A 57671-nucleotide genomic window follows, 5' to 3' on the forward strand; every position below is an offset into this window, starting at 1 on the left:
GCCACCGAGCTGTCGATGACGCTGACGCCAGTCTCCAGGCAGGCAAGAATATTGGCTAATGCCTGACCATAGGTGTCATGAAAGTGTAGCGCCAGTTTCTCCACCGGCACCCTGCGCGCGACCGCTTCTACCATTCTACGGGCATTTAAGGGGGTGCCAACGCCTATGGTGTCACCCAGAGAGATCTCGTAGCAGCCCATTTTGTAAAGTATCTCTGCCACGCGAGCCACTTCCTCGACCTGGATCTCGCCCTCGTAGGGACAGCCCAGCACGCAAGACACATAGCCGCGCACGGGGATCTGTTTCGCCTGAGCCGCCTCCATCACAGGGATGAAGCGCTCGATCGACTCCTCGATAGAGCAGTTGATGTTACGCTGGCTAAAGCTCTGCGAGGCGGCGCCGAAGATGGCCACCTCGTCGGCGCCGGCGTCAAGCGCAAGTTCCAGCCCCTTGAGGTTAGGGGTCAGGGCGCTGTAGACCACGCCCGGGCGTTTGCTGAGCTGGCGGAAGATATCGCCCGAGTCGGCCATCTGCGGTACCCACTTGGGGGAGACGAAACTGCCGGCCTCGATGCGGGTCAGGCCCGCCGCGCCCAGTTGATCGATAAGGGTCAGCTTGTCGGCGGTGGTGACCGCCTTCTCGTTCTGCAGGCCGTCGCGGGCGCCGACCTCGAAGATACTGACCTTGCTTGGAAAGCTGTTCGTCGCGGACATGGTTAAGCGTCCTCTTTCGCAGTGACTTCGAGCAGCAGGGCGCCGTCGCTCACCAATTCGCCTGGCTGGAAGAAGAAGGCCGCCACCTTGCCGTCAAACGGCGCCTCTATGGTGTATTCCATCTTCATCGCTTCCATCACCATCAGGCCTTGACCCGCCTCGACCTCATCGCCCACCTCGACCAGGTGAGTGACGATAGTGCCGTTCATCGGCGCCTTGAGCTTGTCTTCGCTGTTGGCCTGCTCCTCCACTACCTCTGTCTGCAGGGCGCGGAAGTGATAGCTGCCGCTCGGCAGGAAGAGGGTGAAGTCGTCGCCTTCGCGGCTGACGGGGATCTTGCTCTTGTGGCCGTTGATCTCGGCGTGTAGCAGATCTTGTTTCAGTTCGCCGCTCAGGGTCAGTTGTTGATCGTTCAGGTTCAGGTAGTAGCAATCGCCAATCTGGCTCAGGGTCAGGTGCTGCACCTCATGCTCATCGTCCAGCAGGGAGAGCTGATGCATGCCGCTGCGGTTAAGCCTGAAGCCGCTCACCTGTCCCCAGGGAGAGTAGGGATCCTGGCTGTTGGTGGCGGTTAGCTTAGCCTGTTCCTTCTGGGCGCACAGGTGATAGAGGGCGGCGAAGGCCAGGGCGCCATTCTGCTCATGGCTGTTGTCGCCATCCAGGTTGGCACCTATCAGGGTGTCGCCATAACGCTCGATAAAGTCAGTGCTGAAGTCTGCCTGGCTGAAGGCCTGGTGCTCGGCGATGTTGGCCAGAAACTCTATGTTGTGCTTGAGGCCGCTGATCTGGTATGACTCCAGGGCGTGCACCAGGCGCTGCAGGGCGCGGGGGCGCGACTCGTCCCAGACGATCAGCTTGGCGATCATAGGGTCGTAGAAGTTACTGATCACATCGTTCTCGCGTATGCCGGAATCGATGCGCACATAGCGGTTCTGCTCAGGCTCACGAAGGAAGTTGAGCTTGCCGCTGGCGGGCAGGAACTCGTTCTGTGGGTCTTCGGCGTAGATACGTACCTCGAAGGAGTGGCCGTGGATGCGTACATCCTCCTGGCTCAGGGGCAGTTCGCTGCCGCTGGCGACCATTAGCTGCCACTTGACCAGATCTTGGCCTGTGACCATCTCAGTTACCGGATGTTCCACCTGCAGACGGGTGTTCATCTCCATGAAGTAGAAGCTGTTGCTCTCCTCGCTCGCATGGGTGTCCAGCAGAAACTCTACCGTGCCGGCGCCCACATAGTCGATCGCCTTGGCGGCGGCCACGGCGGCCTCGCCCATGGCGCGGCGCAGGCTGTCAGACAGGCCTGGGGCCGGAGCTTCTTCGACCACCTTCTGGTGACGACGCTGGATGGAGCAGTCGCGATCCGACAGATAGATGCAGTTGCCCTGGGTATCGGCAAACACCTGCACCTCGACGTGGCGAGGCTGTCTCAGGTAGCGCTCGATCAGCAGCTTGTCGTTGCCAAAGGAGGAGGCGGCTTCGCGGCGCGCCGAGTTGATCGCCTCCAGGGCCTCAGACTCGGACTCGACGATACGCATCCCTTTACCACCACCGCCGTAGGCGGCCTTGATCAGCTGAGGGAAGCCTATTTCTTTAGAGGCCTTGAGCAGCACCTCGTCGCTCTGGTCGTCGCCGTGATAACCGGGTACCAGGGGCACATTGGCCTGTTCCATGATGATCTTGGCGGCGCTCTTGCTGCCCATGGCATCTATTGCATCGGCGCTCGGGCCGACGAAGGCGATACCGGCCTGTTCACACTGGCGGGCAAAATCGGCGTTTTCCGACAAGAAACCGTAGCCAGGATGGATCGCCTGGGCGCCGCTGCGCTTGGCGATCTCCAGGATTAATTCGCCCTTGAGGTAAGACTCGCTCGGGGCGCTGCCGCCCAGGTAGAAGGACTCGTCGGCCATGGCCACATGGCGGGCGTCCTTGTCGGCGTCCGAATAGAGGGCGACCGTCTTGATGCCCATGACCTGTGCGGTCTTGATGATTCTGCAGGCGATTTCGCCACGGTTGGCGATCAATAATTTGGTAAACATGTTAGCGTGCTCCCCGAACTGGTAGGGCAATAGGGTCTAAGATGATCTCTGGCTTCATTAGGCGTTCCACCTCGGGCTTCTCTTCTCGAAGAAGGCGTTTAGCCCCTCCTGGCCCTCGTCTGAGACGCGAATGCGCGCGATACGCTCGCTGGTGTAGGCCAGGGTCTCCTGGTCGATCACACCATCTTCCAGGCGTGACAGCAGGGTCTTGACCCAGGCCATGCCCTGAGGGCTGTTGCCCTTGAGCGCTTTGATGATAGGTGCGCTGGCCGCGTAGAGGTCATCGTTAATCTCATGGATCACATTGAGCTTGAGTGCGGTTTCGGCGTCGAAACGCTCGGCGGTCAGCATGTAGCGGCGCGAGGCGCGCTGGCCCATGGCACGCACCACATAGGGGCTGATCACCGCCGGGATAAGCCCTAGCTTGACCTCACTCAGGCAGAAGCTGGCGCGGCTATCGGCGATGGCGATATCGCTGGCGCAGATTAGCCCCAGAGCGCCGCCGAAGGCTGCGCCTTGTACTAAGGCCAGGGTTGGCTTGGGGAACTTATCGAGCTTGTGCATCAGGGTCGCCAGCTCGTTGGCGTCACTCAGGTTCTGCTCGAAATCCATCTTCGCCTGCTTGCGCATCCAGTTGAGGTCGGCGCCGGCGCTGAAGTTACGGCCGTTGGCCTTAAGCACCAGCAGCTGACAGCTGTCGTCGGCCGCGAACAGGTCGAGGGCGGCGATCATCTCACTGATCATCACCTCATCGAAGGCGTTATGTTTGTCGGCGCGGTCAAGCACCATCTCGCCGACCCCATCGCTTAGGGCGCAGCTTAAGTATTCAAATTCTTGCGTAATCGTTTGGCTTGTCATGGTCTACTTCCTTGCCTCTGCGTTATCGATTGTTGACTGAGTGGCGCATTACATGCGGAACACGCCAAACTTGGTGTCTTCAATCGGCGCATTGAGCGCCGCAGAGAGGGCAAGGCCGACCACGTCACGGGTCTGGGCCGGATCGATAATGCCATCGTCCCACAGGCGTGCGCTGGCATGATAAGGATGTCCCTCCTTGTCATATTGAGCCACGATAGGGGCGCGGAAGGCGGCCTCATCTTCTGCCGGCCAGTCCACCCCTTTGCGGGCCAGACCGTCGCGGCGCACTGTCGCCAATACGCCAGCTGCCTGTTCGCCGCCCATCACAGAGATGCGGGCGTTAGGCCACATCCACATCATGGTCGGTTCGAAGGCGCGGCCACACATGCCGTAGTTACCGGCGCCATATGAGCCGCCGATGATCACGGTAAATTTAGGTACAGTGGCGCAGGAAACCGCGGTCACCATCTTGGCGCCATGCTTGGCTATCCCTTCGTGCTCATACTTCTTACCCACCATGAAGCCTGTGATGTTTTGCAAAAACAGCAGCGGGATCTTGCGCTGGCAACAGAGCTCGATGAAGTGGGCGCCTTTCTGCGCGGACTCGGAGAAGAGGATGCCGTTGTTGGCGACTATGCCAACTGGGTAGCCGTGGATGCGGGCGAAACCACACACCAGGGTGGCGCCATAGTTGGCCTTGAACTCGTCGAAATCTGAGTCGTCAACGATGCGGGCGATCACCTCTTTGACATCGAACGGCTTCTTCAGATCTGTCCCCACTATGCCGTAGAGCTCGTTGATATCGAACTTAGGCGGCTTGACCGGGCTCAGCTGGCTGGCGATCTGCTTGTTGTGATTGAGGCGGGTCACCGACTTGCGCGCCAGCTCCAGGGCGTGCTCATCGTTTTGCGCCATATGGTCGGCTACGCCCGAGATCTTAGTGTGCACCTCGGCGCCGCCCAGCTCTTCGGCCGAGACTTCTTCACCGGTCGCGGCCTTCACTAATGGTGGGCCCGCCAGGAAGATGGTTCCCTGTTCCTTGACGATGATCGACTCATCGGCCATGGCGGGCACATAGGCGCCGCCTGCGGTACACAGGCCCATCACCACGGCGATCTGTGGAATGCCCTTGGAGGACATCTTGGCCTGGTTATAGAAGATGCGACCGAAATGGTCTCTGTCGGGGAACACCTCATCCTGGCGCGGCAGGTTAGCCCCGCCCGAGTCCACCAGATAGATGCAGGGCAGGTGACAGCGCTCGGCGATCTCCTGGGCCCTGAGGTGTTTCTTCACCGTCAGTGGATAATAGGTACCGCCTTTTACCGTGGCGTCGTTGGCGATGATCATGCACTCGACACCGCTGACGCGGCCGATACCGGCGATGATGCCCGCGGCCGGTACCACGTCGTCATAGACTTGGTAGGCCGCAAACTGGGAGATTTCCAGAAACGGCGAGCCGGGATCCAGTAGCTTCTCGACACGCTGACGTGGCGACAGCTTGCCACGGGAGAGATGGCGCTCCATGGCGACGGCGCCACCGCCTTGTTCGATTTCAGACAGTTTTAACTTGAGATCGGCGACCACCTGGCTCATCTGTTGATGCTTGGCCTTAAACTCGTCGCTGCGGGGATTGATTTGACTGCTCAGTTGCGTCACGGCTTGGTTCCTTTTAAGACTGTGGTGAACGGGAAGTGGCGATTGCCCGCCCGAGGCCGGACAGGGGCCGGCCTACTCTACGCATTCGACTATTTCGACTCGTTGAACAGCTCGCGGCCGATCAGCATGCGACGGATCTCTGAGGTACCGGCGCCAATCTCATAGAGCTTGGCATCGCGCAGCAGGCGACCCGTGGCGTATTCGTTGACATAACCGTTGCCGCCCAGCAGCTGGATGGCATCCAACGCCATCTTGGTGGCTAGCTCAGCGCTGTAGAGGATGGCGCCGGCGGCGTCTTTACGCGTGGTCTCGCCGCGATCGCATGACTTGGCCACGTTATAGACGTAAGACTTGGCGGCGTTCATGCCTGTGTACATGTCGGCAAGCTTGCCCTGTACCAGCTGGAACTGACCGATAGACTTGCCGAACTGCTCACGCTCGTGAATGTAAGGCACGACAATATCCATACAGGCGGTCATGATCCCAAGTGGGCCGCCAGATAGCACCACGCGCTCATAGTCCAGACCGCTCATCAGCACCTTAACGCCGTTGTTGAGGCCGCCTAGAATGTTCTCTTCTGGCACTTCACAGTCTTCGAACACCAGCTCACAGGTGTTAGAGCCGCGCATGCCCAGCTTGTCCAGCTTCTGAGCCTGGCTGAAGCCCTTGAAACCACGCTCGACGATGAAGGCTGTGATGCCATGTGGGCCCTTGTCCATGTCTGTCTTGGCGTAGATCACATAGGTGTCGGCGTCTGGGCCGTTGGTGATCCACATCTTGTTGCCGTTGAGGATATAACGGTCACCCTCTTTACGGGCGCTCAGCTTCATAGATACCACGTCTGAACCCGCGTTAGGCTCGCTCATCGCCAGGGCGCCGATATGCTCGCCGCTCACCAGCTTAGGCAGGTACTTGGCCTTCTGCTCGGCGTTACCGTTACGGTTGATCTGATTAACACACAGGTTGGAGTGCGCGCCATAGCTCAGGCCGATAGAGGCCGAGGCGCGGGAGATCTCCTCCATGGCGACCACGTGGGCCAGGTAACCCATGTCTGCTCCGCCGTACTCTTCGGGCACTGTCACCCCAAGCAGGCCCATCTCCCCCAGCACGGGCCAAAGCTCGTTAGGGAAGGCGTTTTCCTGATCCACCTTGGCGGCGATAGGAGCGATTTCATTGGCGGCGAAGCTGCGTACTGCGTCACGCAGCATGTCGATATCTTCGCCGAGGCCGAAGTTGAGAGAGGAGTAGAGTTGAGTCATTGTTTTATCCTACAGGTCAGATGCTTTTATAATTTTTTATCAGGCCGGTTTATCCAGCCTTGCTTGTGTTCAATTTGTTGCTGCGTTAACTCGATATGGTCTGTGCCCGGCCTAGGCGCGTTCTTGCTGCTCCAGGGCGGCGCGGCACTGCTGCTCGGCGGAGTTGAGCTCCATCAAGACCACCTTGATGTCGTCCATCTGCTGTTGCAGGGCCGATTTCTTCTCTTCCACCAATTCCAGCATGGTGTGAAGCTGGGTACTGCTGTTCTTGTCGGCGTCGTAGAGCTCGAACAGACGGCGGGTTTCGGCGAGCGAAAAGCCCAGACGTTTACCCCTTAAGATCAGCTTGAGACGAACGCGATCTTTCAGGCCATAGATGCGGGTTTGCCCGCGGCGCTTGGGTTTCAGCAGTCCCTGGTCTTCGTAGAAGCGGATACTACGGGTAGTAATATCGAACTCCTTCGACAGGTCGCTGATAGAGTAGGTGGTCTGTGGACTGTGTTTGTCACTCATCGAAAAAATACCATATTGATTAACTTTCCTAGCACGATATATGAAGTTTACGTAAAGGTAAAGATTTTAGGTGGTTCTAATGGCCCATCTGGCTGTAAAAATTGCACTGCACACTGGTGAAATGACCGCCAGCTGCGGGTTTGGGGTGAGGTTAGGCAAAGGTCTAATGGGAAAAGTGCAACTTGGCTCCATAATGTGATCTATGGCGCATAAGCCAAATCGTATGGAAGGGGAAGCCGATATGTCGACCGTGAGTGGCGGGCGCATGTCATTCGGAGAAGATCACATGAAGGATTTGCATAATCAGTTACACCAGGAATCTATCGATAATCCTAACGCCTTCTGGGGCGAGGCCGCCGGGGCCTTAGCCTGGGACAAGACGTTCGACAGGGTACTCGATGACAGTCAGGCACCTATGTATCGCTGGTTTAGCGGCGGGCAGCTCAATACCTGTTATAACGCGGTCGACAGACACGTGGAGGCCGGGCGCGGCGAGCAGGTGGCGATTCAATATGTGAGCCCGATTACGGGCACAGAATATGGGATCACCTACAACGAGCTGCAGGCCCAGGTGAGCCGATTGGCGGGCTACATGGCCAGCCAGGGCGTGGTCAAAGGCGACAGGGTGATCATCTATATGCCCATGGTGCCAGAGACAGCCTATGCCATGCTGGCATGTGCGCGCCTTGGGGCGATTCACTCAGTAGTATTCGGCGGTTTCGCCGCCAACGAGCTGGCGACCCGAATCGATGATGCCAAGCCTAAGATGATCCTCTCCGCCTCCTGCGGCGTCGAGCCCTCTGGCGTGGTGGCCTACAAGCCACTGCTGGACGATGCGCTCTCGCAGGCCGCTCACAAGGTGGAGCAGTGTGTGATCCTCAACCGTCCTCAGCTGCAAGCAGACTTAGTCGATGGCCGTGACGTCGACTGGCAGGGTGCCATGGCCGATGCGCCAAACATCGACTGTCAGACGGTAGAGGCGACCGCACCCCTTTATATCCTCTATACCTCGGGCACCACGGGCCAGCCCAAGGGGGTTGTGCGTGACAATGGCGGCCATGCCGTGGCGCTCGCCTGGTCGATGAAGCACATCTATGATATCGACCCGGGAGATGTCTTCTGGGCGGCCTCAGATGTGGGCTGGGTGGTTGGTCACTCCTATATCGTCTATGGTCCCTTACTGGTTGGCGCCACCACGGTACTGTTCGAGGGTAAGCCTGTGGGCACGCCGGATCCCGGTATCTTCTGGCGCACCATAGCCAAGTATAACGTAAAGAGTTTCTTTACCGCGCCGACGGCGATCCGCGCCATTAAACGCGACGATCCCGAGGGCGATTACCTCAAGGATGTGGATCTTAGCTGTCTCGGCACTTTGTTCCTCGCCGGCGAGCGCTGCGATCCCGATACTCTGCACTGGGCCGAGCAGCAGCTCGACAAGCCGGTGATCGACCACTGGTGGCAGACGGAAACCGGCTGGCCGGTAGCCGCCAACCTGATGGGCACGGCGCCGGTACCTGTTAAGGCGGGCTCTCCTGCCAAGGCGGTACCTGGCTATGATGTGCAGGTGCTCGATGAGATGGGTGATATCGTGGCGCCGGATCAGTCGGGCAACGTGGTGATCAAGCTGCCGCTGCCGCCGGGCACGTTGGCGACCCTGTGGCAAAACGAGGGACGCTACAAGGAGAGCTACCTCTCCATGTATCCGGGTTACTACCTCACAGGGGATGCCGGCTACATGGATGAAGATGGCTATCTCTATATCATGAGCCGCATCGACGATATCATTAATGTGGCCGGTCACCGTTTGTCGACCGGACGCTTCGAAGAGGTGTTGTGTCAGCATGAGGCGGTGGCCGAGGCGGCGGTGATCGGGGTGGACGACAAGCTCAAGGGACAGGTGCCTCTGGGTCTGGTGGTGCTGAAGAAAGGCTGCGATCTCAGCGACGAGCAGCTTTACAAGGAGCTGATCGCCCTGGTACGTGAGCAGATTGGCCCTGTTGCCGCCTTCAAGCTGGTGAGCGCCGTGCCTAAGCTGCCTAAGACGCGCTCGGGCAAGATACTGCGCGGCACCATGCGTAAGATTGCCGACAATCAAGAGTTCAAGATGCCGGCAACCATAGAAGATCCTTATACCCTAGATCTGGTGCGCAACGCTCTGACCCGCATGGGTTACGCCGACGCCCACGTCTAGCGTGTCTTCTACTCGTTATTAGAAAAGGGCCCTCGGGCCCTTTTTGTTTCGGTACTCATTTTTGCTGCTGACTCATAGCTTAAAGGTCTCAATCCTAGCCTTGAGGCTGTGGGCCAGGTTGCTGATCTCCTGACAGGCGATGGCGGTCTGAGAGGCGCCCTCCGTCATCTCGGTAGAGACATTATTGATATGATCCACGCTGCGGTTGAGCTCCTCGGAGACCGCATTTTGCTCGCTACAGGCGGTGGCGATCTGGGTGCTCATCTGGGCGATGTTTTCCACCGAATGCGCTATCTCGCCTATCTGGCTGCCAGCGGCGTTGACCTGCTCGACACACTGGCCTATGCCCGTCTGGCACTCCTGGCTGGAGTGGCCTATCTTGCTGCTGTTTTCCTGCAGCTGATTGACGATATCCACGATCTGCGCGGTGGAATCCTGGGTGCGCTGTGCCAGAGATCTCACCTCATCGGCTACTACGGCGAAGCCTCGGCCCTGTTCGCCGGCGCGGGCGGCCTCGATGGCGGCATTGAGGGCCAGCAGGTTGGTCTGCTCGGCAATGCCACGGATCACATCCACCACCATATTGATGTTGTTGGAGCTGGATTCCAGCTCTTGGGCCAAGAGGTCCGACTCCTGAATCGTCTGGGAGACCCGCTCGATCACCGAGATAGTCTGAGCCAGTGTCTCAGTGCCTTGTTTGGCGATCTCTGTCGCCGAATAGGCTGAGGTTGCGCCGTTCTCTGTATTTTGCGCTACCTCACCCACGGCGGCCTGCATCTGGGTCATGGCCGAGGCCACCGAGCTGAGTTCTAGCTGCTGGTTCTGCATGCTGGAGGCGTTTTGCGCCGAGATGGCACTCACCTCTTCGACGGCGGCGGTGAGCTGTATGGTGGAGTCGTTGATCTCTGAGACCAGAGAATGCAGATTGCTCTGCATGGTGACTAATTCGCGCAGCAGGGTGCCAAGCTCATCCTGGGTCAGGGCCTGTTCGTCTATGGTATTGTTAAGCTGTCCCTTGGCAATGTTGGCGGCGAAAGTCAGGGCCCTGTCGATGGGGCGGCAGATGGCGCGCGATAGGAAGGTGGAGGCGAGGGCGATCACTATGATGATCACCAGCGCGCCTATGCCCGCACTGTATTGGGTCGATAGCGCCTCGTCGTGCACATTTATGCCTATCTGCTTGACCAGTTCATCGTTGAGTCCCAGGGTGTCGTCCAGGCTGCTGAGCGCCTTGGAATAGGTGCCGAAACTCGCCAGCACCACCTGATTGGCCTTGTCGGCATCTCCCTGATTGAGCAGGCCGTTATAGGCGCTGGTCTCCTGTATATACTGATTCCAGGTGTCTTTGAATACCTTAAAGGATTGACGCTCTTGTTCGTTGAGCCGTAGCGCCTCATAGGCGGAAATGCCCGCCTGAACGTCGGCGCGCCATCTGTCCAGATCTTGCAGCCACTGGCCTATCTTGGGGTTGTCACTGTTAGGCAGTAGCGAAAATTCATCTTTTCGCACCTTGGTGATGTCGACCTGTATCCCCTTGAGAATGGCGACCGAGGGCAGGCTCTTGTCGGTCAGCACCCGGATGTTGTTATTGAGCGCCGACAGGCTCAAGATCAGCAGGGTTGCGACGATGGCAAACACGACAAACACGGCCAGATAACTTGCCCATATCTTCTTGACCACACTCAAGTCTCTAATATTCATAAGCTTCCCCATAAAAACCTTGCCAAAAGACCAATATCTATTAACTATAGCGGCATTCTCGGCGTGTCTCATGACCAATTAGCTGTAAATCATAGCTTTTATTTTGTGCTTGGCTGTGACATGCCTATGGTGAAGAGTGACATAGGGAAGAAGGCGAGCTCTGGTGTCAGGGAGTTGGAGAAAAAGGATGACAAAACCTAACAGGCTGTCGGCGGTTTTAATCGCCGTGACTTTTCTGGGCCTGGGCTACATGGCAATGGATGAGCTGACCAAAGACTATGTCGACTTTGAGAAGCTTGAAAGGATCGACGGCCGCTTTCATCTGCGCGGTGAGGTCGAGCCCTATAGCGGTAAGGCCAAGTATTTCGGCGATGATGGCTGGCTAAAGCAGCAAGCCATGCTCCGTCAAGGCAAGCTTAACGGCGAGCTGCAGGACTTTTATGAAAGTGGTGCCGTCCAGGCGGTTACGCATTATGTCGATGGTCAGATAACGGGCGTGACCCGTGTCTATCTGGAAGATGGCACCCTGAATAAGGAGATCCCCTATCAAGATGGGCTGAAACAGGGCACGGAAAAACACTACGGTTTCGAGGGCGGTCTGCTGTCTGAGTCTATCGAATATCGCCAGGGAAAGCGTAACGGCTGGAGCACGAGTTACTGGGATCCAGACAGATTAAGAAATCGCATCCATTATGTGGACGACCTGCGTGACGGCCTGTGGCAGCAATACAGCTTCGGCAAGGTGGTGATAGAAGGCACCATGGTGGAGGACAAAGAAGATGGCGAGTGGCGCACCTATTTTCAGGATACCGACATCTTGCAGGGGATCGCCCACTTCAAGGCGGGTCAGCTTCACGGTGAGGTGACCGAGTTTTATGAGAATGGCACCAAGGAGTGCATCGAATATTATGCCACAGGCAGTAAGGTCGGTACCTGGACACGTTTTTATGACGATAGCAGCCTTGAGCTGGTGAAAAACTACCGTAATGACAAGCTAGAGGGCAGCTATCGCGAATATTACCGCGGTGGTCAGCTCGCCGTAGAGGGGCAATACCGAGATGGTGAAAAGGTCGGTATATGGCGCCGCTTCAGCCCGAATGGTCAGCTACTCTCCGAGCATGAGGAGCAAAGGGTCAGGCTGGAAGCGGACATTGCTGTGAGCGAGGAGTAAGGCGCTATTTTGTAAGGAATGAGTGAGGCATTAAATATGGAAGTGATTTTTATCAAGGGAGATGGCCGCTACGGCAAACTTTGCTGCGTTCGTCAGGATGCCAGTCGCACCGAGACTCAGATGCCGGAGCAGGGGATCGCGCCCCATGACATGATCCATTACGTGGTGGAGAAGACCCTGGCGATTGCTGGCGCCTTCTATGGTCAGCTAAAGGCCGGCGCCAATATCAGCTTTACCCTGGAGCATAATCAGCTGTCGCGGCAGATAGCCGATAAGACCCAGGTGTGGCAGACAGAATCTATGGTGGAGGCGCTGCAGTCGCTCTATTGGTCGCAGGATCTCAACTTCGAGGGTTTCTGTTATCTGCTGGCTCAGAGCTGTGAGCAGCGAGGGCTCGCCATTCCCCTAGTGAGTGAGCATGAGTTCAAGCTGATAATCGATGAGATCACCGAGCTTACTCGCCAATGGCAGGCCCTAACACCGGGGCAGAGCATGACGCTAGTCTTCTAGTAGGCTCTTTTAGATGAAGGCTGCTAGCCCCTTGTATTAGCTGGGGTCTGTCTTGGGCGGTCGCCGAGGGATCAAAGCCTGCTTAGCGTTTCAGCCATAAATGTTGCGGGATAAACCTTGAGGCGTAAATCCTGTCATTGAAATATGGCTTTAAGCTGTCGTATGCTGGGACCGAGATTGTTTTTCAAGAGGTTGGGGAAATGAAGAGTAAGTATTTAGGGATTGTCCTGTTGGTTATCGGCGTGGCCTTGGCATGGTGGGGCTACAACATCTACGATTCTACCAGTTCGCAGATCACCCGCGCGGTTAACGGCGACACCCCCATAGAGGCCTGGGCAGGCATGGTCGGCGGCGCCATCTGCGTGCTGGTTGGCCTGCTGAAACTGAAATAGTTCTTAGGTTATATATGTCGCTAAACCAAACCGGGAGAAAGCGCGTATTGGATGAAAAGCCTGCATGATGCAGGCTTTTTTCTTTTGCAGGGAGCTTATTTTTGCAGAAAAAGTTTCTTTGCAGGGAGTCTCTTTCCAGGGAGTTTCTCTTGCTTCAAATAAGCTGGGCAGATCCTTTGCCCTTAGGCCGAGCGGGGTTTAGGCCTAATTTTTCCAATTTTTTAGAAACGGTAGCTCGCCATCAGGTTGGCCGACCACTGATTGCGTGAATCGGTAATGGGCGAGTCGGCAATCTCCTTGCTCAGGCGGGTGTAGCTGGTCTGCTGGGTAATGCGCCAGTTGCTCGAGAGCGGCAGTATCAGCTGGTAGCCAACGTCATAGTTAACGCCGGCCTTGGCCTCGTACTGTGGACGCTTGGGCAGAGCCTCTTTCTTGCTGACGCCAAAGTAGTGATCATTAAACTTGGCGCTGTTGTAACTTACGCCCACAAACGGCACCAGATCCAGACTGCCAAGCTTGAGGATCTGCTGATAGCGCACACCCGCCACATAACCCTTATATTCGCCACTGATGTCGTGCTGGAAGTTGGTGGAGAGGACGCCGCGCGGCCCCACCTTGATATCCATGTTCAGGCCCAGATCTACGCTGATACGACGCTCTTCCATGCCGGCCAGCACCTTAGACACATCCTTATCCAGCCAGAAGCCGTTGCCGGTCAGGTAGGTGCTGAAGGTGATGGCGTCTCTGTCTTTACCGTAGAGGCGGTAGTTGATGCCCTTGTCCAGATCCGCGTTGAAGCGATCGCCGTGGTAGCCCACATTTACACGGGGGCCGAAGCGGTTGTGATCGCCGAAGGCAAATTTGTAGTCGTTCTTCTGTTCTTTGATGATGTCTGAGTTGTAGCCGGCGCCAAACTCGATCACCCAGCCTTTGCTGTGATAGACCTGACCATTGCTGATATAGGTGTCTGACTCGGCGGCCTGGGCCAGATTGATGCTGCCAAGGGCAACTAGGGCTAAGGGAAGGTACTTCATTGCTCACTCCACTTTGAAGTTGTTTATTGGTTGAGAGCAATGTACTCGCTGGGTACTTAGATTAGTATCATGAGTTTGTAAGCCTGTGTCGCCTTTGTGTATGGCGGGCCGTGAATGCCCAAGACTTTGTTGTATAAAGGTAAAAAAAGACCGGCCCTATGGAGCCGGTCTTTGTGGTGTTATCTTGTGAGGTGAATGCTTACAGCTTAACCACCATCTTACCGCGGTTCTTGCCTTCGAACAGGCCGATGAAGGCCGCCGGAGCGTTTTCGAGTCCCTCATAGATGGTCTGCTCGGCCTTAACCTTACCGCTGGCCAGCCACTGACCCATCTGCTTGGCGAACTCGCCATAGTGTTGCCAGTGCTCGAACACGATAAAGCCTTCGACTCTGAGCTTCTTCATGATGATATAGGCCAGGTTGCTTGGGCCTGGGGTTGGCTTAGTGTCGTTGTACTGGGCGATCATGCCACATACGGCGATACGGCCATGGTCGTTCATGTTGTCCAGCGCCGCGGCCAGGTGTTCACCGCCGACGTTTTCAAAGTAGACATCAACGCCTTGTGGCGCGGCGTCCTTCAACGCCTGACTCAGGTTAGCCGTGGTCTTGTAGTTGATCACCTGCTCGATTCCCATCGCCTTGAGGGCCTCGGCTTTTTCATCCGAGCCGACCGAGGCAACCACCTTGGCGCCCATCAAGAGGCCTAGCTGACAGGCGACGCTGCCGACCGCGCCCGAGGCTGCGGAGACAAACAGGGTCTCGCCTTCCTTCAGCTGGGCGATGCGGTTAAGGCCGGTCCAGGCGGTCATGCCAGGCATGCCCATGACGCCGAGGAAATGAGATTCTGACAAAGGGGTTTCCGGTAGCAGGGTATGATCTGTACCGTCGGTGACATAGTGGCTGCGCCAGCCCTTCATGCTGCTGACCTTGCTGCCCACAGGGAAGTCTTCATGGTTCGACTCTACAACCTCACCAATGGCGCCGCCTTCCAGCACTTCATCCAAGGCGAAGGGGGCAATATAGCTTTCTCTGTCTATCATGCGGCCGCGCATGTAGGGGTCGACCGACATCCAGAGGTTCTTGACCAGGAATTCGCCTGGCTTGAGGGCCGGAAGTTCCACCTGCTTAAGGCCAAAGTTGGCTTGGGTTGGCATGCCTTCAGGGCGGCTGGCCAGTGTTATCTCTTGTGCTTGCATGGAATTAACCTCATTTTGCTTTGCGCGCTAACTAATTGTGGTAGACTCTACAAACAAATTGAGTACAATGCAAATGCTTTGTGCGCAAAGTAATGTGTTTTTAATGTCCGCTCCTTGCTCCTGAATTCTGTTAAGATAGCCGCCCTAAAGCTTGCGGCAGCTAGCACATGCGGGAAAGGTGATGAAATCTTAAGTCGTAACGCATTAAGTCATAAGGCATTAAGTAGCACATTAAGCGGTAGCGCATTGAGCAAAAGTTGAGTAACAGTTAAGTCAGGTAGATGGGTAACACTATGAGTAAGCAGATGAGTGAAGCAGAGACAGCAGTAGTAACTGAAGGGGCGCAATGCCTGTCGGATAATGTCTGCTTCGCCCTCTATACCGCCGCCAATGCTCTGGTGCGTGCCTATCGTCCCTTGCTGCAGGAGTGCGATCTGACCTATCCACAATACCTGGCGATGCAGGCGCTCTGGCTCAAAGATAACGCCAGCCTGACGGATCTCTCCCAGGCGACACGGCTGGATCTCGGCACCTTAACCCCAATCGTCAAGCGCCTGGAGGCCAAGGGGCTGGTGGTGCGTCATGTGGACAGCCGGGATGAGCGTAAGAAGGTGATTCAGGTGACTCAGGCCGGCGAGGCCCTAAAGCAAGAGGCGCTGTCACTGAAGCAGCAGCTGCTGGAGAAGGTGAGCGTGTCGGACATTGAGCTGGAACAGCTAAGGCAAGTTTGTCTGACCCTGACCCATGAGCTCAATCAGAAATAGTCGATTCAGCAAGTTATTCAGGTGCTTGATGGCGCTACCTTTTAAATGAGAAAACACTGTTCTGCACAGCGGCTAGTAAGCCTGGACTTTTCCTAGTAATTAACTTACCAAACTTTGTATAATCGCGACCAATTTCGTGCCTATCGACTATGTGGCTCGCAGTTGAAGCAATTGAGCGATTTAAGCTTATGATTTGACTCAGATAGTCCAGACTATAATAAAGGATAGGTGTAGACAATCTCAGTTTCCCATGGGGAAAAATCTCATGCAAAATCACTCAGACCTCCTCGACATAGGCGTGATAGGCCTAGGCGTTATGGGCAAAAACCTAGCGCTTAACATTGCCGATAATCGCTACCGCGTCGCCGCCTTCGATCTCGACTCAGCCAAGCGAGATGCCCTTCTTGAGCAGGAGCAAAAAGAGCGTCCCGCCATGCAAGCGCAGCGCATCCTAGGATGTAGCAATCTTTCAGAAATGTTATCCAGTCTCGCAAAACCTCGGGTGTTGGTCCTATCGGTACCTGCCGGTGCGCCTGTGGATGGCGTCTGTAATGCCCTGCTAGAGGCCGGGATAGAGCAGGACGATATCGTGGTGGATACGGGCAACAGCCTGTGGACAGATACTGTGGCCCGCGAAGCCCAATATCAGGACAAGTTTATCTTCTTTAGCTGCGCCATCTCAGGCGGCGAGATGGGTGCCCGCTTCGGGCCCTCCTTGATGCCGAGCGGCGATATAAAGGCCTGGGACAGAATCAAGCCCATTTGGGAGGCGATAGCCGCCAAGGTTGACCCTAAGACCGGCCTGCCCATCGAGCGCCAGGAGCCGGGTAACCCTGTGACCGAGGGCGAGCCATGCACCACCTACATAGGCCCGGCCGGCGCCGGTCACTATGTGAAGATGGTGCATAACGGCATCGAATACGCCGACATGCAGCTGATTTGCGAGGCCTATCAACTGCTGAGCGACGGGCTTGGCTTGAGCGCCGCCGAGGTGGGTGAGATCTTCGCGCGCTGGAACCAGGGCAGCCTCAACAGCTACCTGATGGAGATCAGCGCCGATGTGCTGTCACAGGCCGATCCTCTTACCGGCAAGCCGCTGGTGGAGATGATTCTGGATAAGGCGGGTCAGAAGGGCACCGGCCTCTGGACTGCGGTCAGCAGTCTGCAGATTGGCTGTCCGGCGCCGACTATCGCCGAGGCCGTATACGCCAGGGCGGTGAGCACCCAGAAGCATCAGCGTCAGCAGTTGAGCCTGTTGCTGGCAGGCCCCGAGCCGCTGACATTGAGTGACGATGAGCGCGCTGCCTTTATCGATGAGCTTGAAAACGCCCTCTACTGCGCCAAGATCGCCTGTTATGCCCAGGGATTCCAGCTGATGGCGATGAATGCTCAGGAGCGCGGCTGGCAGTTGGATTTTGCCGAAATCGCCAAGATCTGGCGCGCCGGTTGTATCATTCGCGCCACCTTCCTGCAATCGATCACCCAGGCCTATCAAGAGGCGCAGAAGGTGGGAGAGCCTCTCGACAACCTGCTGATGGCTGAGACCTTTAGCCTGGCCTTATCGGCCAAGCAGCAAGACTGGCGCCGCGCGGTGGCAAGGGCCATCATGAGCGGCGTGCCTGTGCCTTGTATCGGCTCGGCGCTGGCCTACTACGACAGCTATCGCAGCGAGACTCTGCCGGCCAACCTGCTGCAAGGTCAGCGGGACTTCTTCGGCGCCCATACCTTCGAGCGTATCGACATGCCCGCCGGCGAGAAGTATCACCTCAACTGGAGCCATAGCGAGCGCACGCTAGAGAAGCTCTAGTGCTTCACTAAGCTTCTATAGAAAAGAAAAACCGCTAGCTGCTGACTAGCGGTTTTTTTATCTCGGCGTTGTGGCCGCCTAGCCCTTACAGCCACCGTTCTCATAGCAGCTTGGCTTGCGCGGACAGCTGGCGCCGCGGGAACAGATGAGCCGAGCCTCGCTGTCGATGCCACGCTCCACCCAGTTGATGTTGAGGATCTTAGCCACACGCTTGATGTCTGTCTTGATGTTGCCGGGCAGGGGCGCCGAGCCGCCATTGTCCACACAGACCTCCTTGAGTTGCTGCGCCACCTGGTTGGCATCGCCGCCCTGGGCCTCGATGGCCGGGTTAAGGTCGATACCGGCGCAGAGCACATGGGGATTGCCCGCCAGGTCTTTCACCCGAATCGATTCGCAGCAGTAGATCTTGGGCTCGTTGGCCACATCCAGGATGGAGATCTGCGCCGAGGAGCCCTGGGTCGAGGCGTTGATCATCCTAAACACCGCCCAGTGCTGGCAGGGATCTTCCACCTGGCGCATGTTGCCCCAGGGTAGGGGGATGCCGTTGCCTCGGTATACGGCCTTGAGCTTACCGGGCGAATAGGCATCGAAATAGTGCCAGTGGCTGTAGGGGGAGACCGCCGTCATGCGGCGCATGGCCACCGAGGGAGAGACATCCACCAACTTGGCCACATCTATCTCATAGCCATGACGGTCGAGCAACTGCCGGAAGGGCACCTTAGGGCAGAGCAGGGCGCCGGCGAAGAAGCTGGACTCGAAATCCCGCCAGGCATGCAGGATATCCTGGGCGTCCACGGTGGAGGATTGCCCACGATTGTCGGCCTCATCCACCAGGCTGGTGCCATGGCTACGTCCGGCCACCATGATACTTTTTAAACCGTCTTTATTGTGCAGCACGCTGTGGCCGATATGGACCGCAAGGTCATATTTGAGGCGGCGGGTATGCTGGTTGAGCAGCTGGTTGAGGCAGATCTTGTTGGGCTGCTCGAAATAGGAGGTGATGATGTGTTGCTTGCCGGCGCCCGCCTCTTCACGGATCGCCTTGGGCGCGCGGGTAAACCATTTCACCACCAGGCCGAGACGCTGGACTATCGCCAGCAGATCCTCGAGGCTCAGCGGCATGCGTTTGAGCCCCACCTCTTCGGCGGCGCGCTCGAGATCGGGAAAATGATTCTGATGATGTTCCTGATGGGCACGGATCAACAGGTGCGCAAATTGCCGGCCACTGATCCCCGTCTGGGAAAGCATCTCTGGGATGGCGATCTGTAATATCTCGTTGGAAAACAGGAAGCTTGGCTCCAGCGCCATGCCACTGATCCCGCCGCGAGACCCCTTAACCGGGGTGATCGCCTGCTCCTCGGGGGCGTCGTCGAGAAACCAATCTACCTCCTTTTGAAACACGGCGGCGATCACTGCCAACATGCCGGCACTGGGCACGCGCTTGCCGCGCTCTATCATGGAGAGGTAGGAGACAGAGGGTGCCGAATCCGCATCCACCCTGACACAGCGGGCCGATAGGTCTTCCATGGTTAGATTATTACGTTTCCTGAGATTGCGTATCTTAGTGCCCAGGAAATGCGATTTTCTCATCAAGCTGCTATTGGTCTTCATTTTGTAAAATTCACACTGTGAAATTTCTATTGTGAAATTGTAATGAAAAAGCCGCTAGACTACAAATTAAGCAATCGGGGAAGCGACAAATCCCTTAGAGCGCCACTTAAAGCTGTAGGGCAAAGATGTCATCAGCGAGTCAAACATAGCGATAGATAGCATAAGTGAGAGGGATGAGGCGATGAATATACAGACAGAACAACTAGACCAGAGTATTTACAACTTCATCAAGCAGGTAATGCCTATGACACAGATTAATGGAAACAATGCGCTGGCACCTCAGATGCAGCAAGATGGCCTGACCTATGCCAAGCAGATCTTGGATCAGTACTTTCCACTGAGTCAGGGCTCTCACCAGGATGTCTGCAGCTATGTGATCTATTACAAGCAGCTACTGGCCTTCTTCGCCGATGGTAGCCAGAGCGGTCTGGCACAGCCCAAGCAGTTTGTGGCCCTCTCTGGTCATAAGTGCGAGCCTAGCTCTCTGGTGCTGAAAAATAACGGCTTCCATATCGAGATTGCGTTGGATCGCCGCGGCGAGCAGGGACGTCACGATATGGCCGGTATCAACGATGTACAAGTCGAGGCGGCGCTGATGACTATCGTCAATAGCGAGCAGAGCGCTTGTCAGCGTACCTGGACCAGCCTGGTTACGGGTCAGGCAGATCAACACTGTAAAGAGTTCACCTCGAAAGACGGAACCGAATACTGCCTCTAAATTGTGTGATGACTCGCCATAAAAAATGCCAGCAACTGCTGGCATTTTTTATGGCTATGTCGATTTCTTGCTTTAGGCTAAGGCGAGTCCCAGGCTGAACAGGGCGCTGAAGATCACTGTGAGTTTCGCCGTGCGTCCCAGCAGCGGGTTTAACGCCGCCCCCGAGGTCTGGCTAAATTCGCTGTTGAGCTTGCGCGCCAGGACTAGCGACAGACCGCCGAGCAGCACAGGCAGGCCGGGTAAGGTCCCAAGCAGAAAACCGCCGATGACGAGGGCGAACGGCAGATAGACAAGCGCCTGATACAGGACTCTGGCCTGACCTTCACCTATCTTAACTGCCAGGGTGTGCTTGCCCGCCTTGGCATCTGTGGGGATGTCGCGGGTGTTATTTACTAGCATCACGGCGGCGTTAAACAGGCCGATGGCGCTGCCTAAGATCCAGGCGGCGACACTGGTGTCATGGGCCTGAAGGTAGTAGCTGCCGACCACGGCCACCAGGCCGAAGAAGATAAAGGCGGCGACTTCACCCAGACCATGGGAGGCTAGCGGGTAGGGGCCGCCACTGTAACCCAGGGCGCCCAGGATAGAGGCTGCGGCCAGGATGGCGATGGGCCAGCCACCATGATAGATGAGCAGCGAGCCCACCAGCAGCGCCAGCACCAGGCAGGCGATCATGGCGTTGCGTACCTTGCTTGGGTCGAGCAGGCCACTCTGGGTGACGCGCACCGGGCCGAGTCGCTCTTCGGTGTCGATACCGCTCTTAAAATCGAAGTAGTCGTTCGCCAGGTTAACGGCGATCTGCAGCAGCAGGGCGCACAACATTGAAGTTGCGGCGATGAGCCAGCTAAATTGTGTCAGTGACAGGGCAAGGGCATTACCGACTAAGATAGGGCCAATGGCTGCGGGAAGAGTACGTGGGCGTGTCGCCAGGATCCAGGGATTCATTATCTGCGTTCGTAATTATTAGGTAGGGACTGAGCTAGGCTCGAAAATATAGCCCAAGCATAGCAAAAAAGCCCAAGTCGATGAAGCGCTTGCATTAGCATTATGTGAACAGTCTCGTTTTATTTTTCAGGGAGCCTTAGCCTAATACTCAGGGCCTTTAATAAAGCTTAAACGCCTTGTTAAAAATTTGTGTATTTTTGACGCGGCGCACATCTTTGTCACCTATTTCAGTCAAATCTGTTGCCAGCCTCAAAGAACTCTTGTCAGACATGTGCTGTTATAGCTGTCTGACTGTGGGATTCTGCTGGAAATGCTTTAAGCTTATCTAATTAATTTATATAGGTTTTATAAATTTAGCACTTGGCTTAAATAGGACTTTCGGCGGCGATAGACAAGGATCAGGATGATGCGTTTTGATGAACAGGTTGCTGTCGTCACAGGAGCGGGGGCTGGCTTAGGACGAGCCTACGCGATCGCCTTAGCCGAGCGCGGGGCGCGCTTGGCCATTATCGATTCGGGCTGCGGCGATAGTCGCTGCCAGAGTTATGCCGGCGCCGGCCTCAACAAGACCGCCCGTACCCTCGCCGAACTGGGCGCCGACTGCCTGAGCTTCCAGTTAGACGTCACCGACAGTCAGGCCCTAAAGAGCGCGATTGAGACTGTCCTCAAGCGCTGGGGTCGCATAGATATCGCCATCAATAACGCCGGCATCCACACGCCTGTCTCCTTCGATAGCCTGAGTTTCGAGCAATGGCAACGGCAACTGGATGTGGATCTCAACGGCAGTTTCCATCTGACCAAGTTGGTGTGGCCGCAGATGAAACGGCAAAACTATGGCCGTATCGTCATGACGGCGGGAGCCAGCGGCCTCTATGGTGACATGCATGAAACCCCCTACAGCACGAGCAAGATGGCGCTTGTCGGCCTGGTCAACAGCCTGGCAAAGGAGGGGCGCGACTACAACATCTCGGTCAATACCCTGGTGCCTCAGGCCTTAACCGCCATGACGGCGCATCATCTCAGCCCTTTGGTGAAGCCGCTGTTTAGCACCTCGTCTGTTAATGCCACGCTACTCTATCTCTGTTCCTCTCATGCCTGTAGTGGCCAACACCTGTTGGCCGCGGCCGGTAGCGTAAGCCATGGGATGTTTGTCGAGTTTCAGCCGCTGCGGATTGTGGAAGATGGCTGCAAGCCCGAGGTGATCGCCCAGCGCTGGGATGAGCTTTACCGGGCACAGCCCTATCATTTTCATGAGTCCGGCGAAGAGCAGGTGACCGCCTGGGCGAGGCGCAGCGCCGCCGAGCACCACGTGGATATAGAGTAGGCCCAGATAACGAATAGATGACGAGTCAGTGACAAATTGCCGCAGGAACCACTAGGAAAGTTTAACTGCCCTAGGGCCTGTTAATCTTCCAAGTTTAATTTTTGTTCAATCTAAACGCGTTTTGCGCGAGGCGAGAGCCATGAAGCATAGTTACTCTATGTGAATGGCGAACAACAAAGTGCAGCGCGCGTTTAGGTGAACCCTTTGGGCAGCGTTTGTAGGCCATTTCTACGGTGTTATCGCCAGTTTGTGTAGGATACTTCACGGCACAGGCTCTGCCTTGTATAAATCACCTTCAAACTGCTGCAAAAACAAACGGCAAAGATCAACAGGTCCTAGCAAGATAAGGGGAATCTAAGGTAAGCTTGACGACCAATATTGATGAGTTATCGGTGAGGTTGCATGAGTCAGGTGTTAGATGATCTGTTATCCCTTTTATCGCTGGAACAGATAGAGGTAGGCCTCTATCGAGGTCAGAGCCAAGATCTGGGCTTCGGCCACGTGTTTGGCGGACAGGTCATGGGCCAGGCCCTGAGCGCTGCGGCGCAAACCGTCGACAGCGAACGTCAGGTACACTCCTTCCACTCCTATTTTCTGCGCGCCGGTGATGAGAAACAACCCATAGTCTATGACGTGGAGAATATGCGCGACGGCGGCAGCTTTAGCGCCCGCCGGGTGAAGGCGATTCAGAAGGGCAGACCCATCTTCTACATGACTTGCTCCTTCCAGAAGCCGGAGCAAGGGCTAAATCACCAGAGCCAGATGCCGGATGTGCCGGGTCCTGAGGGCTTGCTGAATCAGCAGGAGCTGGCCTCGACCCTGAGGGACAAGGTGCCTCGCAAGGTGCTGGAGAAGTTTATGGCGGACTCGCCGCTTGAGATGCGCCTGGTTAACCCATGCAATCCTATGGAACCCAACCAGAGCGAGCCCATCAGGCATGTATGGATCCGTGCCAATGGCAAGGTGCCCAAGGATCTCTCGGTGCATGAGTATCTGCTGGCCTACGCCTCAGACTTTAATTTCCTGGTGACGGCGGCGCAGCCCCACGGCGTCTCTTTCTTGACCCCGGGCATGCGCATGGCCACCATAGATCACGCCATGTGGTTCCACCGTCCGCTGGATCTCAGCCAGTGGCTGCTTTATAGCATAGATAGCCCTAATGCCGGTGGCGGCCGTGGCTTTGTGCGTGGCGAGTTTTACACCCAGAGTGGTGAGCTGGTGGCCTCGGCGACCCAGGAAGGCTTGATTCGATTAACACAGGGATAAACGAACAGTGAGTGAAAGGTTGAATGTGATGAAGATGAAAATGAAAGCCATACTGGCGTCTTTGATGCTTATTATGTTGGCGGGTTGTGTGACGGTAGAGCCCGAGCCACCGATATTCGTCAACGGCGCCGCCGGTTATCTGGAGAAGGTTAACCTGCCGCAAGGCTGTAGCATTACCATTGCGGTGATCGATCTCGACACCCCGGGTGCCATCATCGCCCAGAAGAGCTTCGATATCGCCAGGGCGCCTGTGCCCTTTAAGTTTGCCTTCGCCCGCGAGACCATAGACAAGAACGTCAACTATGGTGTGGTCGCCATGATCCAGTATCAGGGTAAGGTGATCTTCCAGACCTACGATAGGTTCCCAGTGATCAACAACGGCAAGTACACCACTGAAGTGGTGATGAAGCTGGTCAAATAAGCAGGTCAAATAAGCCAAGCAGTTAACGAACAGATAAGGGAGCCTAAGGGCTCCTTTTTTATGCTCTATTTTCCACTATTTTATATTCCGATTTTTGCTCCAAGTTATCTCCACTTGTGGCGCGTCGTCTTTGTCCCGTGTGTATTAACTTGAGTAAATCTCAGCCAGGTGACCTCATATGACCCTTGATTAAATATATTTTATCCAATAGGGTGAGGTGATAATAATAACAAATCAAGGAAGAGCAGATGCAGTTTATCGGCAGTCATCATCTCATAGGTAGCTTGCCCGGCGCCGAAGAGCAGGGCACTGGATCTCAAGACAAGCGTGAGCAGCATAATAGTCGGCAGCATGCTAGTTGGCAGCATCCTGAAGCTCAGGAGCCCCTGTTTGCCAGCCTGGTACTGCTTAGCCTGGCGATGCTGTGTCTCACATTCGCTATCTCTTCGGCAGGTTAGCCGAGTCGAGTCAGTTCGCGTTTATAGTCTCAAGCCTGGTCTCTCTGCCTAGCCGCCTTAATTTTGTTATCTTAGGCGGGTCAGCTAGGGATTGTTATCTGAGGTTCGTTATCTTATGCGTGTCATCTAGATAGTGGCATCTCAAGCGTGTCATCTCGAGCGTGGCTTCTTGAGCTTGGCATCTAGAGTGTGTCATCAAAAAAGGGCCACCTTAGCTTTGCCATCAGGGATCTGTGAAAACAGGCGCCTCTAGTTATTAGTGTCTTATTTCTAGCGTCGTATTCCTAACGTCATATTCCTTGCACGGTCCAGGCCTTGTTAAAGTTGCCCCGGCTTATCAGAGTTGCCCGGTCAGCTTGATGCGCTAACCCCAACAAGCCATATCTGCCAAGTTTGTTGTGCGTCTCTAGGTCGTTATCGCTTGCTCACTTCCCCCTGTTAGCAGAGTTTCCATCAGCACTTTTTTTGAGGTGTATGCTTAAATTCAGCGCCAATTCATGTTGTGTTGTCAGTTTGTTAATAATTGAATTTGACGGAGTTCGCCTTGGTTGATCAACAAGTGATCGATGCGGATATGGGTCACGGAAATTAAAGGGGTATTGTCAATATTTGTTTGTTTGCTGTGATCTGGATCGCGCCAGGCTATACAAAAAGGGGTATTACTCTGGCTTATTGATTTGGATCAATAACTTCTTAGTGTCTATCTGGCAGGATACGCGCAAATGTAAGGATTTTGATAATAAAAACAACGTTAACTGTTGTATTAATGGAGTAGTATGATGAAAAAAACTATCGTTTCAGGTCTGATCGCTGCCGCCCTACTGTCTACTGGATTTGCCGCTTCTGCTCACCAAGCTGGTGACATCATCGTTCGTGCCGGTGGTGTTGTTGTTGCCCCTAATGAGTCGAGCGAAGACGTTGCTGGTTTTGGCGAATTCAACATCAGCAGCAATACCCAGCTGGGTCTGAACTTCGGTTACATGCTGACCGACAACATTGGTATCGAGTTGTTGGCCGCAACCCCTTTTAGCCATGATGTATCGCTAAAAGGCGTTGGAAAGATTGCCGAGACCAAACACCTGCCACCTACCTTAGTGGCTCAGTATTACTTTGGTTCGGCCGATTCTAAGCTGCGTCCTTATATCGGTGCCGGTGTGAACTTCACTAACTTCTTCGACAGTGAATTTACCAATGACCTCGATGGTGCATTGACCGACCTTAGCCTAAGCAACTCATGGGGCTTAGCGGCGCAAGCGGGTATCGACTATCAAGTGAACAAGAATTGGTTGGTTAACGCCTCTGTGTGGTACGCCAAGATCAATACCGATGTGAACTTCAAGCTTGCCGGTCAAGCGGTTAGCATCGAAACCGATATCGACCCTTGGGTTTACATGGTGAGCGTAGGTTACACCTTCTAATCTCGCTAAATATCGAAAAGAAAAAGGAGCCAATCGGCTCCTTTTTTCATGTCTGCTTTTTAACTTTCTGCTCTCTTTGGCCTATTGCGCCTTCTTGGCCGCTCTGGCCGCCTTGCGTTCTTCCTTGGTACGCCAGTGGCGGGTGTTGTAGATAAACTCCGGCAGCAGCTTGGTTAACCAGGCCACCAGACGCCAACGCTTGGTGATGTAGGCGCGGCGCTTACCTTTCTGCATCGCCTTGAGTGCCTGGCGTGCCACCTCATGGGGCGGTGATAGCCACAGACGGCTCTGCTGCATGGCCGCCTTGTCCAGTAGCCCGAGTTGAAGATCGCTAATGGTGATCGGCAGCTTGAGGCGCTGGGCATGCATGCTCAGTCCTTCGAGGTAACTGCTGGCATAGGCCTTGGAGGCATGATAGGCCACGCTTGGGCCGCCTCTCAGTCCGGCGATGGAGTTAATGGCGGCAAGCTGGCCATAGCCCTGCTCGACAAATAGTCTGAATGCCGTATTGCATATGGCACTGTAGCCCTGCACATTGACGGTAATGATATCCTGTTCCAGTTGCCAGGGGAGGGAGGCGTCGTAGCCATTGAGGCCGGTATTGACGATCACCAGATGGGCGCCGCCCAGTTGCTGCCAGACGCTTTCCAGGGTGGCGATGATATCCTTTGGTCTCTCTATTGCCAGCTCATGTAGGCTGACCTGGGTAGGCAGAGACTGAGAAAATTCCATAAGGGATTCGGTATCTTGTGCCAGCAAGGCCAGTTCGACGCCTTGCTCGGCAAGTTGTTTGGCAATTTCACGGCTAACGAGTGAGCTGGCGCCCACAATTATTGCAGTAGCTTGAGACATGAGGCTATTTCTCAATAAATGGTTCGCCTATGATATGAAGATCTCTGATAGAGAACAAGATTTATAGTATAGACATATGGACATCCAGAAGTCTTGATGTATGATTAGGAGCAAGAGTATGAACAGATGGTTAAAACCCCTAGCGGCAGTGGCGATGAGTGCGGGCCTGTTGACGGCTTGTGCAACCCCTAATGCCAGCGTGGAGATCCAGGGGGAGGTTTGGTTTAAGGAGCGAATCGCCTTACCACCCCAGGCTGTGCTGTCGGTGCAGATCCAGGACGTGTCTAAGATGGATGCGCCTGCCGTGGTGTTAGCGGCCTTGGAGCGTGACGATGTGACCACACCTGCACCCTTTGGTTTTGTCATCCCAAGGGATCAGTTCGAGGCGGGACACACCTATAGCGTGGGCGCCAAGATCACCCTGGATGGCAAGCTGATGTTTATCAATACTCAATCCTACCCCATAGATTTAGGCGATAGCGCGCCTATCTCTGTGCTAGTGCAGCGCGTCGGCGGTTAAGGCGAGACACCGCGCCGCTTGCGACACCTAGCCTATTGTGGGGCTCTGTTAACCAGGTCGAAAGAGGCGCGGTATGCCGGTAAAAATTCCCGATAATCTGCCAGCGGCGGAAATTCTCGAATCAGAAAATATCTTTGTCATGTCCGAGACCCGGGCGGCTAATCAGGATATCAGACCCATGAAGGTGCTGATCCTCAACCTGATGCCAAACAAGATAGAGACTGAGACTCAGCTGCTTCGCCTCTTGGGTAATACCCCCTTGCAGGTGGATGTGGATCTGCTGCGCATCCACGACAAGGTCTCCAAGCACACCTCAATCGATCATATGAACAACTTCTATCGTGATTTCGAGGCGGTGCGCCATAAAAATTACGATGGCCTGATCATCACGGGCGCGCCGCTGGGGCAGATAGAGTTCGAAGAGGTAACCTACTGGGATCATATTCGCGAGATCATCGACTGGTCCCAGCACCATGTGACCTCAGTACTGTTTCTCTGCTGGGCGGCCCACGCGGCTTTGTATCACCTCTATGGCCTGCAACGTAAGCTGCTCTCGGCCAAGCGCTCCGGGGTGTTTAATCATCAGCGCACCCATAAACATTTTCCGCTGCTACGGGGCTTCGACGATGAGTTCTTCGCGCCCCATTCCCGCTTTGCCGAGATGGAAGTAGCCGATCTCAAGGCCCATAAGGAGTTGCAGGTACTGGCCGAGTCCGACGAGGCGGGCGCCTACCTGGTGCTGAGCCGCAATAACCGCAACCTGTTTGTGATGGGCCACCCCGAATATCAGAAATCCACCTTGAAGGACGAGTATCAACGAGATCTCGCCGAAGGCCTTAACCCGAGAGTGCCGAAAAACTATTTTCGCGGCGATGACCCCAGTCAGGCGCCAGTCGCCCGCTGGCATGGTCACGGCAGCCTCTTGGTCAGCAATTGGCTCAACTATTATGTCTACCAGCTGACCCCCTATGATCTCCATGATATGAGCGCTATCACCCCCTGGGAGCATGAGTACAAGGATGCCGAGGACAATGACTAAAGCGGGTGCGGGCGTAGCGCCTACTCTGATCGAGACGCCCAGGCTCATCATGCGCCAGTTTGTGCTGCAAGATGCCGAGGCGGTGTACCGTTTCGCCTCGAACCCAGAGGTGGTGCGCTATACCGGCGATGGCGATGATATCAAGAGCCTGGATGATGCCAGGCATGTCATAGAGAAGTATTGGCTCGCAGGTTATCGGGCCCCAGGCTATGCCCGCTACGCGCTGATCCATAAGCAGAGCAATGAGCTTATCGGCTTCTGCGGCGTCAAGTATGAGCCGCTGCTCAACCGCGGGCAGGGCGGGGTGGATATCGGCTATCGCATGCTGCCCGAGTATTGGGGTAAGGGGCTGGCCACCGAGGCCGTTACCGCCTGTCTGCATTACGCCAGAGAGACATTAGGCATAGCCTGCGTTTATGCCGAGGTGATGGTGGAAAACATCGCCTCCAGCCGAGTGTTGGAGAAGGCGGGTATGGAGCAAGTAGACTGCTACGAGGATGACGGAGTTCGTCTTTACCTCTATCGCACCCCCAAAAACCTTGCTAAGCCCTCGGGGCCTAGCAGCTCTTGCAAATAACAGCTCTGGCACATAACAGGTTAGATGGGAGAAATTGCATGGAGTCGCGCTGGCGGCGCTTGAAGAACAAGGTGTTAGGCGCTATTTTATCTAGACCTAGCGCCCGGTATTCACCCGACGCGTCACCCTCGAGAATGGATCCTCATGTCAGAGCCACAACAAGCCGTACTCCTGTTATTGGCGCATCCTTCCCAACACAGATCTGAAGTTAATCTGCCCCTGTTTGAACTGGCCAAGACGGTACCCGGTGTCACCACTGTGGATCTCTATGGCGAGTATCCCGAATTTGATATCGACATCGAGCGCGAGCAGCAGCGCCTGCTGGCCCATGATGTGGTGATCTTTCAGTTTCCCCTCTACTGGTATTCCACGCCCGCCATCCTGAAGGAGTGGCAAGACCTGGTGCTGGAATATGGCTTTGCCTATGGCACGGATGGCAATGCACTCAAGGGTAAGCGCTTCTTCTGCGCCATCACAGCCGGGGGCAAGGAGGAGGCCTATCAGGCCGAGGGCTATAATCATTTCACCCTGAGACAGCTGCTGGCGCCGCTGGAGCAGACCGCCAGCCTTACCGGTATGCGCTATCTGCCGCCGTTCGCCCTGTTTGGTGCCCGCACCGCCGTCGAGGATGGCCTGATGGCGCAGCACCTTGAGGAGTGGCGCGAGCTGCTCACCGCCCTGGTGGCGGGTAAGCTCAATCGCCGTCTGGCTGCCAAGCTTGAGAGGTTAAACGGCCATCTTGATCAGATCATCACGGGGTAAGCGCCATGACCAACTATTTCCTGCAAGCCTTTATCTATCTGGTTGCCGCCGTGATTGCCGTGCCCCTGGCCAGGCGGTTTGGCCTGGGTTCGGTGCTTGGCTATCTGATCGCCGGGGTGGTGATTGGGCCAGTTATCGGCCTGGTGGGGGAGGAGACCTCGGTCATTCAGCACTTTGCCGAGTTCGGTGTGGTGATGATGCTGTTTGTGGTGGGACTCGAGCTCGAACCTAAGATACTGTGGGCCATGCGGAACCGCCTGATGGGCCTGGGTGGATTGCAGCTTACGCTGACCACGGCCGCCGTGGCGGCCATTGCGCTTTATTTCGAGGTGCGGTGGAGCATCGCCTTTACCATAGGCCTTATCTTCGCCCTCTCATCGACGGCGATCGTGTTGCAAACCTTTAACGAGAAGGGACTTAATCGTACCGATGGTGGCCGCAACGCCTTCTCTGTGTTGCTGTTTCAAGATATCGCCGTGATCCCCATGCTGGCCTTTATCCCATTGTTGGCCCTGCCTGAGCTGGTGGAGCAGGCGCAGCAGGCGGCGACTCAGGTGGCGACCAAGCACGAAGAGATAAGCCTGGTGGCCGGCTTGCCGCCCTGGGCCTATGCCATAGTGATCGTCGCGGCTATCGCCATCTTAGTGGTGGGCGGCCACTACCTGAGCCGTCCCCTGTTTCGTTTCGTGGCCTCATCCGGGGTGAGGGAGATCTTTACTGCCACCGCGCTGATGTTGGTGATAGGTATCGCTGCCCTGATGAGCCTGGTGGGGCTTTCGCCGGCTCTGGGCACCTTTTTGGCGGGCGTGGTGTTGGCCAACAGTGAGTTTCGCCATGAACTTGAGTCCAATATCGACCCCTTCAAGGGGCTGCTGTTGGGGCTCTTCTTCATCACAGTCGGTGCCGGTATCGATTTTGGCATACTGTGGCAGGATCTCGGCCTCATCCTGGGACTGACCCTGGGGATAATAGTGCTTAAGGCCTTGGTGCTCTTGCTGATCACCCCAGTGTTCAAGATAGGCAAAAGCGATCGCTGGCTGTTCGCCCTCAGTCTGGCCCAGGCGGGGGAGTTTGGTTTCGTGCTGCTCAGTTTCACCGTGCAAAATCATGTGCTGCCAAGTGAGCTGGCGCAGAAGCTCTCATTGGTGGTGGCCCTGAGCATGATGCTGACCCCAGGGCTGTTTATTCTGTTCGAGCGTTTTATTGAGCCCAGGTATCGCAGCGCCAAGGCAGATCGCGAGGCGGACACCATAGATGAGCACGGCAGCGTGATCATCGCAGGTGTAGGTCGTTTCGGACAGGTGATCAATCGCCTGCTCAGTGCCAACGGCATCAAGACTGTGGTGCTGGATCATCAGATTAGCCAGGTGGATATGCTGCGGCGCATCAATGTGAAGAGTTATTTTGGTGATGCGACCCGCCCGGACCTGCTGCATACGGCGGGGATAGAGGAGGCCTCCCTGTTGGTGGTGGCCATGGATAATCGCGACAGCGCGGTGGAGCTGGTGAAGTATGTTAAGCATACCTATCCCAAGGTTAAGGTGCTTGCCCGGGCGTTCGACCGCGGTCATGCCTATCTGCTGCGGGATGCCGGCGCCGACTTCATCCAGAAGGAGACCCTGCTGTCGGCCCTTGAGCTAGGGGCCGACGCCATGAAGTGTCTCGGCTTTCACCCCTTCCATGTGGAGCAGCAGAAGAACACCTTTAAACGCATCGAGAAGCGTAGCTCCGATATGCTCTATGGCGCCTGGAAAGATGACAGCAGCGGTGAGCGATTCGATAACAACTATCGCAAGCTGTTTATCGAGCTGGAAGAGACCATCAAGGCCGCCATGGCCAGGGATAGAAACGACAAGTATGCCATGAGCGATCGGGGTTGGACGCCGCCGCCCAAGGGCTATGACGAGCTACTGGACGGCGATGAGCCCCTAACCGTCAAGCGTGTCGAAGAACCTTTGCCATCGCCTGGTGATGAGCAGCTCAAGCCTTAAGCCGCTTTAGCCTTAAGCGCTCCTAGGCTAGGCTGCAGCGCCTCGGGGAGTGCCACATGTAGTGGCTGCTTACTTAGGGGGCAGGTGAAATCCAAAAAGCAGGCGGTGAGCTGCAGATTCACATCGCCCGTTTCGGCGCCGCCATGTTGTCTGTCACCCACCACGGGAAAGCCTATGCTGGCCATGTGGATGCGGATCTGATGCTTGCGGCCCGTCTCTATCTTTACCTGCACCAGGGACATATCCAGCTCGCTGTCGTATTCCACCAGGCTGGCGTGGGAGCACGCCGGCTTGCCGTCCACCTCAGTGGTGATGGTGCGCGTGGCCTTGGGAAACTCCCCCTTGACGATCACCCTGTATTGTTTATCCAGCTCGCGATGCTCGAACTGGGCCGCGAGCGCCGCCGTAATCGTTTTGCTGTGCCCTATGAGCACCAATCCCGTCGCCGCCCTGTCCAGACGGTGGATGATAAAGGCGGGGCGCTGGGGTGTGAGATGAGTCTCGACGAAGCGGTTGATGGTGGTGTGATCGCTCCATTTTGAGCCCTGACACAACATGGCGTAGGGCTTGTACCAGATACTGTATTCGCCCTTATCCAGAATTAGCTGGGCATCCTCTACCTGCTGAGCCAGTACCTTAGGGTTGTAGTAGAGGTGCAGCTGATCCCCAAGCTTAAGCGGTTTCTTGGCCCGGCGTAGACGCTGAGTGTATTTGCCCCTCGTGAGCCACACGGCGCCCTTGGCCATCGCCTGTTTAATCTCCTGCTTGGAGAGCTGGCTCGCCTTGGCCAGCAGGGTGCAGGCGTCCGTCTCTGTCTGGCTGACATTGAGGTGATGTTCGATAGGGTTTAGCTTGGAGTCTGGTTGCATGGCAGGCTTATCTTCTAGGTGCTTATCTTCTAAGGCTTAGCTTTTATAGGCTTAGTTTTTATAGACTTAGTTTTAGATTCGAGTGAGATCTTGGGTGAAAAACACCGTCAGTTTACACTATTTTGCCCCCTTTGCGGCCCCCAACGCTTGGCCTTGTTGTCATTGGTTAAGATCTGCTCTCGGCTCTCTCCCTCTGCTCTCTACTTCAGCATCGACTGCTATACTCAAGGCAGTGGGATCAGGGAGGAGCGAGATGGTGCAAAGTGCGATGGTGTGCAAGACATTCGTTTGTCTGAGAAAGTCCTGCTTGTTTACTGCTTTTCTCATAACGACCTGTTTCATAATCGTCTGTCTAATAACGGCAAATGCGGCGCGGGCCGAGGTGACCGAGGTGCGCTACAACCTGTCGACCCATTTCGTCGATCCCAAACAGAGTTACTATATCGATCTGCTACGCCTGGCCATGGAGAAGAGCCAAGATCAATATGGCGACTATCGCCTGGTGCCGGTGGAGATGGATATGCCCCAGGGGCGCACCATCAAGCTGGTGGAACAGGGCAAGTTGGAAGTGGTGTGGACCATGACCAGCATCAGCCGGGAGCGTCAGCTGCGCGCGGTTTACTTTCCCCTGCTCAAGGGGCTGATGGGCCATCGTATCGCCATCATACGCACCGAAGATGAGGCCCGTTTCGCCAACATTACCCAGATAGAAGAGCTCCAGAGGATCCCCGTTGGCCAGGGTAGCGACTGGCCAGACAGCGATATCTTGCAGCGCCAGGGCTTTACCTTGGTCAGGGGCGCGGCCCACAGCTTGTTGACCATGCTTGAGAAGGGTCGCTTCGACTATTTTCTGCGGGCACTCCATGAGCCTTGGGACGAGATTGCCGACAGACCAAATCTGATTGTGGATACTCAGTTTGTCATCGTCTATCCCGCGCCCCTCTATTTCTTCGTCAGCCCTGACAATCTGGCGCTGGCGGAGCGGATCGAATATGGCCTGCGTGCGGCCTTGAACGATGGCAGCTTCGATGAACTTTTTTATCATCATGCCATCACAGAAGGTATGCTGGGGCGGGCTAGGCTGACCGAGCGACGTGTGTTTCGCCTGGATAATCCATTTTTGTCGCAGACCAGTAAGAACCTGCTCAGCGAACCTGAATTGTGGTTCGATTAAGTATATTGATTTGTCTGGCTATTCTTGTCTATTTGGCGTCAAATAGGGTTTAATGAGAGTGAGTCAGGCTGCATTGATGGGGTGGTTATGATCGCAAATGAGCAGATGGTCGCCGTGCTTGAGGCACTGCCGGATCCGGCGTTTATTTTGTCCAGTAGCGGCAAATATGTGGCCGTCTTCGGCGGCAGCGATGCGCGCTACTATCACGATGGTCGTGGCCTCATAGGTGCCTACCTCCATGAGGTGATCAAGCCCGCCAAGGCCGCCTGGTTTCTGCAGACCATAGATAGGGCACTCTCAACCCGCCGCCTGTTGATCGAAGAGTATGAGCTGAGCAACAAGGATGTGAAGGGGCTGCCCGACGAGGGGCCGGTGGCGCCCATCTGGTTCGAGGGACGAATTCAGGCGCTGGATTTTCGCGTCGACGGCGAAGAGGTGGTGCTCTGGGTCGCCAGTAATATCTCTAAGCGCCACGAGCTGGAGTTAAGGCTCAGGGAACTGAGCGATACGGACCAGCTGACAGGCCTTTATAATCGTCGCCGTCTCGAGCGTGACTTTGCCCTGCATTTCGACAACTTCAGCGAACAGGGGATGCCAACCACCATATTGATGCTGGATATCGATAACCTGAAACAGATCAACGACACTAAGGGCCACCACAAGGGGGATGAGAACATCCTGGCCGTGGCCGAGATCTGCCGCCGCGAGTTCCGTAAGACAGACTATGCCTACCGCTTCGGTGGCGATGAGTTTGTGGTGGTTTTGCCGGGCCTGCAGCCGACCCAGGCGATGGCCATGGTCGAGGCGCTGCATCAGAGCTTCAATCACGCCTTATCTGCCCTGGCCGAAGATGAGCTACTGGCCACCATCAGCCTGGGGATGACGGGGATCAAGGCGGGTGATACCTCTTACCAGGATACTTTAAGGCGCGCCGATATGGCCCTGTATCAGGCTAAAGACCAGGGTAAGAATCAGCTGAGTTATATCCCTTAGGCTTTCGCTAAGGCGTTTTACCTCCTCTATCGACGCGCTCATTCTGGCGCTGGCGACCATCTAGGGGGAGGCCCCCTCTTTGATCGCTATTTAGCGCTTGAAACAGGTCACCTCAATTGGGGCATCCGGGTGTTTCTTCTATAGTTTATATAATGAATCTTTAATGCAAATTCACTTGTTAACCCCTTCAGGCAGACATACTGTTAAGGGAAACTGGTGCAGCGGAGGCATTATGCAAACACAGATACAGGCAAGGATAAAACATTGGTTGAGTCTCGATAGTGACGCCAAGAGTCGCACCGAGATTTTGGCCCTGGTCGATCAGGGGGCGCAGGAGGAGCTGGCGGCAAGATTCGCCGGCCGTCTCACCTTTGGTACCGCGGGCATTCGCGGCGTGGTAGGCGCAGGTCCCATGCGGATGAACCGTCTGGTGGTGCAGCAGACCTCCAAGGGGGTCGCCGAATACCTCAAGGCTCAGGTGGAAAATGCAGTGAGTCGCGGCGTTGTCATCGGCTACGATGGCCGTCACGACTCCAAGCAGTTTGCCGAGGACGCCGCCAGCGTGCTTACCGCCGCTGGCTTCAAGGTGTTCCTCACCAGCAAGGTGGCGCCGACCCCTCTGGTGGCCTTCGGCGTTCTGCATCTGGGGGCGGCGGCCGGCATAGTGGTGACCGCCAGTCACAACCCGCCGCAGTACAATGGCTATAAGGTTTACTGGGGTAATGGCGCGCAGATCATTCCGCCCCATGATACCGGCATCGCGGCGCGTATCGAGCTGGCGGCCAACTCACCGGTGGATATGTTGCCGCCGGAAACGGCGGTGGAGACAGGTAAGCTGGTGATGCTCGAGGAGGATTACTATCAGGCCTATCGTCAGGGCGTGTTAAACGCAGGCGTGCTGCAAAGCCCCGCTCGTCCCGAGTTGGTGAGCCTGGCCTACACCGCCATGCACGGGGTCGGCGCCGAGATGGCCGAGACCCTGCTGAAGGATATCGGGGTTACACAGGTCTATTCGGTCGCGGCCCAGCGTGAGCCAGACGGTGACTTTCCCACGGTGAACTTCCCCAACCCCGAAGAGGCAGGCGCCATGGATCTTGTGATGGCCGAGGCTCACAAGCATGGTGCCATGCTGGCCTGTGCCAACGATCCTGACGCCGACCGTTTCGCGGTGGCGGTGCGTAAACCCGGCGCTAGGCCAGAGATGCCCTCCACCGAGGCCTATCAGATGCTGACCGGAGATCAGGTGGGGGTCTTGCTGGGCCATTATCTGCTCTCCCACGCCAGTGATGATCAACGTTTGCTTTGCTGCACCATAGTCTCCTCCAGTCTGCTGACCCGCATCAGTGAGGCGTGTGGCGCCCAGTGCGAGACCACACTCACAGGCTTCAAGTGGCTGACCAATGTCGGCATGAGCAAACAGACTGAGGATAATCGCTTCCTGTTCGCCTACGAAGAGGCGCTCGGCTACACGGTCGGCAGCATGGTGTGGGACAAGGATGGTCTATCAGCCTTGGTTGCCTTCGTGCAGCTCACAGCTGAGCTGGCTGCCAAAGGGGAGACTCTGTGGGACAGGCTGGAGACCATCTATCGTCAATATGGCTATTATCTCAACCGTCAGGTGAGTATCGCGCTGAGCGGCGAGGCAGGTGCGCCCACCATAGGCGAGCAGCTAAGGGCGCTCAACCCCAGCGAGATTGCCGGACGGGCCCTGGTGTCTGTGGATGACATCAGCCTGGGGCTACGCCGCTTTGCCGATGGCCGTGAAGAGACGATCGACCTGCCTCGCAGTGACGTGCTTATCTATCGCCTCGAGGGCAATGCCAGGGTGATCGTACGCCCCTCGGGCACTGAGCCTAAGGTGAAGTGCTACTACGAGGTGGTCGAGCCCTTTGGCGAGCAGGAGGGGCTTGCGGATGTGCAGCGCCGCGCCGAGGCCGCGATGGCGGAATTTGTCACCCGGCATCAGGCTGGCTTGCCTAACGCCTAACGCCTAACGCCTAACGCCTAACGCCTGGCGCCTAATGCCTGGAGTCGAGTCATGGTTTGTTAACCGATTGCCAGCCTACTGACACTAGGCTGTCAGTAGGGGGGCGTTAAGCTCTTCTTACTGGTCGAGTGAGGGAGACGCTCAGGGTTGAGCGTCGCATTCGGCCAATTAAGGAGAGCAAGATGCAAGAACAGCAAGTGTTACACCAGGCACCTTTACAGCAGGCACCTTTAGTCTGGGGCGAGATCGCCGTCGAGAATATGGCGCGGGCCAAGGCCTTCTATCAGACTCAGTTCGGGGTGCGTTTTCGCGATGAGCAGATGTTTGGCATGGAGATGGCCATACTAGAGACTGAGGCGCCCCAGGCGGCCAGCATCGCCTTGGTAAAACATGATATGATGCGCCCAAGTGGAGCCGGCAGCATCCTCTATCTACACCTTAGCGATCACCTGGCCCCCCTGGTTGAAAGGTTGGAGCAAAATGATGTCGAAATCGCTTTGCCTGCCATGGCTATCAAGGAAGGGGAGTGCGGCTATAGTTGTGTCATCGTCGATAGCGAAGGCAATCGTGTCGGCCTCTGGGCACCGAGTCTGAAAGGCTAGTGGACTCATGTCCCAGCGCATTTAAAGTTCTGACTCATTAGCTACAGCTGATAGGGTAAACGCAAGCGCCGCGGCGCTTGCAAGCTATGTAATTCAAGCTATGCAAGCAATGTAAGTTACCTAGGCAATGCAAAGGATATAACAGAAGGAATTGAGATGAAGACGATAAACCTCGCCCCCAAGTCACTGGTCGGCATGAGTGTTCGTACCAACAATGGAGCCGAGTCTGAAGCGGCGACGCAAAAAATCGCCCCCCTCTGGCAGGCCTTCATGGGGCAGTATGGCGAGCAGATCTTCGGTAAGTTGCCTGTGTATGGGATCTACTATGACTATGCCAGCGACATGGATGGCGACTATAACCTGATGACGGCGGTCGAGGCGGGCACCATTGAGCATGACGACAAGTTAACGCCGCTCACCTTGGAGGGCGGTAACTACCTCTGTTTCAGCGCCACAGGAGAGATGCCCCAGGCGGTTATTTCACTCTGGCAGCAGATCTGGGCCTATTTTCAGCGCCCCGATTGCCCCTATCGTCGCCAGTATCTGACCGATTTTGAGTGCTACGCCCAGCCTGACAGCGTAGATATCTATATCGGCGTCCACGTCGAAGTTTAGATAGATATAGGTCTAGCCAAAGTCTAGTTAATTCGGGATATTAGCAAGGTCCAGTCATAGTCACCACGGGCCGTCCAAGGGGCGGCCAATTCAGGTAAGTCATGCGCCGCGCCGATCGCCTATTTCAAATCGTACAAATTCTCAGACACAGACGCATCACCACGGCCAAGCAGCTGGCGGAGCGACTCGAGGTCTCTAGCCGTACCATCTACCGGGATATTCAGGATCTCTGCCTGTCGGGGATCCCCATCGAAGGGGAGGCCGGCGTCGGCTATCTGCTGCGCCAGGAGGTGAATGTACCGCCTCTGATGTTTAACGAGCAGGAGCTGGAGGCGATACAGGTGGGCATGCGTATGGTGCAGGCCCAGGGGGGCCACGAGCTGGCCAGCGCTGCCAAGCAGGCGATGATCAAGGTCGAGGCCGTGTTGCCCGAGCGGCTTAAGGCCTATCAATCCCTGATGTTTGCCCCCGACTTTTACAGCGACGGGCAGCTGTTTTCCTTTCTCGACCTGCTGCGCAGGACGTCCAGGGAGCGAGAATATATTTTATTGAGCTATCAAGACGTGAAGCAAAGCAGTAGCGAGCGCCAGGTTCGCCCCCTCGCGCTCTATTACTGGCAAGGGGTCTGGACACTACTTGCCTGGTGCGAGCTGCGCGGTGATTTTCGTAACTTTCGGGTCGATCGCATCGTGGGCGTCTTGCCACTCGCCAGCCATTTCCCCCACACGCCGGGCCAGGAGATGCCAGACTATATCGCCATGATGCAGGCGCAGCATGGCGAGTGTTAGCGGTCTTTCCATCGGTATATAAAATTATTCCGGCAGCAGCGGGCGCATGAAGCTGCGCTCATAGCGGCGGATAAACTTGTGCTGCTTGGCGTACTCGAAGGCGGCGATACATTCTTTGTCATGCACAGAGGCCTCGCGGTATTGCTCGTAGCTGGCCAGTGACGGAAAGCTAAATAGCGCCAGGGCGACATCGTTGGCCCCCTCGCTGGGCAGGAAATAACCGTGATGTTGCCCGCCAAACTTGGCCATCAAAGGCAGCCAGAGCCTGGCATAGTGCTCAAACATATCCTGCTTATCCGGGTCGATGATGTATTTCACGTGACAGGTTACCGCCATCTTAATTTCTCCTTAGGGCCTGTTGATCTTTCAAGTTTGATTTTTGTTCAATCTAAACGCGTTTTGCGCGAGGCGACAGCAATGAAGCATAGTTACCCTATGTGAATTGCGAACAACAAAGTGCAGGGCGCATTTAGATGAACCCTTTGGGCAGCGTTTGTAGGCCATTTTTACGGCGTTATCGCCAGTTTGTGTAGAATAACTACACGACACAGGCTCTGCCTTGTAATAATTTCCTTCAAACTGCTGCAAAAACAAACAGCAAAGCTCAATAGGCCCTAATGTATGATGAAAAACAGCGCCATACTCACCAGCACGGTCAGCAGTGTGTTGCGGGTAAAATAGGCCAGTAACACGGCTACCAAGCCGCAGATGAGGTAGCTGTTATCGAATGTGAACGCCAGCTGCTGGTCGCGCACGAAGAGTATGGGAGCGGCGATGGCGGTTAGCACCGCAGGCGCCGAATACCCAAGAAACTGCAAGGTATTTTTACTCAGGCGCAGTGGCAGTTTTGGCTCGAGAAACAGATAACGACTGAGGAAGATCACCGCCGTCATGGCGAGCATAGTAAGCCAGATCATCATGCCTGCCTCCAGGATTCACCGCTGAGTTTGGCATAGAGCTGGCCGCTGGCCATGCCAGTCAAAGAGGCGATAAGCAGCCCCGCCTGCAGCTCCATCAGGGCGCACACCACACTGGCCACCATGGCGACCAGCACACACACCAGGATTGAGGGGCGTTTCACCGCTGGCACCACAATGGCGATGAAGGTAGCGGCGATGGCGAAATCCAGCCCCAAGGCGTCCAAATTCTCTATCTTATGGCCCAGGGTTATCCCCATTGCCGTGGCCAGGTTCCACCCCAGATAGAAGCTAAAGCCGCCGCCGAAGGCGAACCAGGGATCCAGGCTGCGTTGCTTCCCCAGATTGGCGATGGCAAACAGCTCGTCGGTGAGCAGAAAGCCCAGGGTGAGTCGCCACTTAAGTGGCAGTGGGCTGATCTGCGGGCGCATCGCCATGCCATAGAGCAGGTGGCGTGAGGTGATCAGCAAGGTGGTGATTAATATGCTGGCAAGGCCAATCCCCGCCTTAATCATCCCAAGCGCCACCAGCTGCGCTGCACCGGCGAAGACCAGCGCCGACATGGCCTGGCTTTGCAATGGCGTGAGCCCGGCGTCTATGGCAAAAGAACCTGCGAGTATGCCCCAGGGAACGACTGCCAGTGTCAGGGGCGAGATGGCCAGCGCTCCCTTGAGCGCCGCACGCATTGGTGATGCATTGCCTATTCTTTCGTTACCTAGGCTTTCGTTGTTGAGCATAGCGTTTTCGGTATTAGCGCTGTTTGCATCTGGGCTTCCTGCATCTGGGCTTTCGGCGGCCGAGTTGGGCAAAGGCTTTTTCGAGTCTGGTTGAGGTTCGCGTGTCATCTTAGCTGGTTTTAATTGAGGAATTATTCGACCTTACTAGAAAAGGGCGCACCTGGCTTGTACATTGTTGCGCTGTTTTTTCCTGTTTTGCCTTACCGATTGGGCTACTAGCCTCTTGGCCTACTGGCTTCGACCTCTCTGGCATACTGGCCCGGGGTGACGCCCATGGCGCGTTTAAAGTGACGATTGAGGTGACTCTGATCGTGAAAACCACAGGCCAGCGCCACCTCCAGCAGCTTGGATCCCTGGCGGATCATCTGTTTGGCCAATCGAATACGCCCCTGGATCTGGTAGGCGTGGGGTGGCAGACCATACTGGCGCTGGAACTGCTTGATCAGATAGAAGGGGCTGAGCCCCGCCAGCTTGGCCAGGGCATCGAGGGAGACATCGGCGGCCGGCATATCATCCAGAAATTGCTTTACCAGTGCCAGCTGCGCCGTGGGTCGCAGCGACTTCTCGACCGGGCGACTGGCGCCATGGCGGGACATCAGGCGTGCCAGGCTGGTGTAGATGAGGCTCTCACGCAGCAGTGCATGATCAGAGCGACTTAATGTGTCGAAGGTGAGGCGTAACAGCTCAGCCAGTGGCTTGTCGTGCACCACTGGCTCGGGAAAATAGGGCGCGTCGCCAGCCTTACCGCCTAGCTCATCATGGACCCTGGCAAACTGCTGCGGCAGGGGATACATGGCGCGATAGGACCAGCCAAAGTCTGTGGCCGAGCGGCCGTTATGCACCTCATCTGCGTTCACCAATATGATACTGTGCTGCGGCGCCGTGTGATCGCCGCCGGTGCGATAGAAACGCTGGGCGCCGGTTTCGATAACGCCCACCGTATAGCCCTCATGGCAATGGCGTGAGAAATTTTGCTGATGGTAACTGGCATCCAGTAGCTCTATGCCGCCCAGCTCCTTTGCCAGGCTGAAGTTGGCCTGCTCTTTTGTCTGCTGCTTTTCTCGGGCTTTCGTTTGGGCCTTTGCCGATTTACGGCCGAGACTTTGGGGAGCAGCGGCATGCTTGGTTGTTGACTCAGTTGCTGGTGACTTCATGGGGGTTTGGGCTATCACTTTATACTCGCGTCGAGAGGCCTATGCTCAGTGGTTAGTACTCAATAGTTCTGGTTCGTCACTGGTTTGTATCGGCTCTTAGCCATCATAGCCTAAATGAGTTGACTGTTTTTGTACAAAATTGGCCTCTGTTTGAAATCGACTAAAGCAGATTATGGCGACTTGGGTGGTACACTCAGGTGAGAGGCGAGCGCAAAGGCTTTCCAAGCGCCGAGAGCTGATAGCTTGGGAAGCGAGTCGAGAGCCGAGAACGTTGTGAGTCGAAAGTCGAGAAAACGGCAAAAATGAAGAGTCAGCGAATTAACAATCAACCCACTAACATTGAAAACAGGGCCGAGCAGGGCGACTCCTTTCCCTTAGTGATCTTCGATGGCAGCTGTAACCTGTGCCACGGCGCGGTGCGTTTCATCGTCAGGTGCGACAGGCGTCAGCATTTCAAATTCGCCTCGATTCAGAGCGAGACGGCCCAGCGGCTGTTGGCAGATCGCGGTATAAACGTGGACCTTGAGGATCTCAGCAGCTTCTATCTGCTCGATGAGCAGGGCGTGTTAGCCCAGAGCGAGGCGGCGCTGGCGGTGGCAAGTCAACTCGATGGCCTCTGGCCCCTGTTAAAGGTATTGAAAGTACTGCCCAGGGGCCTGCGAGACTGGAGTTATCGCCATGTAGCCAATCGGCGTTATCGCCTCTTTGGCCGCAGAGCCTGCGCCCTGCCATCTAAGGTAGACAGGGGCCGATTTATCGAGTGAGCGTGCTCGATTGCACTTTCTAGATTGAGCTGTTGAAAAACTAGAGGGCCAGCAGCTTAGGTAGGAAGCGGTCGTCTAGCTTGGCTATGTCGCGCTGCTCATCCAATACCTGCTGCAAGATCTCATTGCTGGTCAATGGGTTGGCCAGTACCACGCGGAACACCACAGAGGTCTGATCCAGGTTATTGGCCGGAATGATGCGGGTACGGGAGACGAAGGATTTTCCCTGCTCGCGTTGGCGCTTCTGAATAAACTTGGTCAGGCCGTCCAGCAGTGTGTTGATCTCGCTCACCCTGGCCGCGTCACCGGCTGCGACCGCCTCGGTGAGCAGCGCCTGCACCTTGGCGGGCACATAGCGGTAGGTCAGTAGGCAGAGCTCAGGCCTGGAGACCAGCTGAAAATCGTCCTGGGCGGCAATCAGCTCACCGAAGTAACGCGCCTTCTCCAGGCTGTTGTTAATTAAGATCTCGTAGCCGTCGCGGCCGATGATCTGTAAGCAGGCATGCACCAGCATGGCCATGCCGGGGCGCGAGCCCTCCAGCGTCTGACTACCCAGATCTTTAGAGCCCTTACGCAGAATATATTCGGCGTGGTGTTTGATGGCGTTGGCAAATTCCGGGTCTTTAAACAGCACCATGCCTGCGCCCATGGGCACGTACATCTGCTTGTGGGCATCGATAGTGACTGAGTCGGCGCGCTCTATGCCGGCTAACAGCTGGCGATACTTGTTCGACAGCAGGCTGGCGCCACCCCAGGCGGCGTCCACATGGAAATGACAACCCAGCTGCTCGGCGAGATCAGCAAGCTCATCGAGCGGGTCTATGTTACCTGTCTCCGTGGTGCCGGCCACGCCGACAATCGCCATTACTTTGATGTTCTGCTTGGCTAACTGCTCGGCCGCCTCGCGCATCTTGGCCACATCTACCTTGTTGTCGCTGGCACAGGGCACGCTGATGATGTTGTCGCGGCCTATGCCTAGGAGATCCGCGGCCTTGCCGAGGGAGTAGTGACCTCGAGTTGATACCAGAATGGCCAGATCGTCATAGCCGTAGTGGCGCAGTGCCCCCATCAATCCAGATTGGGCCACGCCCTTGAAGTCGCCATCCGGCTTTAGCAGGCGGTTACGGGCGATCCACAGCGCCGTGATGTTGGCGACCGTGCCGCCGGAGCAGAAGGCGCCCAGTGAGTGACTGGCGCTGTGCATCCAGCTCTGGTAGAACTCTTCTGTCTGGCCATAGACCATGTGGTGCATCATCCCCAGCACCTGGCGCTCCAGCGGCGTGAAGGCCTTGGAGGTCTCTATCTTCACCAGGTTTTGGTTGAGCCCCACCATCATCTTCGACAGCGGCAGCACGAAATAGGGCAGGGCCGAGGTCATATGACCTATGAAGCTGGGAGCCGAGGTGTGCACGCTGTGGGCGATCAGGGTCTGCATCATCTGCTCGGCATAGTCGGAGACGAAGCTGGGGGCTGTAGGGATCTGGTAGGCCTGGAAATCTTTTTCTATTTCGGTCAGTGGCTTCTCGACCGCGACTATGCTCTCTTTGAGGAATCCCATCAGGTTTTCCGACAGGTTTTTTTCTATCTTACCCAGGGTCGAATTCGGTGCCTCGGGCAGAGTAAAAATACGCATCAAGGCCTCTTCAGAGGCGGTCGCTTGTCGTGTCTGTTTTGATGTCATCGAGGCGCGTCGCTTAACTTGTGTCTGTTTTGAAATAGAAAAAACAGGCGATCGAAAAAGGGAGCTAACTTTACTGTAAGCTTTATACCGCATCAAGGGGAAAAGTGAAATGGCTGGCGGGTGACTGGCTTATCAGAGACCAGCCTTGAGCCGAAATGAAAGCCGTTAGCCGAAATGAAAGCCGTTAGCTGATAATCAAAAGCCCTGAGCCAAGGTGGCGTCAGGGCATTTAGGTTAAATCAGAGTGGCGGCTAACGTCCCAGACGATAGAGGCGGGCGATATTAACCGCGCAGCTATAGAGGTTATAACGGGCGCCGGCCAGCACCTCCTCCAGCGGCAAGGCCCTAGGCGTCACGGAAAACAGGGCGTCTATGCCGTGGTCCAGCAGCACATTGGCGTCCTCGCTGACGCAGCCGGCGATGGCGATAACTGGAATTCCCTGTTTATTGGCCTCGCGTGTGACCCCCATGGGGGTCTTGCCATGCAGTGTCTGGCTGTCGAGGCGGCCTTCGCCCGTGATGACAAGATCCGCCCCCTTGAGATGTTCGCTCAGCCTGACCGTTTCCATGACAATATCTATGCCGGGTCTTAGCTTGGCGCCCAGATAGGCCATCATGGCAAAGCCCATACCGCCCGCGGCGCCCGCCCCCGGCATGTCGCGGCACTCATTGAGGCCAGCAGAGCCGGTGATATCGGCGAAGTGACTAAGGGCCTTGTCTAATCTGGCGACCATGATCTCATCTGCGCCTTTTTGCGGTCCGAAGATGGCCGAGGCCCCCTTGTCGCCACACAGTGGATTATCTACATCGCAGGCGACCTCAATTTCTACCTGGGCAAGCCGTGGATGCAGCTCGCCTATATCGACACTGGCCAGGTGCTCAAGCGCGGCGCCGCCGGGCCTTAGGGGCTTACCGTCATTGTCCAGCAGGTGCGCGCCCAGGGCTTGTAGCATGCCGGCGCCGCCGTCGTTGGTGGCACTGCCACCAAGGCCGAGGATCAGATGGGTGACGCCGCTGTTGAGGGCATGACAGATAAGCTCGCCCGTGCCATAGCTGGTGGTGACTAAAGGGTCACGTAAGAGACTCGGCACATGGTGCAGCCCAGAGGCCGAGGCCATCTCAATCACCGCGGTGCGCTGCCCGTGCGTCTCCTGACCCAACAGGCCATAGTGGGCATCCACCTGACTACCCAGGGGGCCGGTGACCTTAAGCTCGACTAATTTGCCGCCGGTGGCATCCACCATAGATTGCACCGTGCCTTCGCCGCCGTCGGCGACCGGCAGCTTGATACATTCGGCGTCGGGAAGCACCTCACAAAACCCCCGGGCTATCTCGGTGGCGACTTCCATGGCGCTCAAACTTTCTTTATATGAATCGGGCGCGATGACTATTTTCATGCAGGCTTCCTGTGTGAAGAGGGGTGAATAGATTACAAAATCTGAAAAAATCAGCTTGGTTGTCCGGCGCCCAGGCTTAGGCCAATGGCGCCGGCTTGTTTAGCTTAGAGTAGGACGAGACTCAGCAGGTAGACAAGGATCATGGCGGTGACACCCTGGATAAGGGTCGCCATGGTTTGCGCCTTGTAGGCCTGCTTCACGCTCATGCGGCTAAACTGAGTCACCACCCAGAAGAAGCTGTCGTTGGCGTGGGAGACTGTCATGGCGCCGGCACCTATGGCCATCACTGTCAGCACGCGGCCCATGTCGCTGGCAAGGCCGATATCGCCCAGCATAGGGGCTACCAGGGCCGAAGTGGCCACCAGGGCTACGGTCGATGAGCCCTGGGCCGATTTTAGCGCCGCGGCGACGATAAATGGCATGAAGATGCCTATGCCTAGAGCCGAGAGTGAGCTACCGAGGAAGTTACCTATCTCGGTTGCCTTGAGCACGGCGCCGAAGGCACCGCCGGCACCCGTGATCAACAGGATAGGCGCGGCCACCACTAAGCCGTGGCTGATGCGATCGCTAAACTCTTTGATCTTATCCTGACTCTTGAGCAGGCTCAGCGATAGGAACAGGCCTATCATCAGGGCGTTTACCGGTTGACCCAGGAAGGCTAGGGTATCGAACAGGGCGCCATCACCCAGTGGTTGTGAGGGGAACTTGGCAATCGAGCCTAGGCAGATAAGCAAAATAGGCACGAAGATAGGGGCAAACGCCTTGGCCGGGCTAGGTAGCTCGCCGTAGGCAGCCTTGAGTTGCTCGAAATCTTCTACATTGCTTTTCAGCTCTTCGGCGCCTTCACCGTCGGGCTCGACATGAGCGAAGCGGTTGGCCCATAACATGCCAGCCAGCGCGGCGACGGCCGCGACGAAGATGCCCACGCCTATGACCAGACCCAGATTAGACTCCAGCCCCAGGTTACCCGCGGCGGCAATCGGGCCGGGCGTTGGCGGCACGAAGGTGTGGGTAGCATACAGGCCGGTAGCCAGGGCGACGCTCATGGAGACGCTGGAGACCTTCATGCGGTTGGCCATCGATTGTTTGAGCGAGTTAAGGATCACGAAACCCGAGTCACAAAATACCGGGATGGAGACCAGGTATCCTATGATCGACATGGTCAGGGTCGGGAAGCGTTTTCCCAGCAGCTTAATCACCACGTCGGCCATGGTGATGGCCGCGCCGCTCTTCTCCAATATGGTACCTATGATGGTACCCAGCACGATAACCAGGCCGATATAGCCTAAGATACCGCCGAATCCGGAGGTGATGGTTTTTGCCACATCGGCGCTGGGTAGCCCGTAGGCAAAGGCGGCGATGAAAGAGGCGAGAATGAGGGTTAGGAAGGGGTGAAGCTTAAATTTGGATGTCGCGATAACGATGAAGGCTATCACGGCGATCAAGATCAGTACTAGGCTCATAGGGTGTCCCTGTATTGGGTTATATTTGTTGGCTATATTTGTTGGTTTGATCTAGCGATGACCCGTTAACTCGCTCCTAGCGCGGGAGCAAAGGGTTTTCAGGCTGGCACTATTATCCGGAGAATCGGACAATCTGGCTTCGTGCCAGCTTCCTAATATTTAACTTATGTGCAACCGATATTTGTGCTTTTGCCCAAATATCGGTTGGGGGAGAGGAATAAAGTCGGTCTAGATCACAAAATGACTGACAAGGCGTGTTCGATTAGGCGGTTAATTTAGCGTCGTTGGCCGATTGCCAGCTGACCTCGCCGCGACAGGCGCTGCCGAAGGCCTGGAACAGCTTGACCGAATCCGGGTTGTCATTAGCCTGCCACTCGGGGTGCCACTGGACGCCGAGGATAAACTGACCATAGTCCGGGCCGTGGATCGCCTCGATCAGGCCATCTTCGCCATAGGCTAAGGCCTCTAGCCCCTTACCTAGGGTACAGATCCCCTGGCCGTGGAGGGAGTTGACCATGGTTTTATCGCCAATCAGCTTGGCCAGCCAACTGCCGGGCACCGTCTTGATGGCGTGTCTTGGGCCATATTGCACATGGTTTGGGGTCTGTGGATCTTCACGATGATCATCGAAACCAGGCTCGCTATAGACTTTCTGATACAGGGTGCCACCCAGTGCGATATTGAGCTCCTGCATGCCACGGCAGATCCCTAAGATAGGTAACTTACGCTTGAGGGCGCCAGCTATGATGGCCAGATCGACTGTGTCGCGATTCACATCTTGGCTTTTTTCCGGGGTGAGGTTTTCCTGACCATAGAGGCTGGGGTCGATATTGGAGCCCGCGCCTGAGAGGTAGACGCCATCGACCATATCCAGGTAGCGGTCTACATCCTCTGTGCCGAAACAGGTGGGCATCAGCAGCGGGATGGCCCCGGCGATCTCCACAATCGGCTGCATATATTTGTGGGTCATCACCTGGTAGGGATGCTGGTTCCTGTCTTGCTGACCCATGGTCATCAAGATAATTGGTTTGGATTTCTTAGCACTTGTAGTCTGTGTTATTGGCATAGATCACCCGTTTGGTCGATTTGTATGTCACCCGATGCGTGACGTCTGTGTAGCCTGGTGAGGCCGCTACAGGCCTTAGCTATCGCTTTTTTAAGGATAGCAAAATGTGGTAAAGCACATTTGTTGACCACCAGTCTGCCAATTGGTGTTCATTATGTCAAACGTGGCGGATGTAATTAATTACATTTTGATGCTGGTAGGAGGAGAGGGCGAAATCCCTGATTTCATTCTCAGGTTGTGTTTGATTTACTTGGCGTTGCTTGCTTCGGGGAATTTTAAATGTTTGCGTCTACCTGGATTGTTCTTTGGAGGGGGATTTAAGGTCAATACCAACGACCTTGATAGACATGTTCATTACTCCTGCTCTGACTGTACTTAATGTTTGGTACAGCGACGGGCTTTGTTTCCTAAATCGTGAGTAGAGTTGGATCTTTGCTCATACCTCAAGACTTAATCTCTAGTCACAATAAATTTCGTTAAATCGAAGAGGCGTTGGAGCTATTGTGTAAGCACGATTTTGGCCCTCGGCGACAGGACGTCGCCGTGGAGCGTATAGGGATATATCCACAGCGTGCCAAAATAGTGTTTGCACGATCCCCGCCGGGCAGGCGTTGGGTGGCCATGAAGGTGCGACCTTCAAGAGCCTTCCACAGAACCATGTCGTTAGAAGCTACAACAAAATAACCCTGATAGACGCGACCATCATAATTCCCAGTCGCTGATCATAGCCTGACAACAAGCCGACTTAGATCAAAACAATCTCCCCAATAACCCCTTAGTATTGGTGTTAAATATTACCCTATAGCTGATGTTCCCGTTCCCAGTCATGACAGAAGGCGATAAAGGTTTTCAGCAGCGGGCTTAAGTACTTCTCCTTGTGAACCAGTAACCAGAAGCGGCGCTTCATGTTTAGCGGCAGGCTAAGCACCTTTACTCGTCCGTCGCGGATTGCCGGTTCGGCGGACAGACGTGACAGGCAGGCGAGGCCAAGTCCTGCCGAGACCGAGTTGATCAGGGCCTCTGTGTTGTTGAGCTGAAAGGCTTCATGCCATTGCTCCAGCCTTGGGGCGATGACCCGCAGGAAAAATTCCCGGGAGCCTGAGCCGGCCTCGCGCAGGATCCAGTGACTCGCCTCGAGTTGATGCAAGGGGATGTCGCTATCTGTGGGCAGAGGATGATCTGGCGGGCAGATCACGCACATTTCATCTGAGCTGAAGGGGGTCGCGTCGAGCTCAGAGTGCTGGATCTTACCCTCGATCAGCGCAATATCCAGCTCGTAGGCGATCAGCATGTCGCAGATCTGCGTCGAGTTAGAGATAAACAGGCTCTGCAACTCGTGCTGGGTATGACGGCGAAAGTCACTCAGCAGATAGGGGGCCACCTGATTGCCCAGGGTGTCGCTGGCACCGATACGCAGCTGACCCGAGAGTGACTGTTCATCGTTAAACAGCTGCTCGATATCGCCGGCTCTGTGTAGGAGCTCATCGGCCAGAGGCTGCAACTTGTGTCCCTCCTGATTGAGGATGAGACGGTTGTTCACCCGGTCAAACAGGTGGTGGCCGAGCTGCTTTTCCAGCTCCGACAGTGCCATACTTACCGCCGCCTTGGAGAGAAACAGGCTGTCGGCCGCGGCGGTTAGGGTCTTGTGTTGGGTGAGTGTGCTAAAGACTTTGAGTTGCTTGAGCGAGATGTGGCTGGCCATAGAAGGAGGTTGTTTAGTTATTCTGAACGTTAGTTATAAATAATTAGATATAACAAAACAAAAGGCAAGCGTATTATTGCTTCACAGCAAGAAACTTGATTGAGATTGTGATGATTCATAAAACGAAAAAGGCAGTAATGGGCGTTCCTACACCTATGGCCGGCTTGGCACTGGGCATTGCAAGCCTGGGTTGGTGTTGGGAAAACTTTACTGAGCTTAATGGCTATGGCCAGTGGGCTGGCGCCGCGATCGCTAGTGTGTTGTTAGTCGTCTTGAGCGTTAAATTTTTCTTTCATAACCATCTTTTAAGGCAAGATCTCGCCCACCCGGTCGTCGGCAGCGTGGTGCCTACCTTCGCGATGGCGACTATGGTGGTGTCTAACTCATTGGGGCAACTCTTTCCGGTTGCGGGCGACGCCCTGTGGTTGGCGGCTGTGGCGCTGCATATCGTCTTCCTGGTGAGCTTTATCTATCACAGGGCGAAGGATTTTGAGCTGCACCACATGGTGCCCAGCTGGTTTGTGCCTCCTGTGGGCATTGTGGTTGCGGATGTATCCTTCTCCGGCAATCCAGCCCTTGCAGCCATAGCACAAAGCACTCTGGTCTTTGGTATGCTGGCCTATGCGGTGATGCTGCCCATGATGATCTATCGCCTCATGTTCACCCATGAGGTGCCCGATGCGGCCAAGCCTACGTTGGCGATTCTGGCGGCGCCGGCCAGCCTGTCTCTGGCTGGCTATCTAACGGTGACAGTGACGCCATCGCCGGTGATCATCGCCCTGTTATTTGGTATCGCGGTGTTGATGACGGCCATTATCTACCTGGCGTTTTATAAGCTCCTCAGGCTGCCCTTTAGCCCCGGCTATGCGGCGTTTACCTTCCCCATGGTGATAGGCAGCACGGCACTGTTTAAGATGGCCAACTGGATGGTAGTAGAGGGGATAGAAGCTGAGTATGTGCAGCAGGTGCGAGACCTCGCGGCGCTGGAGTTGATGGTTGCGACAGTTGTGGTGGTCTATGTTGCGCTGCGTTACATCAACAGCCTCCTGATACAGCCGCGCCTAGTGTCACGGACGGCCTAGTGTCACGAATAGCCTAGTGTTAAGGATAGGCTAGTGTTACGGATAGGCTAGTATCGCGTCCTTATGACGTAAATTATTACGTCAGCCCCATGACTTCACCGGCGTGAGCGCGTAAAATCCCCGCTTTCAGCAAGGGCCCTAATGCCAAATGGGCCCGCTTATCGCCTATTTACTCAAGATGTCAGACGCCATGTACTGTGCCCAGCAATGTTTTACCCCCTTTAGCGCCTTAATTGAGGGCATAGCGCTGCCTGAGCGGTTTACCTTTCCCTTTTATTATGAGCCCCACATACTGTGTGAGCTGGCGGCCAGCGAGCTGCAAGCACACCTAAAGCAGCAACAGAGTTGGCAACATAACTTTGGCCTGACGGGGCAGCGTGAAGGCGCCATAGGTAAGATGTTTGGCGTGCTAGTGGTGCAAAAAGCTGATGGTGAGCTTGGCTATCTCAAGGCGTTTTCCGGTAAGTTAGCCGAGCAGAATCTACTGCCGGGCTTCGTACCGCCGGTGTTCGACATGCTGACCCAGGACAGCTTCTTTCACGGCGAGCAGCAGGCCATCAATCAGTTAACTACTGAGCTTGAATCGTTGCAGCAGGCGCCAGAACTTGCATCGCTTAGTGATGAGCTAAATGAATTAAACGCTGGTAAAGCTGCGGCGGTGACCGATCTGCGGGCAGAGATCATCGAGAACCGTAAGGCACGTAAGGCCAGACGTGTGGCCGGTGAGCGGCTAGATGCCCAGGCTTTCGAGGCGTTGCAGCAACAACTTGGCCGCGAGAGCGTGGCCGAGAAGCACAGACTCAGACAGTTAAATGAGCAGTGGGATAGCCAGATCGCCGAACGCGAGCATCGCCTTAGCGCACTGCAAGATGAGATTGAGGCGTTAAAGCTGCAGCGGGCCAGTCAGTCCAACGCGCTGCAACGCAAGCTGTTCGCCCAGTATCGCTTCTTGAATCAGGCGGGGGAGGTCAAAGATCTCAACACCCTATTTAGCCTATCGCCAAAAGGATTACCTCCTGCAGGCGCAGGAGAGTGCGCCGCGCCTAAGCTGTTGCAGTTCGCCTTCGCCAACGGCCTCAAGCCCATCGCTATGGCGGAGTTCTGGTGGGGGGCGTCGCCCAAGTCGGAGGTGAAGCAGCATAAGCAGTTCTATGGTGCCTGTCACGGCAAGTGTGAGCCGATTTTGGCCCATATGCTGAGTGGCATAGCGCTGGATGACAACCCGCTGCTGAACAATCCCGCCGAGGGCAAAGATCTCTCCATCCTCTATCAGGATGAGGCGATCGCCGTGGTCAACAAACCGGCGGAGTTTCTCTCCGTGCCGGGCAAGCACGTAACCGACAGCGTCTATAGCCGTATGCGGCAGGCTTTTCCCAAGGCAACCGGGCCGCTGATTGTCCACCGCTTGGATATGTCCACCTCAGGCCTTATGGTGATCGCCCTGAGTAGCGAGGCCAATACCGCTCTGGTGCAGCAGTTTATCGGCCGTACCGTGGAGAAGCGTTATCTGGCCAGGGTAGCGGGTGAGGTGCAGGGGGAAGAGGGCGAGATCAAGCTGCCGCTGCGGGTGGATCTCGACGACAGGCCGCGTCAGCTGGTGTGTTTCGAGCACGGAAAACATGCCCATACCTATTGGCAGGTAAAATCCAGAGGTGAGGGGACGACCTTGCTGTCACTGTATCCTAAGACGGGACGTACCCATCAGCTCAGGGTGCACTGTGCACACCAGGATGGCCTGGGTATGCCTATCATAGGTGATGACCTCTATGGGGCTAAGGCCAACCGCCTGCATCTGCACGCCCAGTATCTGGCCTTTAACCATCCCATCAGTGGCGAGCGAATCAGCTTTAGCTGCGATCCCGATTTCTAGGCCTGTCTAACTTAGGCCTGACTAACTATGGCCTGTCTAACTATGGCCTGTCTAGCTTAGGCCTAGCTTAGCCTAGGCCAGTTTGCCACGGTCATCACTTAACCTTGGTCCTGACCGCGGCTTAGCAGCACCTGACCCAGGTAGAGCTGCAGCAGGCCGTCGAGTTTTTGAATATCCACCTTAGTGATCTGGGCTATTTTATCCAGGCGATACCTCAGGGTGTTACGGTGGATAAACAGCGCCTTGGCGCAGGCCTGCTGGTCGCCGAAATGGCCCAGATAGCTGGCCAGTGTCTTGCGCAGCAGGGCGTTTTTGTCCCTGTCGATGAGGCGCTGAAACGGCCTCAGCAGCTGCTCGCCGCGCCAGTCATGTTTTAGCCCAGAGAGCATCACCAGCAGGGCATGATCTTCATACAGGTACTTGCTCTGCTCTGGGTGTAGCTGCTGGCCAAAATTAAGGGTTTCCAGCGCCGTCTGATAGGAACGGTTGATATCCATGGTGGCGGGAAAGTAGTGGCCCAGGGAAATCTTCAATCTGGCGTTTAGTTCACTGGGCAGACGCTTGAGCAGACGGTCGATACGCAGGCTCTCGGCCTCGGCGCTCCAGGCCTTGCCATCGAGGAAGGCGGGTTTGAGGATCACCAGCTCTGTCATAGAGGTCATGGCGATCAGGTTGCCGCGGGACGGCGTCTCTAACAGGTGCAGCACCGTCTTGAGCTGGGAGTTGGCCAGCTCGTCGCCGGCGTCGTCGCTGATACGCAGCACGGCTGCGACCCTTGGCATCTCGAGATCGATATCCAGACGCTGGGCCCAGATCTTCAGGTGATTGAGGTCCCGTCCCTCGGGCTTTATCAGCTGCAGAATAAACTCCTCCTGCTGACGGGCGCGCCACTGAGCCACATCCAGTGAGTTGGCCTGCTCGACGATCATCTCGGCGGTCATCTTCAATAGCTCACCGAAGGCCTTGAGGTGTTCGGGTTCTCCTGTGATGCCGATGACGCCTATGATCTCACCCTGATAGTGCAGCGGCAGGTTGATGCCGGGCTTGACCCCCTGCAAGCTGGCGGCGCTGGCGCTGTTAAGTTCGACGGTGCGGTTCTGACTGATGGCCAGCAGGGCCCCCTCGTGGGTGGAGCCGATGCGGTGGGGCTCGCCCGAGCCGAGGATCACCCCCTGGCTGTTCATCACATTGATGTTGTGTCCTATGATCGCCATGGTGCGATCCACTATCTGCTGGGCGAGTTGATTATCGAGAAAGTACAAGGCGCTGGGTCATCTTGAAGGTGGTGTGTTGAGCTTAAGGCAAAAGCCCGACGGGAAAAAGCCTGGGAGGCTGTTTTTGCGAGATGGCAATCATCGATAGCGCATAAAAAACCCGCGACGGGCGCGGGTTTTTAAAGCTAATTAGCTATGAGTGGATGGCAATTACAGCTTGTAGCTCATGCTCAGCATGATCAGGTGAGCGTTGTAGTCATGGCTGTTGTAGCCAAAGCCGACCACATTCCAGATCCCGTCTGGCGCTATGCTGTTACCTGGGTCATTGTCCTTGTATTTCTCCATCTTGTAGTCAAGACGCAGTGCCATATTGTCGGTGGCCTGGTATTGACCGTAGACATTGACGTTATGGACCTTGGCATAGTAATCACCATAGTTGCCGCTGAGACCCTGTTTTACCTGGGTGTTGCTGCTCGAATCTGAGTAGGTGTAGTCCACGCCCAGGCGCAGTTTCTTCTCTAACAGATTGTTGTAGCTGAACCCGGCGCCGATCACATCGACCTGATCTTCCACCAGACCAAACCAGTTAGGCGTGCTGTAGTTGCTGCTGCCTGCCTGCTCTGAGTCTATGTTTTGACGATTGTAGAAGGCGTTCACCATCATGTCGTCGTTGATCAGGTAGCTGGCGTTGATGTCGTAGCTAACATCTTTCGACTCGGTCAGACCTACCTGGGTGTCGTTGTAGTCATCCAGGGCATAACGGCCACCGAAGTCTATGGTCAGGGCATCGATTGGCGTGTGGCTGATACGTGCCTCAACCATGGTGCGCTGACGATCCGCCAGATTGTACTTGCGCAGCAGGCTGTTAGACTCGCTCGAAGTCCACTCTGAGGCCTGATATTCGGAGCCATCACGCTCGCCATAGCTGCCCTTGATCCACATATCCCAGTTGTCGAACGCGCTGAGGTGGAACTTGGTCCATAGCGTGTTCTCATCTGTGGTTTCGCGGTCCTGGTAGCTACGCTCGTCACGGCGGAAGTCGTAACCCGCTTCCAGCTTCATGCCACGGCTCAGACGGAAATCGGCGCCCAACTTAGCCCTTTGTGTCGTGAAGTCATAAGGGGTATTGTAGGCCACCTTGCCTGTGGTGGAGTTGATGCTGATCTGGGTCCACTCTTCCACATTGGTCTTGTTATCGCGGTCGCTATAGTCATAGCTGGCGTTAACGCGAACCGTGCGGTTGATGCGGGACACCACCTTGAGGTTAGCGCCCTTCATGTCGACCTTGGCATCCAGTGCGTCCACAGGTGTCTGGTAACCATAACCTGAGGTAACCAGCGCCTGATCCTGGCTCATCTGACCGTAATGCACGCGGCCGCTCATGATGGTGCTGCCCGCCGTATATTGGCCCATCAGCGAGACTGTGTGTGCCTCGTTGTCTGGGTCTAAGGCCATGGTGCCCTGAGTCTGGGCGCCGAAGGTCGGATTAAAGGCGTTGTCGAAGGTGAGCTGGCTGTACTCATTCTTAAAGCTCGAGCCTGAGTAGGCCAGGGCGGTAAACCAGGTGTCGCCTTTAAGCTTGATACCCGCCTCAACTGTGTCTGTGGTGTAGTCCACAGGCTCTGCCAGCATCATAGACTGGTTGAAGAAGCTGCCCGATGCCTGCTTGAGGCCGGTCTTATCTTCACGCTGGTAATTGACGTAGGTGCTCCACAGCTCTTCACCCTGATACTCGAAACCGATGCCGGCGCGCTTGCGCTTGAGCGACAGCTCCAGTGGGTTGAGGCTGCTGTATAGCTCGCTCATATCCTGGCTCGAACCCGCCGTCTGCCAGTTGTCTGGCAGGGTCAGGTGGTCGCCGCCCACGCCTTGATAAGGGCTCATTGCCTTATCAGTCTTGTAGGTGGCTATCTGACGGTAGTTGAGGCTCAGCTTGTGCTGACCTACCTTGCCAGACTCGAGATCAAGGCGGCCGTTTTCCATGCCGAGGTTTTGCGCCTCTATACTGGCACGGTAGCCAGATTCGCTGATGTAGCTCACATCGGCGTCCACCTTGCCTACAAATTCATTTTCGGCGGCAAAGGCGTTGGCTGAGCGGATGTCGTCGCTGTCGTTGTAACCGACGCCGGCACCGATAGTGCCACTGACGCCTGTCTCAATCTTACAACGCTTACAGTCCCACTTGTCGAACTTCACCTTTTCTGTGTTGGCGTTTTGAATGCCATAGCCGTCGGCCAGCGCCATGCCGGGAATGACGATACCGGCATTAGCGATAAGGGCGAGGGTGACTACATTGAGTTTGAATTTCATCTTCTCGTCTCCTTAGCGCTGGAACAGTTTGCCAGATGGATGGTTAGAACCATGGATCTGGTTGTGACAGTTCAGACAGCTGCGACCACCGGTAAAGGCATTGCCACCCACGGTAGAACCTTGGTCAGTGTTGCCCATGTAAGCATTGCTGGCATGGCCATCGCTAGCGTGGCACTGCTGACAAAGTTGCGGGGCGCGGGTCTTCAACATGCCCTCGTTAACACTGCCGTGCGGGTTGTGACAGGTAACGCAGTTTTCAGTTACGGGCGCATGTTCCCATAGCTTTGGGCCGCGTTTTTCTGCGTGGCACGAATAGCAGGTTTCGTTAACGCTGGGCTTGACCAGGTCCGAGTCCGACAGGGTACCGTGTGGATTGTGGCAATCGCTACAGACCATCTGCGCCCACTTCATTGGGTGAGAAGAACGCTTGTTCATGTCGGATTTTTGCTTGGTGTGACAGCTGGTACAGACTTCCATCTCTGTGTTCTTAGAGAGCACAGGATCTTTATCTGTGTGCACCGAATGACAAGAGGCACAGGCTACATCAGCGTTGTCATGGTGACCGCCGTTCCAAGCCATGCGCTTGTCATCTTTGTGACAGCTCATACAGACGCTGTTTTGCTTCTCGGCAGACAGGGTAGAGTCTGGACCGAAGGCGATCATCGGCTCGTTACCGCCGCGGTTATGCTTACCCATGGGGCCGTGGCAGGCTTCACATTGCAGGCCGGCCATCGGGCTCTTGCTCGAGTCGGCAGCGCCGTGTACGCCCTTGAACAGGTCCATGACCTTTTCAGACTTGCCGTGACACATGAGACAAGAGTCGGCGCCCTTAGGCGAGTATTGGCCTTCGGCGAACTTCTTGTCCAGGGTGGCTTCCACCTCGTCCGGGGTCATCTTGGCATCCCACTTAGACGCCACCGCGCCCTGGCTTATGCCCAGCGACAGCAGTGCAACTGCCATCACCGCCGGAAACAGGCTTTTGAATTGATTTGTGATTTTCATAATAGGCATCCTAATTTGCACAAATGAGTCGTGAAAAGTGGGGGAGGAGACTCCCCCGGTTTTCAATTTGAGATGCGCAAATTACATCTTCACAGCAGTGTGATCTTCGATAACAGGTGCGTGGCAGAAGAAACAAGTTTCTAGCTGCGCCGCATCGTTAGCGACATCTTTAGCACCATTGATGATGGCACCTTGGCTTTCGGCGTGGGCCTTGACGCTATCGCTGGTGTGACATGAAGTACAAGTCGCCGCGATAGGCGTGCTGTACTGGCCAGCAGCTGTTGCCAGGGCACCCTTAGCCTTGAAGGCGTCCAGGTTGAAGTCGTTGTGACACTGGGCACAATCTTTGATGATGCCTTGCTCGCCGTGTACTACGTGCAGTTTCATCTCCAGGGCACCCTTATTCGCGCCGCCAGCGTATGTGCCGTCAGGCGTGTGACAGGCCACACAAGCATCGACACCTATGATAGGCATGTCGTTAGCGTCTTTGGTGTGAGACAGCTGCTCAGACATGACGAAACCTGCATGGTGGCTACCCTTGTGCACTTCAAACTCTTTGGTGTGGCAAGATGCACAGGCAGT

The 57671-nt window shown here is 55.8% G+C and carries 52 protein-coding genes (2 of these 52 only partly in view); 26 read left to right on the forward strand and 26 right to left on the reverse strand.

The window, feature by feature from the left end:
• From K0H81_RS06745 to K0H81_RS06770, 6 genes are all read right to left on the reverse strand, one after another.
• Nucleotides 1–713 carry the 5' portion of a hydroxymethylglutaryl-CoA lyase gene (locus tag K0H81_RS06745; RefSeq protein WP_220060334.1) on the reverse strand. Its footprint begins 193 nt before the window's first position, so only the first 713 of its 906 coding nucleotides appear in the window; its start codon is at nt 711–713; its stop codon lies beyond the left edge, outside the window.
• 2 nt (nt 714–715) lie between these two features.
• Nucleotides 716–2749, reverse strand: a complete 2034-nt coding sequence (locus K0H81_RS06750; protein ID WP_220060335.1) for an acetyl/propionyl/methylcrotonyl-CoA carboxylase subunit alpha — start codon at nt 2747–2749, stop codon at nt 716–718.
• A 57-nt stretch (nt 2750–2806) separates the two neighbouring features.
• The gene (locus tag K0H81_RS06755) at nt 2807–3607 is read right to left on the reverse strand and encodes an enoyl-CoA hydratase-related protein (RefSeq protein WP_220060336.1); all 801 of its coding nucleotides are present in this window, start codon (nt 3605–3607) and stop codon (nt 2807–2809) included.
• A 48-nt stretch (nt 3608–3655) separates the two neighbouring features.
• Nucleotides 3656–5263, reverse strand: coding sequence for a carboxyl transferase domain-containing protein (locus K0H81_RS06760; RefSeq protein WP_144200395.1), 1608 nt, complete (start codon nt 5261–5263; stop codon nt 3656–3658).
• Between the two features lie 89 nt (nt 5264–5352).
• Nucleotides 5353–6522 carry an isovaleryl-CoA dehydrogenase gene (locus tag K0H81_RS06765; RefSeq protein WP_011866367.1) on the reverse strand — a complete coding sequence of 390 codons (1170 nt, stop codon included), beginning with the start codon at nt 6520–6522 and terminating at the stop codon, nt 5353–5355.
• A gap of 111 nt (nt 6523–6633) precedes the next feature.
• The gene (locus tag K0H81_RS06770) at nt 6634–7035 is read right to left on the reverse strand and encodes a MerR family transcriptional regulator (protein WP_011866366.1); all 402 of its coding nucleotides are present in this window, start codon (nt 7033–7035) and stop codon (nt 6634–6636) included.
• 286 nt (nt 7036–7321) lie between these two features.
• On the opposite strand from K0H81_RS06770, the gene K0H81_RS06775 reads away from it, so the two are divergent.
• Complete coding sequence (locus K0H81_RS06775; protein WP_220060804.1) at nt 7322–9226, forward strand: propionyl-CoA synthetase; 1905 nt, start codon at nt 7322–7324, stop codon at nt 9224–9226.
• 72 nt (nt 9227–9298) lie between these two features.
• On the opposite strand, the gene K0H81_RS06780 is transcribed toward K0H81_RS06775, so the two are convergent.
• Nucleotides 9299–10927 carry a methyl-accepting chemotaxis protein gene (locus tag K0H81_RS06780; RefSeq protein WP_220060337.1) on the reverse strand — a complete coding sequence of 543 codons (1629 nt, stop codon included), beginning with the start codon at nt 10925–10927 and terminating at the stop codon, nt 9299–9301.
• Between the two features lie 187 nt (nt 10928–11114).
• Here K0H81_RS06780 and K0H81_RS06785 point away from each other — a divergent pair, with 187 nt between their 5' ends.
• The 3 genes from K0H81_RS06785 (at nt 11115) to K0H81_RS06795 (ending at nt 13000) form a co-directional block, all read left to right on the forward strand.
• Nucleotides 11115–12098, forward strand: coding sequence for a toxin-antitoxin system YwqK family antitoxin (locus K0H81_RS06785; protein WP_220060338.1), 984 nt, complete (start codon nt 11115–11117; stop codon nt 12096–12098).
• 36 nt (nt 12099–12134) lie between these two features.
• On the forward strand, nt 12135–12608 hold the full coding sequence (locus K0H81_RS06790; RefSeq protein ID WP_220060339.1) for a cytoplasmic protein: 474 nt from the start codon (nt 12135–12137) through the stop codon (nt 12606–12608).
• 200 nt (nt 12609–12808) lie between these two features.
• Complete coding sequence (locus K0H81_RS06795; protein ID WP_144200401.1) at nt 12809–13000, forward strand: DUF3185 family protein; 192 nt, start codon at nt 12809–12811, stop codon at nt 12998–13000.
• Between the two features lie 221 nt (nt 13001–13221).
• Here K0H81_RS06795 and K0H81_RS06800 read toward each other — a convergent pair whose 3' ends face one another.
• Both K0H81_RS06800 and K0H81_RS06805 read right to left on the reverse strand, forming a co-directional pair.
• Complete coding sequence (locus tag K0H81_RS06800; RefSeq protein ID WP_220060340.1) at nt 13222–14034, reverse strand: MipA/OmpV family protein; 813 nt, start codon at nt 14032–14034, stop codon at nt 13222–13224.
• Between the two features lie 199 nt (nt 14035–14233).
• Nucleotides 14234–15229 carry an NADP-dependent oxidoreductase gene (locus K0H81_RS06805; protein ID WP_220060341.1) on the reverse strand — a complete coding sequence of 332 codons (996 nt, stop codon included), beginning with the start codon at nt 15227–15229 and terminating at the stop codon, nt 14234–14236.
• A 293-nt stretch (nt 15230–15522) separates the two neighbouring features.
• On the opposite strand from K0H81_RS06805, the gene K0H81_RS06810 reads away from it, so the two are divergent.
• Together K0H81_RS06810 and gnd are read left to right on the forward strand one after the other, a co-directional pair.
• Nucleotides 15523–15993, forward strand: coding sequence for a MarR family winged helix-turn-helix transcriptional regulator (locus tag K0H81_RS06810; protein WP_220060342.1), 471 nt, complete (start codon nt 15523–15525; stop codon nt 15991–15993).
• A 265-nt stretch (nt 15994–16258) separates the two neighbouring features.
• Nucleotides 16259–17800: an NADP-dependent phosphogluconate dehydrogenase gene (gnd, locus tag K0H81_RS06815; protein ID WP_220060343.1), complete on the forward strand. Its 1542-nt coding sequence runs from the start codon at nt 16259–16261 to the stop codon at nt 17798–17800.
• A 78-nt stretch (nt 17801–17878) separates the two neighbouring features.
• Here the strand turns inward: gnd and K0H81_RS06820 are convergent, their stop codons facing one another.
• Nucleotides 17879–19411 (reverse strand): DUF3612 domain-containing protein, encoded by a 1533-nt coding sequence (locus tag K0H81_RS06820; RefSeq protein ID WP_220060344.1) that lies wholly within the window; start codon nt 19409–19411, stop codon nt 17879–17881.
• A gap of 181 nt (nt 19412–19592) precedes the next feature.
• Between K0H81_RS06820 and K0H81_RS06825 the strand changes: the two genes are divergently transcribed.
• Nucleotides 19593–20129, forward strand: a complete 537-nt coding sequence (locus K0H81_RS06825) for an aldolase/citrate lyase/malate synthase family protein (protein WP_220060345.1) — start codon at nt 19593–19595, stop codon at nt 20127–20129.
• A 72-nt stretch (nt 20130–20201) separates the two neighbouring features.
• Here K0H81_RS06825 and K0H81_RS06830 read toward each other — a convergent pair whose 3' ends face one another.
• Nucleotides 20202–21074 (reverse strand): 1,4-dihydroxy-2-naphthoate polyprenyltransferase, encoded by an 873-nt coding sequence (locus tag K0H81_RS06830; RefSeq protein WP_220060346.1) that lies wholly within the window; start codon nt 21072–21074, stop codon nt 20202–20204.
• Nucleotides 21075–21480: 406 nt separating this feature from the next.
• Here K0H81_RS06830 and K0H81_RS06835 point away from each other — a divergent pair, with 406 nt between their 5' ends.
• The 5 genes from K0H81_RS06835 (at nt 21481) to ompW (ending at nt 25961) form a co-directional block, all read left to right on the forward strand.
• Nucleotides 21481–22398: an SDR family NAD(P)-dependent oxidoreductase gene (locus tag K0H81_RS06835; protein ID WP_220060805.1), complete on the forward strand. Its 918-nt coding sequence runs from the start codon at nt 21481–21483 to the stop codon at nt 22396–22398.
• A 402-nt stretch (nt 22399–22800) separates the two neighbouring features.
• On the forward strand, nt 22801–23664 hold the full coding sequence (gene tesB, locus K0H81_RS06840) for an acyl-CoA thioesterase II (RefSeq protein ID WP_144200415.1): 864 nt from the start codon (nt 22801–22803) through the stop codon (nt 23662–23664).
• 28 nt (nt 23665–23692) lie between these two features.
• Complete coding sequence (locus K0H81_RS06845) at nt 23693–24085, forward strand: YbaY family lipoprotein (protein ID WP_144200417.1); 393 nt, start codon at nt 23693–23695, stop codon at nt 24083–24085.
• Between the two features lie 248 nt (nt 24086–24333).
• Entirely contained in the window at nt 24334–24543 is a 210-nt protein-coding gene (locus K0H81_RS06850) for a hypothetical protein (RefSeq protein ID WP_220060347.1), read from the forward strand.
• A gap of 776 nt (nt 24544–25319) precedes the next feature.
• Nucleotides 25320–25961, forward strand: coding sequence for an outer membrane protein OmpW (ompW, locus tag K0H81_RS06855; RefSeq protein ID WP_011866351.1), 642 nt, complete (start codon nt 25320–25322; stop codon nt 25959–25961).
• A gap of 81 nt (nt 25962–26042) precedes the next feature.
• Here ompW and K0H81_RS06860 read toward each other — a convergent pair whose 3' ends face one another.
• Entirely contained in the window at nt 26043–26813 is a 771-nt protein-coding gene (locus K0H81_RS06860) for an SDR family NAD(P)-dependent oxidoreductase (RefSeq protein ID WP_220060348.1), read from the reverse strand.
• A gap of 118 nt (nt 26814–26931) precedes the next feature.
• Here K0H81_RS06860 and K0H81_RS06865 point away from each other — a divergent pair, with 118 nt between their 5' ends.
• The 5 genes from K0H81_RS06865 to K0H81_RS06885 all read left to right on the forward strand — a co-directional run bounded on the left by K0H81_RS06865 (nt 26932) and on the right by K0H81_RS06885 (nt 31702).
• On the forward strand, nt 26932–27333 hold the full coding sequence (locus K0H81_RS06865) for a YbaY family lipoprotein (RefSeq protein ID WP_144200423.1): 402 nt from the start codon (nt 26932–26934) through the stop codon (nt 27331–27333).
• A 73-nt stretch (nt 27334–27406) separates the two neighbouring features.
• Entirely contained in the window at nt 27407–28372 is a 966-nt protein-coding gene (gene metA, locus K0H81_RS06870) for a homoserine O-acetyltransferase MetA (protein WP_011866348.1), read from the forward strand.
• The gene (locus K0H81_RS06875; protein ID WP_220060349.1) at nt 28365–28949 is read left to right on the forward strand and encodes a GNAT family N-acetyltransferase; all 585 of its coding nucleotides are present in this window, start codon (nt 28365–28367) and stop codon (nt 28947–28949) included. Before metA ends, K0H81_RS06875 begins: the two co-directional genes overlap by 8 nt.
• 144 nt (nt 28950–29093) lie before the next feature.
• Nucleotides 29094–29711 carry an NAD(P)H-dependent oxidoreductase gene (locus K0H81_RS06880; protein WP_220060350.1) on the forward strand — a complete coding sequence of 206 codons (618 nt, stop codon included), beginning with the start codon at nt 29094–29096 and terminating at the stop codon, nt 29709–29711.
• 5 nt (nt 29712–29716) lie between these two features.
• Nucleotides 29717–31702 (forward strand): monovalent cation:proton antiporter-2 (CPA2) family protein, encoded by a 1986-nt coding sequence (locus K0H81_RS06885; protein ID WP_220060351.1) that lies wholly within the window; start codon nt 29717–29719, stop codon nt 31700–31702.
• Here K0H81_RS06885 and K0H81_RS06890 read toward each other — a convergent pair.
• Nucleotides 31699–32571: an RluA family pseudouridine synthase gene (locus K0H81_RS06890; protein WP_220060352.1), complete on the reverse strand. Its 873-nt coding sequence runs from the start codon at nt 32569–32571 to the stop codon at nt 31699–31701. The genes K0H81_RS06885 and K0H81_RS06890 overlap by 4 nt on opposite strands.
• Before the next feature lie 307 nt (nt 32572–32878).
• Here K0H81_RS06890 and K0H81_RS06895 point away from each other — a divergent pair, with 307 nt between their 5' ends.
• The 6 genes from K0H81_RS06895 (at nt 32879) to K0H81_RS06920 (ending at nt 38730) form a co-directional block, all read left to right on the forward strand.
• On the forward strand, nt 32879–33745 hold the full coding sequence (locus K0H81_RS06895) for a substrate-binding periplasmic protein (RefSeq protein WP_258406409.1): 867 nt from the start codon (nt 32879–32881) through the stop codon (nt 33743–33745).
• 87 nt (nt 33746–33832) lie between these two features.
• Nucleotides 33833–34738: a GGDEF domain-containing protein gene (locus tag K0H81_RS06900; RefSeq protein ID WP_220060354.1), complete on the forward strand. Its 906-nt coding sequence runs from the start codon at nt 33833–33835 to the stop codon at nt 34736–34738.
• A gap of 232 nt (nt 34739–34970) precedes the next feature.
• Nucleotides 34971–36725, forward strand: coding sequence for a phospho-sugar mutase (locus K0H81_RS06905; protein ID WP_220060355.1), 1755 nt, complete (start codon nt 34971–34973; stop codon nt 36723–36725).
• A 182-nt stretch (nt 36726–36907) separates the two neighbouring features.
• Nucleotides 36908–37327: a VOC family protein gene (locus K0H81_RS06910; protein WP_220060356.1), complete on the forward strand. Its 420-nt coding sequence runs from the start codon at nt 36908–36910 to the stop codon at nt 37325–37327.
• Between the two features lie 156 nt (nt 37328–37483).
• On the forward strand, nt 37484–37942 hold the full coding sequence (locus K0H81_RS06915) for a GyrI-like domain-containing protein (RefSeq protein WP_220060357.1): 459 nt from the start codon (nt 37484–37486) through the stop codon (nt 37940–37942).
• A gap of 101 nt (nt 37943–38043) precedes the next feature.
• Nucleotides 38044–38730 (forward strand): helix-turn-helix transcriptional regulator, encoded by a 687-nt coding sequence (locus K0H81_RS06920; protein WP_220060358.1) that lies wholly within the window; start codon nt 38044–38046, stop codon nt 38728–38730.
• Between the two features lie 24 nt (nt 38731–38754).
• Here the strand turns inward: K0H81_RS06920 and K0H81_RS06925 are convergent, their stop codons facing one another.
• From K0H81_RS06925 to K0H81_RS06940, 4 genes are all read right to left on the reverse strand, one after another.
• The gene (locus K0H81_RS06925; RefSeq protein ID WP_220060359.1) at nt 38755–39066 is read right to left on the reverse strand and encodes an NIPSNAP family protein; all 312 of its coding nucleotides are present in this window, start codon (nt 39064–39066) and stop codon (nt 38755–38757) included.
• 278 nt (nt 39067–39344) lie between these two features.
• Nucleotides 39345–39647 (reverse strand): AzlD domain-containing protein, encoded by a 303-nt coding sequence (locus tag K0H81_RS06930; protein ID WP_220060806.1) that lies wholly within the window; start codon nt 39645–39647, stop codon nt 39345–39347.
• On the reverse strand, nt 39647–40384 hold the full coding sequence (locus tag K0H81_RS06935) for an AzlC family ABC transporter permease (protein WP_220060807.1): 738 nt from the start codon (nt 40382–40384) through the stop codon (nt 39647–39649). The genes K0H81_RS06930 and K0H81_RS06935 overlap by 1 nt, the downstream gene beginning before the upstream one ends.
• 215 nt (nt 40385–40599) lie before the next feature.
• A complete protein-coding gene (locus tag K0H81_RS06940; protein WP_258406450.1) occupies nt 40600–41538 on the reverse strand; it encodes a helix-turn-helix transcriptional regulator in 939 nt (312 codons plus the stop codon).
• Nucleotides 41539–41840: 302 nt separating this feature from the next.
• On the opposite strand from K0H81_RS06940, the gene K0H81_RS06945 reads away from it, so the two are divergent.
• Nucleotides 41841–42302, forward strand: a complete 462-nt coding sequence (locus K0H81_RS06945) for a thiol-disulfide oxidoreductase DCC family protein (protein ID WP_220060360.1) — start codon at nt 41841–41843, stop codon at nt 42300–42302.
• 40 nt (nt 42303–42342) lie between these two features.
• Here the strand turns inward: K0H81_RS06945 and panP are convergent, their stop codons facing one another.
• From panP to K0H81_RS06970, 5 genes are all read right to left on the reverse strand, one after another.
• Nucleotides 42343–43983 (reverse strand): pyridoxal-dependent aspartate 1-decarboxylase PanP, encoded by a 1641-nt coding sequence (panP, locus tag K0H81_RS06950; protein ID WP_220060361.1) that lies wholly within the window; start codon nt 43981–43983, stop codon nt 42343–42345.
• 251 nt (nt 43984–44234) lie between these two features.
• Complete coding sequence (locus K0H81_RS06955; protein ID WP_220060362.1) at nt 44235–45380, reverse strand: glycerate kinase; 1146 nt, start codon at nt 45378–45380, stop codon at nt 44235–44237.
• Between the two features lie 104 nt (nt 45381–45484).
• Nucleotides 45485–46843, reverse strand: coding sequence for a GntP family permease (locus tag K0H81_RS06960; protein ID WP_220060363.1), 1359 nt, complete (start codon nt 46841–46843; stop codon nt 45485–45487).
• Nucleotides 46844–47105: 262 nt separating this feature from the next.
• A complete protein-coding gene (locus tag K0H81_RS06965; protein ID WP_220060364.1) occupies nt 47106–47909 on the reverse strand; it encodes a gamma-glutamyl-gamma-aminobutyrate hydrolase family protein in 804 nt (267 codons plus the stop codon).
• Nucleotides 47910–48708: 799 nt separating this feature from the next.
• Entirely contained in the window at nt 48709–49611 is a 903-nt protein-coding gene (locus K0H81_RS06970; RefSeq protein WP_220060365.1) for a LysR family transcriptional regulator, read from the reverse strand.
• 110 nt (nt 49612–49721) lie between these two features.
• Here K0H81_RS06970 and K0H81_RS06975 point away from each other — a divergent pair, with 110 nt between their 5' ends.
• On the forward strand, nt 49722–50693 hold the full coding sequence (locus K0H81_RS06975; protein ID WP_220060366.1) for a TDT family transporter: 972 nt from the start codon (nt 49722–49724) through the stop codon (nt 50691–50693).
• Nucleotides 50694–50883: 190 nt separating this feature from the next.
• Complete coding sequence (locus K0H81_RS06980) at nt 50884–52563, forward strand: RluA family pseudouridine synthase (protein ID WP_220060809.1); 1680 nt, start codon at nt 50884–50886, stop codon at nt 52561–52563.
• A gap of 98 nt (nt 52564–52661) precedes the next feature.
• Here the strand turns inward: K0H81_RS06980 and K0H81_RS06985 are convergent, their stop codons facing one another.
• The 4 genes from K0H81_RS06985 to K0H81_RS07000 form a co-directional block, all read right to left on the reverse strand.
• The gene (locus K0H81_RS06985) at nt 52662–53825 is read right to left on the reverse strand and encodes a sugar diacid recognition domain-containing protein (protein WP_011866325.1); all 1164 of its coding nucleotides are present in this window, start codon (nt 53823–53825) and stop codon (nt 52662–52664) included.
• Nucleotides 53826–53987: 162 nt separating this feature from the next.
• Nucleotides 53988–56087: an MtrB/PioB family decaheme-associated outer membrane protein gene (locus tag K0H81_RS06990; RefSeq protein ID WP_220060367.1), complete on the reverse strand. Its 2100-nt coding sequence runs from the start codon at nt 56085–56087 to the stop codon at nt 53988–53990.
• 12 nt (nt 56088–56099) lie between these two features.
• The gene (locus K0H81_RS06995; protein WP_220060368.1) at nt 56100–57089 is read right to left on the reverse strand and encodes a DmsE family decaheme c-type cytochrome; all 990 of its coding nucleotides are present in this window, start codon (nt 57087–57089) and stop codon (nt 56100–56102) included.
• A gap of 81 nt (nt 57090–57170) precedes the next feature.
• On the reverse strand, nt 57171–57671 hold the 3' end of the coding sequence (locus K0H81_RS07000; RefSeq protein ID WP_220060369.1) for an OmcA/MtrC family decaheme c-type cytochrome. It continues 1470 nt past the right edge of the window; 501 of the gene's 1971 nt are visible here — the last part of the coding sequence; its start codon lies off the right edge, out of view — the gene reads right to left on this strand; the stop codon is at nt 57171–57173.

Origin of the sequence: Shewanella halotolerans (assembly GCF_019457535.1) — a bacterium.
In the GTDB taxonomy this organism is placed as follows: domain Bacteria; phylum Pseudomonadota; class Gammaproteobacteria; order Enterobacterales; family Shewanellaceae; genus Shewanella; species Shewanella halotolerans.

Bases quoted from the DNA above. Each gene is read 5' to 3' on its own strand.
- K0H81_RS06750 (WP_220060335.1), bottom strand. From the start codon at position 2,749: ATGTTTACCAAATTATTGATCGCCAACCGTGGCGAAATCGCCTGCAGA.
- gnd (WP_220060343.1), top strand. From the start codon at position 16,259: ATGCAAAATCACTCAGACCTCCTCGACATAGGCGTGATAGGCCTAGGC.
- K0H81_RS06890 (WP_220060352.1), bottom strand. From the start codon at position 32,571: ATGCAACCAGACTCCAAGCTAAACCCTATCGAACATCACCTCAATGTC.
- K0H81_RS06945 (WP_220060360.1), top strand. From the start codon at position 41,841: ATGAAGAGTCAGCGAATTAACAATCAACCCACTAACATTGAAAACAGG.
- K0H81_RS06920 (WP_220060358.1), top strand. From the start codon at position 38,044: ATGCGCCGCGCCGATCGCCTATTTCAAATCGTACAAATTCTCAGACAC.
- panP (WP_220060361.1), bottom strand. From the start codon at position 43,983: ATGACATCAAAACAGACACGACAAGCGACCGCCTCTGAAGAGGCCTTG.
- K0H81_RS06770 (WP_011866366.1), bottom strand. From the start codon at position 7,035: ATGAGTGACAAACACAGTCCACAGACCACCTACTCTATCAGCGACCTG.
- K0H81_RS06820 (WP_220060344.1), bottom strand. From the start codon at position 19,411: ATGAAGACCAATAGCAGCTTGATGAGAAAATCGCATTTCCTGGGCACT.
- K0H81_RS06875 (WP_220060349.1), top strand. From the start codon at position 28,365: ATGACTAAAGCGGGTGCGGGCGTAGCGCCTACTCTGATCGAGACGCCC.
- K0H81_RS06805 (WP_220060341.1), bottom strand. From the start codon at position 15,229: ATGCAAGCACAAGAGATAACACTGGCCAGCCGCCCTGAAGGCATGCCA.
- metA (WP_011866348.1), top strand. From the start codon at position 27,407: ATGCCGGTAAAAATTCCCGATAATCTGCCAGCGGCGGAAATTCTCGAA.
- K0H81_RS06860 (WP_220060348.1), bottom strand. From the start codon at position 26,813: ATGTCTCAAGCTACTGCAATAATTGTGGGCGCCAGCTCACTCGTTAGC.
- K0H81_RS06970 (WP_220060365.1), bottom strand. From the start codon at position 49,611: ATGGCCAGCCACATCTCGCTCAAGCAACTCAAAGTCTTTAGCACACTC.
- ompW (WP_011866351.1), top strand. From the start codon at position 25,320: ATGATGAAAAAAACTATCGTTTCAGGTCTGATCGCTGCCGCCCTACTG.
- K0H81_RS06780 (WP_220060337.1), bottom strand. From the start codon at position 10,927: ATGAATATTAGAGACTTGAGTGTGGTCAAGAAGATATGGGCAAGTTAT.
- K0H81_RS06795 (WP_144200401.1), top strand. From the start codon at position 12,809: ATGAAGAGTAAGTATTTAGGGATTGTCCTGTTGGTTATCGGCGTGGCC.
- K0H81_RS06955 (WP_220060362.1), bottom strand. From the start codon at position 45,380: ATGAAAATAGTCATCGCGCCCGATTCATATAAAGAAAGTTTGAGCGCC.
- K0H81_RS06910 (WP_220060356.1), top strand. From the start codon at position 36,908: ATGCAAGAACAGCAAGTGTTACACCAGGCACCTTTACAGCAGGCACCT.
- K0H81_RS06990 (WP_220060367.1), bottom strand. From the start codon at position 56,087: ATGAAATTCAAACTCAATGTAGTCACCCTCGCCCTTATCGCTAATGCC.
- K0H81_RS06940 (WP_258406450.1), bottom strand. From the start codon at position 41,538: ATGAAGTCACCAGCAACTGAGTCAACAACCAAGCATGCCGCTGCTCCC.
- K0H81_RS06880 (WP_220060350.1), top strand. From the start codon at position 29,094: ATGTCAGAGCCACAACAAGCCGTACTCCTGTTATTGGCGCATCCTTCC.
- K0H81_RS06975 (WP_220060366.1), top strand. From the start codon at position 49,722: ATGATTCATAAAACGAAAAAGGCAGTAATGGGCGTTCCTACACCTATG.
- K0H81_RS06935 (WP_220060807.1), bottom strand. From the start codon at position 40,384: ATGCTCAACAACGAAAGCCTAGGTAACGAAAGAATAGGCAATGCATCA.
- K0H81_RS06845 (WP_144200417.1), top strand. From the start codon at position 23,693: ATGAAGATGAAAATGAAAGCCATACTGGCGTCTTTGATGCTTATTATG.
- K0H81_RS06755 (WP_220060336.1), bottom strand. From the start codon at position 3,607: ATGACAAGCCAAACGATTACGCAAGAATTTGAATACTTAAGCTGCGCC.
- K0H81_RS06775 (WP_220060804.1), top strand. From the start codon at position 7,322: ATGAAGGATTTGCATAATCAGTTACACCAGGAATCTATCGATAATCCT.
- K0H81_RS06790 (WP_220060339.1), top strand. From the start codon at position 12,135: ATGGAAGTGATTTTTATCAAGGGAGATGGCCGCTACGGCAAACTTTGC.
- K0H81_RS06930 (WP_220060806.1), bottom strand. From the start codon at position 39,647: ATGATCTGGCTTACTATGCTCGCCATGACGGCGGTGATCTTCCTCAGT.
- K0H81_RS06830 (WP_220060346.1), bottom strand. From the start codon at position 21,074: ATGAATCCCTGGATCCTGGCGACACGCCCACGTACTCTTCCCGCAGCC.
- K0H81_RS06850 (WP_220060347.1), top strand. From the start codon at position 24,334: ATGCAGTTTATCGGCAGTCATCATCTCATAGGTAGCTTGCCCGGCGCC.
- K0H81_RS06785 (WP_220060338.1), top strand. From the start codon at position 11,115: ATGACAAAACCTAACAGGCTGTCGGCGGTTTTAATCGCCGTGACTTTT.
- K0H81_RS06980 (WP_220060809.1), top strand. From the start codon at position 50,884: ATGTACTGTGCCCAGCAATGTTTTACCCCCTTTAGCGCCTTAATTGAG.
- tesB (WP_144200415.1), top strand. From the start codon at position 22,801: ATGAGTCAGGTGTTAGATGATCTGTTATCCCTTTTATCGCTGGAACAG.
- K0H81_RS06885 (WP_220060351.1), top strand. From the start codon at position 29,717: ATGACCAACTATTTCCTGCAAGCCTTTATCTATCTGGTTGCCGCCGTG.
- K0H81_RS06905 (WP_220060355.1), top strand. From the start codon at position 34,971: ATGCAAACACAGATACAGGCAAGGATAAAACATTGGTTGAGTCTCGAT.
- K0H81_RS06965 (WP_220060364.1), bottom strand. From the start codon at position 47,909: ATGCCAATAACACAGACTACAAGTGCTAAGAAATCCAAACCAATTATC.
- K0H81_RS06995 (WP_220060368.1), bottom strand. From the start codon at position 57,089: ATGAAAATCACAAATCAATTCAAAAGCCTGTTTCCGGCGGTGATGGCA.
- K0H81_RS06810 (WP_220060342.1), top strand. From the start codon at position 15,523: ATGAGTAAGCAGATGAGTGAAGCAGAGACAGCAGTAGTAACTGAAGGG.
- K0H81_RS06925 (WP_220060359.1), bottom strand. From the start codon at position 39,066: ATGGCGGTAACCTGTCACGTGAAATACATCATCGACCCGGATAAGCAG.
- K0H81_RS06960 (WP_220060363.1), bottom strand. From the start codon at position 46,843: ATGAGCCTAGTACTGATCTTGATCGCCGTGATAGCCTTCATCGTTATC.
- K0H81_RS06915 (WP_220060357.1), top strand. From the start codon at position 37,484: ATGAAGACGATAAACCTCGCCCCCAAGTCACTGGTCGGCATGAGTGTT.
- K0H81_RS06900 (WP_220060354.1), top strand. From the start codon at position 33,833: ATGATCGCAAATGAGCAGATGGTCGCCGTGCTTGAGGCACTGCCGGAT.
- K0H81_RS06800 (WP_220060340.1), bottom strand. From the start codon at position 14,034: ATGAAGTACCTTCCCTTAGCCCTAGTTGCCCTTGGCAGCATCAATCTG.
- K0H81_RS06765 (WP_011866367.1), bottom strand. From the start codon at position 6,522: ATGACTCAACTCTACTCCTCTCTCAACTTCGGCCTCGGCGAAGATATC.
- K0H81_RS06865 (WP_144200423.1), top strand. From the start codon at position 26,932: ATGAACAGATGGTTAAAACCCCTAGCGGCAGTGGCGATGAGTGCGGGC.
- K0H81_RS06835 (WP_220060805.1), top strand. From the start codon at position 21,481: ATGCGTTTTGATGAACAGGTTGCTGTCGTCACAGGAGCGGGGGCTGGC.
- K0H81_RS06825 (WP_220060345.1), top strand. From the start codon at position 19,593: ATGAATATACAGACAGAACAACTAGACCAGAGTATTTACAACTTCATC.